The sequence below is a fragment of the Thauera sp. SDU_THAU2 genome, from assembly GCF_038260575.1.
Lineage (GTDB): Bacteria > Pseudomonadota > Gammaproteobacteria > Burkholderiales > Rhodocyclaceae > Thauera.
The window spans coordinates 517,466-573,021 of record NZ_JBBWUN010000003.1 but is presented as its reverse complement, the minus strand read 5'-3'; the positions used below and the strand labels follow the sequence as shown (position 1 = coordinate 573,021).

Genomic DNA, 55,556 nt, shown 5'->3' with positions numbered 1-55,556 from the left:
TCTTCTGAACATTGCGCTGGGCACAGTCGTGAGCCTGACGCTGGCCTTCGCCGCCCGCCGTTACCGGGAGCTGTACATCTGGGCGGGCGCGATGGCGATGTACGGCCTGGGCTATACGCTGCTGGGGCTGCGCGGCCAGATCAGCGACGCATTGTCGATCGTGGGCGGCAACACCGGTCTCGCGCTGACGATGGCCTTGCTGGGCGAGGGCATCTACCGTTTCCAGAAGCGCTCCGCGCCCCGCCTGCGGCTCTGGCTCCCGGTGGCGCTGACGGTCGCCTGCTTCGCCTGGTTCATCGACGACATGGAACAGCGCCTGATCCTCGGCGGCTCGCTCGTCGTCGTGCAGCTCGCGATCCTGCTGGTGCCGCTGCTGGAGCAGCGGCGGACGACGATCGGGCACGGGCAGTACGTGATCATGCTGGGTCTCGCTGCGGCGCTGGTCGGCATGTGCACGCGCATCGTCCATGTGCTGAACGGCCATGTGCCCGATAGCCTGTTCAGCCAGAGCCTGGCCTACAGCCTGGTCTTCTTCGGCTCCCTGCTGGCGATGCTGATGATCGCCGCGGGGGTGATCCTGATGGCGCAGGAGCGCACCCACGAGGAGCTGCTGACCAGCGAGCGGCAGTACCGCCGCCTGATCGAGTCGGCGCACGAAGGCATCTGCATTCTGAACGAAGGCCGCTGCAGCTTCGCCAATCAACGGCTGGCCGAACTGCTGGGCAATTCGGTCGAGGATCTGCTCGGCGTCGAGTTCATCGATCTCGTCTACCCGGACGACCGTCCGCTGGCGCTGGCCCGCTATGTCGCCCACCAGTACGCCTCCACGGACCGGGAGGCTTTCGACATCCGCCTCGTGACCGGCCATGCCGGCCCGCTCTGGTTCCGCGTCAGCGGCATGCCGATCCAGTGGCACGGCCGGCCCGCCACCCTCGCCTTTCTCAGCCAGATCCACAAGCGCAAGCTGATGGAAGAGCACGTCCGCCAACTGGCCTTCCACGACGAGCTGACCACCCTGCCCAACCGCCGCCTGCTACTCGAGCGCCTGCAGCAGGCCATCGCGCTGAACCGCGGCAGCGGCCAGCACGTCGGCCTGCTGTTCATCGATCTGGACAGGTTCAAGAGTCTCAACGACCAGCACGGGCACCATGCCGGCGACCAGTTGCTGACCGAAGTGGCCCGGCGCCTGCGCCTGCAGGTCCGCGACAGCGACACGGTGGCCCGCCTCGGCGGCGACGAGTTCGTCGTCCTGCTCCAGTCGCTGCACGCCGACCCCGGCCTTGCGCGGGCGCACGCCTGCGAGATCGGACGGAAGATCCTGCAGGCACTGAACACCCCTTACCGGCTCGTCGGCAACGCCGGCGACGGTCCGGACCTGATCCATCGCTGCTCGGGCAGCGTCGGCATCCACGTTTCGAACGATCCGGACGCATCCGTCGACGAACTGCTCGACCAGGCGGATACGGCGATGTATCTCGCCAAGCAGGCCGGGCGCGGACAGATCCGCTTTGCCGATCAGGGCGGCCCTTCGCCCGCCGGCCGGCAGGAAAACGCCGGCGAGATCAGTCCTGGATCGCCCTGACGACGTCGATCACGGTGCCGTCGCGGTATTCCACGAAGGCGACGACACGTCCGCGGGACGAGAGCTCGGCCGGCGGCTTCGTCGCCTGCCCGGCGGCGATGTCGCGCAGCGCCTCGACCGGCACCACCGGCAGGCCGGCGGCCCGCAGCCGCTGCGCGAGCTCGGTGCGCAGCGGATTCACCGCGACCCCTGCCTCGGTGACCAGCACATCGATCGTCTCGCCGGGCGTGGTGACCACGCCGACGCGATCCACCACCTTGGCGAAGCCGCCGGCATTGAGCTTGGTGGTGACGATCGCCAGCTTCGCCCCCGCGGCGGTGTCGGCATGGCCGCCCGAGCCGCCGAGGATCACGCCGTTGGTGCCGGTGGTGACATTCACGTTGAAATCCGTGTCGATCTCGGCCGCGCCCAGGATCACCACGTCGAGCTGGTCGACGACCGGGCCGCGGGTCGCCGGATTGGCATACAGCGAGGCCGACATCTCCATGTGGGCGGCGTTGCGGCGGAAGGAATCGACCGCGGCGAGATCGAAGCACTGCACGTCCAGCAGGGTCCGGAACAGGCCTTGTTCGAGCATCCCGACGAGGTAGGAGGTGATGCCGCCGGAGGCGAAGCTGCCGGCGATCCCGCGCGCGGCCATCAGCTCGCGCAGCGCGGCGGCGACGGCCAGCGAAATGCCGCCGGCACCGGTCTGGAACGACAGGCCGTCCTTCAGCAGCCCGGACGCCTCGATCACCTGCGCAGCGGTACGCGCGATCTCCAGCCCGATCGGGTCCGAGGTCGCCCGCGTGGTCCCGGAGACGATGCCGGCCGCGTCGCCGATGGAGTCGACCTCGACCACGTAGTCGACGAAGTCCTGGGTGATCTGGGCCGGGCTGGCGGGGTGGGGCACGAGGTGGTCGGTGACGGCGACCACATGCCGCGCATGCCTGACATCGACCAGCGCATAACCCAGCGTGCCGCAGGCCGAGCGTCCATCGGTGCCGTTGATGTTGCCGCAGCAGTCGGCCGTGGGCGCGGCGACGAAGGCGACGTCGATCGGCAGTTCTCCCGCCATGATCGCCCGCGCCCGCCCGCCGTGGGTCAGCATGCGCACCGGCTCGGCCAGTTCGCCGCGTGCGACGGCCTCGCCGACGGCGCCGGAAATGTAGGTCGCACTGATCCGGCCGACGACGCCCGAACGGATGTGTTCGACCAGCGGCGCATGTACCGGAAACAGCGAACTGGCCGCCACATGGATGTCGCGCAGCCCGCGCCGCGCGATCTCGGCAAGCACGAGGTTCAACAGGTGGTCGCCATTGCGCAGATGGTGGTGGAACGACACCGTGCCACCATCGGCCAGCCCGCAGGCATCCAGCGCGTCGCCGATCGACGCCAGCAGCTTCTGCTGCCCGGAGGCGCGGCCGGCCTTCCCGCCCACGCCGGCAAAAGGCGCGCGGCCGGGCAGTTGCGCGGGAATGTCCCGTCCGACGGCGTTGATCATGTTCGTCTCCTCATCCATTCGATCGGCCGGCGCATCGAGGCGCCGCAAGGGCGCATCGTATCGAAGGCGCCCGGAGAGGAGGTATCGTTGATTGATTAACCCGGCCTTCACGAAATCCGAAGGCCGGCCAGGGCCCCTCCCAGCCACAATGGAAAAAGCCTTGGCATGGAAGAAGCCCCGGTAGCGGCGGCGAGGCTCACGCTGCCGCCTTGCGGCGATGGCATGGATCAGGCGCTCATTCCGCGAGCTTGCGCATCTCGCAGATCAGGTCCGACTTGCCCTCGAAGCCGATTCCCGGCAGTTCCGGCAGCGTGACGTAGCCGTTCTCCACCCTCACGCCATCGGGGAATCCGCCGTAGGGCTGGAACAGGTCCGGGTAGGACTCGTTGCCGCCCAGGCCGAGGCCGGCCGCGACGTTGAGGGACATCTGATGGCCGCCGTGCGGAATGCAGCGGCTGGCGGACCAGCCATGCTGCTTCAGCATGTCCAGCGTGCGCAGATACTCGACCAGCCCGTAGCTCAAGGCGCAGTCGAACTGCAGCCAGTCGCGGTCGGGACGCATGCCGCCATAGCGGATGAGGTTGCGCGCATCCTGCATCGAGAACAGGTCTTCGCCAGTCGCCATCGGCTTGTCGTAGTAGTTCCTCAGCGCGGCCTGCAGCTCGAAGTCCAGCGGGTCACCCGGCTCCTCGTACCAGAACAGGTCGTATCGGGACAATGCCTTGGCGTACTGGATGGCGGTATCCAGATCGAAGCGGCCGTTGGCATCGACCGCGAGTTTCTGGCCATCCTGCAGCACGCTCAGAATCGAATCGATCCGGCGAAGGTCCTCATCCAGCGATGCACCGCCGATCTTCTTCTTGACCACGGTGTAGCCGCGATCGATGTAGCTGCGCATCTCGTCCTTCAGCTTGCCGTGATCCTGGCCGGGGTAGTAATAGCCGCCGGCCGCATACACGAAAATCCTGCGGTTCACCGTGCCGTCGCCATAGCGGTCGGCCAGCAACTGGAACAGCGGCTTGCCTTCGATCTTGGCCACCGCGTCCCAGATCGCCATGTCGATCGTGCCGATCGCAACCGAGCGCTCGCCGTGGCCGCCCGGCTTTTCATTGGTGAACATGCAGTTCCAGATCTTGTGCGGGTCCAGGTTGCTGCCGCTGGCATCGACCAGGCTTGCCGGATCGGCCTCCAGGATGCGAGGGATGAAACGCTCGCGCATCAGCGTGCCCTGGCCATAGCGGCCGTTGGAGTTGAAGCCATAGCCGATGACTGGCCTGCCATCGCGGATGACGTCGGTGACGACGGCGACGAGGCTGAGCGTCATCTTGCTGAAGTCGATATAGGCATTACGGATCGGGGAACTGATCGGTACGGTCTTCTCGCGAATTTCCACTATTCTCATGTGCGTCTCCTTGAAGTCCGGAGGCTGGCAGTTCAGCTTCCGTGGCACTAGAATAGTTTTAAGTTTCTTGATGTTGTTTCAGCCCAATCTAAGATCATTATTAAGATTTGATTAAAGCTGCAAGCTTCTCCGAACTCGAATTCTTCGTGCTCCTGAACAGGCTGGGCAGTCTGTCGGCCGCAGCGCGGGCACTCGACATCACACCGCCGGCGGCGACGATGCGCCTGGCGGCGATGGAGAAGCGCATCGGTGCCCGATTGCTGAATCGCAGCACGCGCAGGATCAGCCTGACGCCCGAGGGAGAGGTCTATCTCCAGCATGCGGTCCGCCTGATCGACGAACTGCGGGAACTGGACGAGATCGTCTCCGGCAACGGTGCCGCGCCGCGCGGGCTCCTGCGCGTCAACGCACCGCTGGGCTTCGGCCGCAGCGTCATCGCGCCGCTCGTCTCGATCTTCACGGCCCGCTATCCCGATGTCGAGGTGCAGCTGGAGGTCACCGATCGCCCCGTCGATCTGATCGACAAAGGTTTCGACCTGGCAGTCCGCTTTGGCGAACTGCCGGACAACAGGATCAACGCCCGCCGGATCATGTCGAACCGGCGCTTCATCTGCGCCTCGCCCGCCTACCTGGAAAGGCATGGCACACCGAAGAAGCTGGAAGACCTGACCCGGCACCGCTGCATCGTCCATCGGCAGAACAACGATGCATACGGCGTATGGCGCTTCCTGGTCGATGGGCGCACGGAAGCCGTCAAGGTCCGGGGGGTCCTGTCCAGCAACGACGGGGACATCGTCCAGGGCTGGGCGCTGGATGGCCGGGGCATCGTCATCCGCTCGGAATGGGACGTGACCAAGTACCTTGAAAGCGGCCGGCTGCGGCGCATTCTTCCCGAGTTCGCGCTGCCGAGTGCGGACCTGTACGCCTATTACCCGAGCAAGAAGAACCTGCCCGCCCGGGTCAGGACGTTCATCAGCTTCCTGGTCGAACAGCTTGCGAACGAACAGGCCTAGCCGGTTCGGGCCGACATCGGGCAGCGGCGCCCAGCAAATCCTGGCGGCAGCTCCCCGGAATGGACCTTCGAGTTGCGGAAGCAATGTGGTGAGCCGAATCGTTTACTAAGATGCAGGTGAGGTCCCCCGACACCTCGCCAAGGAGAACGACATGGAAGCCTCCAGAACATCCATCCGCCGGATTCTTTCCGCCACCCTGCTGGCCGCCTGCGTCAGCTACACCGTCCAGGCCGCCGAACCGGCGCAGGTGAGCGACGGCATGCTCACCGGCAGCAACGGCATGACGCTCTACACCTTCGACAGGGACGCCGAGGGCAGCGGCAAGAGCGCATGCAATGGCCCCTGCGCCACCAACTGGCCGCCGCTGCTGGTGATGGAGGGCGAAACGGCCGGAGCCGACTACAGCGTCGTGATGCGCGACGATGGCGGGAAGCAATGGGCCTACAAGGGCAAGCCGCTGTATTTCTGGAGCAAGGACCAGAAGCCGGGAGACAAGACGGGCGACGGCCTCAACGGCGTCTGGCGCGTCGCGCAACCCTGAAGCCCGGCCGTGCTGAAGCCCTGATCAGCGGCCACACCACCGCCGGCGCGAGGAGGTACCAGGCATGGGGCCGGGCGCCGCCCTGCGCCTGCCCCGGCCGGTACCCACACGGCGAAACGGCTTCTGCCGGCATCCTCAGGCCCGGGTGAACGCCGCCAGGCATTTCTGCAACTGCGCCTTGGGCACGCGCTGGATTCGCCGCAGCAGCTCGACCGATACCTGCGGCACCCGATGGCACAGGCGCAGTTCCTCTTCCAGCCGCAGCAGCAGGCTGGCCGCCATCTCGGCATCGGCCAGCGCGCGGTGGTAGCGGCCGGCGACCGGCAGCTTCGCATATTCGACCAGCGCACCGAGCTTGTGGCTGGGTGCCAGCGGCAGCAGGCGGCGGGACAGCAGCAACGAACAGACGAAGTCCTGCCGGCGCACGCGCCGGATGCGGGCGAGCTCAGCATCCCAGAACTTGGCGTCGAAGGCCGCGTTGTGGGCGACGACGGGCATGTCGCCGACGAAATCGGACACTTCCCGCATGACCTCTTCGGCCGGCGGCGCGTTGCGGACCATCGCATTGGAAATCCCGGTCAGCGCCTCGATGAAGGCCGGGATGCGCACGCCGGCGTTCATCAGGCTCTGGTATCGATCCACCACCCGGCCATCTTCCACGATCACCGCGGCGACCTCGGTCGCCCGGTCGCCCTGCGCGGGCGACAGCCCCGTGGTCTCGAAGTCGATCACCGCCACCACTTCCATGCTCGGTACACCTGCTGATTCGTCAGGGTCGGGACTGTAGCCGAGTCCGGCACATCGAGCCATGCCGATGGCGGCTTCATGGAGCCGGTTCGGCCCCTGTCCGGCTGGCGCTGACAGCCATCTGCCACCCCAACAGCAGGACTGCCATTTACGGCAGCCGAGACAGCGCCGCATTTCCCCTGCCGCCGCGGAAATACCCGGCGCAATGCCCTTTTCCGGCATTGGCACGAAGCGTGCTCAATCGAAGTCATTTTCCAATCCGAAAAATTCCGGCGGATCCGGCTCCACGAATCAATCTCTCCGATTCACCCGCTTCCACGATCCGGCACACATGGGCTGTGGTTCGGAAATCAGCGTTTTTCCCGAAGGCTGGAATGCAGTCACTCATCAGGAGATATCCAAAATGAAAACACTGGCAGTAAAGACCATGGCCCTGCTCATTGCGTCCGGCCTCGGCCTGGGCGCAGGCACGTCCTTCGCGGCCGAATCGCTGCAGGACGTGATGAAGCGCCGCAACCTGACCCAGCAGGATCTGCTCGCGGCGGCCAAGACCTATACGCCGAGCGGCGGGCGCGACGAATTCCTCGCCTTCAGCTCGGGCGGGCAATCCGGCCAGGTTCTCGTCTACGGCGTGCCTTCGATGCGCATCCTGAAATACATCGGCGTATTCACGCCGGAGCCCTGGCAAGGCTACGGCTACGACGAGGAATCCAAGGCGGTGCTGGCCCAGGGACGCATCGACGGCAAGGACATCACCTGGGGCGATACCCACCACCCCGCGATCTCCGAAACCAACGGCGAATACGACGGCCAGTTCCTTTTCATCAACGACAAATCGAACCCGCGTATTGCGGTTCTCGACCTGCGCGACTTCGAGACCAAGCAGATCGTCGTCAATCCGATCATGAAATCGGAGCATGGCGGCGCCTTCGTCACGCCGAACACCGAATACATCATCGAGGCCTCGCAATACGCCGCGCCGCTCGAGAACCAGAAATTCCATCCGCTCGAGCAATTCAACGAAAAATACCGCGGCGCCATCACCTATTGGAAATTCGATCGCGAGCACGGCAAGATCAAGCCCGAGGAATCATTCTCGCTCGAACTCCCGCCCTATTCGCAGGACCTTTCCGACGCGGGCAAACTGCTTTCCGACGGCTGGTCCTTCACCAACAGCTTCTGTACCGAACGCTACGTGGGCGGCATCGAGAAGGGGCGCCCGCCCTATGAGGCCGGCTGCTCGGCGAAAGACACCGACTACATGCACGTGATCAACTGGAAGCGTGCAGCCGAAATCGCCCGGGACGACGGCAAGATCCAGCTCATCAACGGCCATCGCGTGATCGGGATGGAAACGGCGATCGCGGAAGGCATCCTGTTCCTGATTCCCGAGCCGAAGAGTCCGCACGGCGTCGATGTGACGCCGAACGGCAAGTTCATCGTCGTCTCCGGCAAGCTCGACACCCACGTCTCGGTCTATTCCTTCGACAAGATCATGGATGCGATCAAGAGCGGACGCTTCGAATCCAAGGATCCGTACGGCATCCCGGTCATCGGCATGAAGGATGCGCTGCACACCCAGGTCCAGCTCGGCCTCGGGCCGCTGCACACCCAGTTCGATGCCAGGGAGTGCGTCGCCTACACCTCGCTCTATGTGGACTCGATGGTCGCGAAGTGGAACTTCTGCGAAGGCAAGCTGCTGGACAAGCTGGCCATCCACTACAACATCGGCCACCTGATGACGATGGAAGGCGACACCACCAAGCCGAAGGGCAAGTACCTGGTGGCGCTCAACAAGCTGTCGATCGACCGCTTCAACCCGGTGGGCCCGCTGCATCCGCAGAACCACCAGCTGATCGACATCAGCAACGACAAGATGCAGCTGCTGTACGACATGCCGCTGCCGCTCGGCGAGCCGCACTACGTCGTCGGCATCGAGGCCGGCAAGCTCAAGCCGGCGATCCGCTACAAGGTCGGCACCAACACCCGTACCGACTCGCAGCACGTGGGCAAGGTCCGCGCCGGCGAAGAGAAGGTCGTCCGCGAGGGCAACAAGGTCACGGTGTATGGCACGCTGATCCGCTCGCACATCACGCCCGAGACCATCGAGGTCGAAAAGGGCGACGAGGTCACGATCCATCTGACCAATCTCGAGCGCGCCCAGGACGAGACCCACGGCTTTACCGTCTCGACCTACAACGTGCATGCCTCGGTCGAGCCCGGCAAGACCGCTTCGGTGAAGTTCACCGCGGACAAGGAAGGCGTGTATCCGTACTACTGCACCGAGTTCTGCTCCGCGCTGCACCTCGAGATGCAGGGCTACCTGCTGGTGAAGCCGAAGGGCTGGAAGCCGGAGGAAGGCGCCCAGCTCGCCGCCGCCAACTACACCGAGACCGACTACAAGAACACCTTGAAGAAGGTCGCGGACACCCAGGCGGTCATCGACCAGGTCGTCGGCTACATCACCTCGGTCAACTACAAGGCCTATCCGGAAGTCGTCGCGCTGATGGAGGACGCCACCGACCAGCTCGGCAAGACCGAGGAAGCCCGGGCCAAGCACGAGGCCGCCGCGGCCAGGCAGGACTGGGAGCAGGCGAACCTGTGGGCCGAGCAGGTGTGGCAGTACCAGGTCAAGGCCGCCGACATCGGCCTGCGCGCCAAGACCTTCCTCGAGCAGAAGGGCGCCAAGTAGCACGCCTCCCTCGCAAGCTCCCCGGTCGGGGAGCCGGGCCGCCGGCCACGCCTCCCCGACCCTTCTTCTCTCCCAAGGATGACGGATCCATGAAGCTGATCGTTTCCCTGCTGCTGGCGGCCGCCGTGTCCGCCCCCGCTTTCGCCGCGCTCGACGGCGCCAAGCTCTACGCCGAAAAGACCTGCAACGCCTGTCACGGCGCCGACGCCAGGAAGCCGCTGCTGCCCACGTACCCGATGCTCGCCGGCCAGAACGCCGCCTATGCCGAGCAGCAGATGAAGGACATCAAGAGCGGCACCCGCGCCAACGGCCAGTCGGCGGCGATGAAGGGTGTGATGCACCTGGTGAATGACGAAGAGATCAAGGCCATCGCCGCCTGGCTGGAAAGCCTGAAATGAGCCAGCCATCCACCGCCCCCGGTGGCCACGCATGCGGCAACCATGGCCTCCCCGAACCCTCCGCACCGCACCGATAGAGGACCCGAACCATGAAGATCACTGTTCTGCTCACCGCCCTGCTCTCCGCCAGCCTCGCCTTCGCCGGCCCCCCGGCGCCGAAGGCGACCGGCATCGAGGGCGCAGGCTACGTCTGGAACGCCCAGGAAGGCGAGAAGATCGAGGCGCTGCAGCTCGAGGGCGACGTCACCCGCGGCGAAGAGGCTTATGAAGTCTGCGGCGCCTGTCACCTGCCGTCCGGCGCCGGACGGCCCGACGGCACCTTCCCGCAGCTCGCCGGCCAGCACACCACCGTGCTGATCAAGCAGATGGCCGACATCCGCGCCGGCCTGCGCGACAACCCGACCATGTATCCGTTCGCCGCGACCCTGATCGACCCGCAGGAGCTTGCCGACGTCTCCGCCTACATCGAGAGCCTGTGCATCCCGACCGACCACGGCAAGTACGAGGGCGCCGACGCCGCGATCCAGGTCGCCAAGGGCAAGGATCTGTACGAGAAGCAGTGCCGGGAATGCCACGGCGCCAACGGCGAGGGCGACAAGGCCAAGTTCTACCCGGTGATCGCCGGCCAGCACTACAAGTACCTGCTGCGCCAGATGACCGAGATCCGCGACGGCCACCGCCGCAACGCCAACCCCGACATGGTCAAGGTGATCAAGCCCTATACCGACGACCAGTTGGTGGCGATCTCGGCCTACCAGGCGAGCCTGAAGATGCCCGGCTCGATGTGCAGCGCACGGAAGTAGTCCCTTGGCCTGCCCTTTCGCACCGGGGCGCACGTGCCATGCACGCCCCGGTGCCGCCAACCCCTCGCGACCGGAGTTCGAAATGTCTGCAAGCCAAAAAGGAACGGCCTGATCGCCGGCCTCACGCTGGTGGCGCTGGTGGCGATGGTCGCCGCCTACTTCGCGCCCATCTGGTGGGTCTCGCTGACGGCCCCGAACTATCCTGAAGACGCCTTCCCGGACGGCATCCGCATCCACTTCCACTTCGACGGCGTCAAGAACGGCTGCTCCACGCCGCCCAAGACTTCGCGCCTCGCCGAAGAGACCATGGCCGAGGACATGGGCGAAGGCACCGGCCGCTACAACCCGATTCTGGCCGAGCAGACCACCTTGAGCGGCAAGGCGACCGCGCTCGACTGCGTTCACGAGATGAACACGATCAACCACTACGTCGGCATGTACCCGATCGCCACCGGCGGTCCGGTCGAGACCAAGCTGTCCAAGTTCTTCATCGCCTTCTTCGCCGTGATGCTGCTCAGCTTCGCCGTGCGCGACCGCAGGCTCCGCCTGGGCATCATGGGCGTGGGTTTCGGTGCACTGGCCGCCTGGATGCTGATCGACCAGTTCGCGATGGGCAGGCTCGCCGCCCACGTGCAGCACTACATGGACGAGTCCGCGACTTTCTTCAACGACCCCGAACGCATCGCCGCCTGGGGTGGGAACGTGGAGCTGATCTCGAAGATCGCGATCTTCGGCATGATCGCCGCCATGCTCGTGGTGATCCTCGGCGTGCTCAGATTCCGCTCCTTCGAGCTGCTGCTCGCGCTGGTCCCCGGCCTGCTGCCGCTCTTCTACCTGATCGAATATTCCGCCTGGCTGTGGTTCTTCGGCCACAACCTGCATCCGTGGGGCGCTTTCACGGTGAAGCCCTTCATGCCCACCGTGTTCGGCGAAGGCAAGGTGGCACAGTTTTCCACCTTCTCGTACCCGCACTGGGGCTACGGCTTGCTGATGCTGGTGTTCGTCTGCCTGATGCTCGCCATGCTCCTGCGCCGCAAACAATTGCGTGAAGAACAGGCCCTGGCCAGCGCCCGGCAAGGATGAAGCCCCGTGCGCGCCCTTCACCGCCTGACCGTACTGGCCGCAGCCGCGGTCCTGGCCCTGCCCGCGGCCCAGGCCCGGGCATCCGACGACGAAGACCCGGTCCGCGGCCCGGGCGCCGGCGCCGACTTCTCGACCGCGCCGCGCGTCGATGTCCATAAGCCGGCCGAACTGATCCCGCTCTACATGCGACACAAGCGCATCCACGGCCTGCAGCCTTTTCAGGAGCTAGTGGACAAGGCGCCCGCGGGCAGCGTGCTCCGGGTTCCGGCAGGGCACTACGCCGGCCCGGTGCAGCTCCGCAAGCGCCTGACGATCGAGGGCGAAGGCGAGGTCGTCATCGACGGCGGCGACAAGGGCACGGTGTTCGTGCTCGAAACCAACGAGGCCACGCTGCGCAATCTCACGATCACCGGCTCGGGCGACTCGCACGACGCCGACGACACCTGCCTGAACATCCGCGGCCACGGCAATCTGGTCGAGAAGCTGAACATCGCCGACTGCCTGTTCGGCATCGACCTCAAGCAGGCCGACCACAACGTCATCCGCGACAACAGGGTGCGCTCGAAGGACGCCGAACTCGGCGTGCGCGGCGACGGCATCCGCCTGTGGTACAGCCACGACAACCTGATCGAGAACAACCTCGTCACCGACACCCGCGACATGGTGGCCTGGTACTCGCACCGCAACATCTACCGCGGCAACGAAGGCCGGCGCAGCCGCTACTCGATCCATTTCATGTTCGCCAACCACAACGTCGTCGAAGGCAACCGCTTCCACGACAACGCGGTGGGCATCTACTTCATGTACATGGAAGGCGGCGTGGCGAGAAACAACATCATCTCGCACGCCACCGGCGCCACCGGCATGGGCCTCGGTTTCAAGGAGTCCTCGGACATCCTGATCGAGGACAACGAGATCGTCTATTGCGCCGTGGGCGTGGGCTCCGATCTGTCGCCCTTCCAGCCCGACACCACGATCCGCTTCGTCGGCAACCGCTTCGCCTTCAACGGCATCGCCATCCAGCTCACCAGCGAGCTGGGCGGCAACGAGATGCTCGGCAACAGCTTCGAAGGCAACCTCACCGACGTCTTCCAGGCCGGCCGGGGACGCGGCGAAGGCACGAAGAACAGGTGGCAAGGCAACTACTTCGACACCTATCAAGGCTTCGACCGCGACGGCGACGGCCGCGGCGACACCCCGCACGAGGAATACGCCTACGCCGACCGGATCTGGATGGAGATTCCGAACGCACGCTTCTTCAAGACATCGCCCGTCCTCGAGCTGCTCGACTTCCTCGAGCGCCTCGCCCCCTTCTCGGCCCCCGAGCTGCAGGCACGGGACGAGCAACCGCTCTACACGAGGCCCGCACGGCGCATCGGAGGAGACGCATCATGAGCGACGACACCAAGGCTCCGGCTGCCGCTGCCGCCAAGGGCGGCGCGCCGGTTTCGCGCGAGCGCAAGCGCCAGGGCCGGCGCAAGGCCCTGCGCACGATCCTGCTCACCGGCGGCGTGCTCGGCGCCGGCCTGTCCGGCTACCTGCCGCTGCTCCATGCCCGCAGCAAGCGCCTGCGCCCACCCGGCGCGCTCGACGAAAAGGAGTTCCTGCAGTCCTGCATCAAGTGCGGCCAGTGCGTGCAGGTGTGTCCGGTCAACGCGATCAGGCTCGCCGACCTGATCGACGGCTTCGGCGTCGGCACCCCCTATATCGATGCCCGCGAGCAGGCCTGCGACTTCTCCTGCGACGCGGTGCAATGCATCCTCGCCTGTCCGACCGGCTCGCTGACCTACCACAAGCCGGATTTCCTGCCGGTGCGCGAGGGCGCGGCGCTGCCGCAGAAGCCGACCCTGATCGCCAAGATGAACGACCCCGAGCCCACGCTCAACATGACCGAGCGCATGGGCGTGGCGCGCCTGGTCCGCCCGGATTCCTGTCTGGCGATGAAGGGCGAAGGTTTCAAGGGCCAGGCCCGCGGCCCCGGCTTCAAGGGCAGGATGCGCTACGCCGAGGTCGATCGCTGGAAGCCGATCGGAATCGCGGAGCATCCCTACGACCTTGCGCTGTGCGACCTGTGCATGCGCGAATGCCCGATCGCCGGTGCGATCTCGCTGGAGAAATTCACCGGCCCCGACGGCAGGACGCGCGCGCGCCCGATCGTGCACGAGAACTGTGTCGGCTGCGGCGTGTGCGAGATGATCTGCCCGACCGAGCCCGCCTCCATCACCATCGTTCCGCGTGAGGTGTGGACATCATGAGCAAGCTGCTGACCCGCCGCTACCTCGACCAAATCAAGGCGATGTTCGGCAAGGAACCCGAAAAGCCCAGGGAGATCTCGCCGGCGGCGCAAAGATCCACTTCTACAAGAAGAACAACCGCGACGAGATCGGCCAGCTCAAGCATCGCCGGGCACACGAAAAACCCAGCCACAAGTGGCGCAACCGGCGCTGGGCGGCGCTGATCTTCGCCAACCTGCTGTTCGTGCTCTCCTACCAGCTCGACATCCAGGTGCTCGAAGGCGCATTGACCGCGTCGCGCTTCGTCGGCTTCCACATGGCCGACCTCAATTCGGCGCTGCAGGTGATGCTCGCCCACAAGCACATCATCACCAACCTGCTGATCGGCACCGCCACGGTGCTGCTGCTGTGGGGGCTGCTCGGCGGCCGGACCTTCTGCTCCTGGGTCTGCCCCTATCACCTCGTGGCCGAGTGGGCGGAGAAGATCCACCTTTATCTGGCGAAGAAGAAGCTCGTCACCGACCAGCCGATCGATCGCCGCCTGCGCACGGTGTTCTGGATCGTGTTCGCGGCGCTCGCCGTCGTCACCGGCTACACCGTGTTCGAGGCCATCTCGCCCACCGGCATCCTGTCGCGTGCGCTGATCTACGGTGTCGGGCTGTCGCTGCTGTGGGTGCTGGCCCTGCTCGTGTTCGAAGTCTTCTTCTCGCGCCGTGCCTGGTGCCGCTACGCCTGCCCGATCGGACTCACCTACGGCGTCGTCGGCATCGTTTCGCCGGTCCGCATCGTATACAGCCTCGAGAACTGTTTCCACGAGGGCGACTGCCGCAAGGTCTGCCTGGTGCCCCACGTGCTCGACACCGTCATCAAGGGCCGCGCGGTCGAACCGGAAGTGCCGCTCGGCCCCGACTGCACCCGCTGCGGCCTGTGTGTGGACGCGTGTCCGACCGGTTCGCTGCGCTTCGACATCAAGGGTCTGTCCAGGCTGCTTTGAGCCAGGCCCCGACACATGACGGGAGACGACACATGATCCGACTGGAGAACGTCCGCAAGACCTTTCGCGGCACGCGGGTACTCGACGGCCTTTCGTTCGAGCTCGCCCTCGGCGAACGCATCGCGCTGATCGGCTCGAACGGCGCCGGCAAGACGACGCTGATCCGCTGCCTGCTCGGCGAGTATGTCCATGACGGCGAAGTCCGCATCGGCGGCGCCGACCCGCGGCGCGATCGTGCCGCGGTGCTCGCCGGCATCGGCTTCGTGCCGCAGCTGCCGCCGCCGCTGAGAATGCCGGCCGGCCAGTTGATCGACTTTGCCGCCGGCCTGTGCGGTAAGGCACCGGCGCGCATCGACGACATCGCGCGCCAACTGGGGCTCGACGTCGATGCCATCCGCTCGCGCCAGTTCGTCCGCCTGTCGGGCGGCATGAAACAGAAGCTGCTGATCGCGATCGCGCTCGGCCGCGACGCGAAACTGTTGATCATGGACGAACCGGCCGCCAACCTCGACCCCGAGGCGCGCAAGATCTTCTTCGACCTGCTCGCCGAACGTGCCCAGGCGGCGACGATGATCATCTCCAGCCATCGGCTCGACGAGGTTTCCGCGCTGGTGAACAGGGTGATCGAGATGGACACCGGGCGCATCGTGCTCGACGACAAGGTCGCCGAGCCCGGTGCCTTGTCCAGCCGGCTCGACTGCCGCATCAGGCTCAAGCATCCCGATCCCGCGATCGCCAAGGCCCTGGCAGGCTGGAAATTCGCCTTCGACGCCGGCGAGGCCGCCTGGAGCGGCGAGATCGCCGGTGCCGACCGCCTGCGCTTCCTCGGTGTCGTCTCCCGCTATACCGGGCTGGTCAGCAGCCTGGACATGACCGAAAGGACCCATTGACCATGTGCAACCCGCATCGACGTCGACTCATCGCGCGCCTGGCGACAGGCGGACTCCTGCTCACGCCGCTCGCCGCCGCGCTGTCGGGCTGCGGCACCGGCGACAAGTGGCCCGAGGGCATGCAAGCCATCGTCTGGGACCGCGACACCTGCTCGCGCTGCAACATGACGATCTCCGACCGCCGCTTCGCCGCGCAGCTGCGCGGCGGCCCCAAGAACATGGCGTTCAAGTTCGACGACATCGGCTGCCTGATCTTCTGGCTGGAGGAAAAGCGCGAGCAATTCCCCTGGATGGCGGATGAAGCCACCCGCATGTGGGTGGCCGACTTCGACAGCAGGAGCCGCGAGCAGATGATCTGGCACGACCCGCGCAAGGTGCGCTACGTCGCCCGCAGTTCGCCGATGGGCTACAACAGCGCCGCGATCGGGACGGCCGCCGAGGCCGAAAGCATGGGCTACGACGAGGTACGCAGGCAGATACTGGCAAGGGGAAGGTGAGGCTCATGAAACAGTTCTGGCTCACCGCCCGTCTGGACATCGTCGAGTCGCTCCGTGCGCGCTGGTTCCAGATCTACCTCGCTGGTGTTCGGCGGCATCGTCGCCCTGCTCTTCCTCTTCGGCCTCACCGAATCGCGCGTGCTCGGCTTCATCGGCCTGTCGCGCCTGCTCGTCACCTACATTCAACTGACGATGGCGATCCTGCCGATCTTCGTGCTGATCACCACCGTCCGCTCGGTCGCCGGCGACCGCGAGGCGGGCGTGTTCGAGTACCTGCTGTCGCTGCCGGTATCGCTGTGGGCCTGGTTCTGGGGCAAGTTCGCCGGCCGCTACATCGTGATCTTCCTGCCGGTGTTCGGTGCCATGCTGCTCGCCGTGGCCTGGGCCGCGGTACAGGACATCGAGGTGCCCTGGGACATGTTCGCCTACTACACGGCGCTGATCTCGGCCATGGCGCTGTGCTTCCTCGGCTTCGGCATGCTGATTTCCTCGATCGCGCGCAGCACCGACGTCGCCCAGGGTGCGGCCTTCCTGACATGGCTGGGCTTCCTGCTCTTCCTCGACCTGATCCTGCTCGGCGTGATGATCCAGGAACGCATCTCCCCGGAGCTCGCGGTCACGATCGCACTCGCCAACCCGCTGCAGGCCTTCCGCACCGCCGCGCTGTCGATGTTCGACCCGCAGTTGATCGTGCTCGGCCCTTCCGCCTACGTGATCCTCGACATCTTCGGCGCCGACGGCTACAAGCTGTTCGCGGTCGCCTACCCGGCCGCACTCGGGGTGGCGAGCGCCGCGCTCGGCTTCCTGATCTTCCGCCGCGGCGACCTGCCCTGATCTCACCCCATGAACGACGACGAATCCCTCCGTGCGCCCCTGCGCGATCCATTCAGGAACGCATTCACGCGCTATCTCGCGGCGACGCGGCCTGCCTTCCTGACCGTGACCTTCGCCGGCTCGCTGATCGGCCTGGGCACGGCAGCGGCCGACGGGCTCGCCATCGATTTCGCCAGGGCGCTGGTCACCCTGCTGTTCGCCCTCGTCGCCCATGCGGGCGCAAACGTCATCAACGATTATTTCGATGCGCTCAATGGCAGCGATGCCCTCAACACCGAGCTGCTCCACCCCTATACCGGCGGCAGCCGCTTCATCCAGAACGGCTACCTGAGCCTGGCCGAGATGCGCCGCTTCGGCTACCTGCTGCTGGCGGCGGTGGTTCCCGGCGGCCTGTGGCTGACGATCGGGTCGGGCCCCGGCCTGGTCGTGATCGGCCTGACGGGCCTGCTCGTGGCCTGGGCCTATTCCGCGCCCCCCTTCAAGCTGATGTCGCGCGGCATGGGCGAAGCCGCGATCACCGCGGGCTGGCTGCTGGTGGCGCTCGGCACCGACTACGTGCAGCGCGGCGAGCTGGCGGCGCTGCCGCTGGTGGCCGGGCTGCCGTTCGCCCTGCTGGTGGCGGCCATCCTGTACATCAACCAGTTTCCGGACCGCCGGGCGGACGAAGCGGCCGGCAAGCGCACCCTGGTCGTGCGCCTCGGGCCGCAGGCCGCCAGCCGCGGCTATGCAATGCTGGTTGCCCTCGCCTACCTGTGGCTGCTCGGCGCGCTGATCGCCGGTGCCTTGCCGGCCAGCGCCACCGTGGCCCTGCTGCCGGTCGTCCTGTCGGTCCGCGCCGCGCGCAGCCTGATGGCCGACGCCGGACATCCGTCCCGCCTGGTGCCGCCGATCCGCGACACCATCGCCGCGGCCAACCTGTCCGGCGTGCTGCTGGCTGCAGGCCTGGCGGTGTCGCGGCTGTTCGCATGAAGCATGCTCCACGCCGCCGGCCTGGCCCCGTGCTTCCGCGCGCCGTGCCCGCATGCGCTCAGCACTGCACTTTCCGTGGCGCCAGACCGAGGACGCTGCCGACTCCCTGCAGCAGGGTCTGGACCGCGGCGTCGAGATCGGCCCTGCGCACCACGCCCAGCTTGCTGCCGACCGGCGACCCGTCGCGGCCGATATACACCGTGAAAGGCAGTCCGGCCTTGTCGTTGCCCAGCGTCTTCATCAGCGCGATGCCGTCCCTGGCCGCAAGCACGACCGGATAGCTCATGTCATAGGCCCTGGCGAAATCGCGCACGCGCCCGGCATCGTCCTCCAGCGCCACGCCGATGACTTCGATGCCATCCGCGGCCTGTTCCCCTTGCAGCCGAACCAGTTCGGGGATCTCCTCGCGGCAGGGACCGCACCAGCGCGCCCAGAAGTTGACGACGAGCGGACGGCCGCGAAACTGCTCCATCGGTACCGCCCGTCCATCGACCCCCACCAGGGTGGACGCGAAGAAGGCCTTCGTCTCGATCCCCTCCGCAGCCTGGGCACAGGCGGTGAAGCCCAGGCACAGGACGGCGACAATTTTCTTCATCATGATCATGCTCCATCGAATCGATTGCGCGCTCGCTCAGCGCTCCCACGCACAGCCCTGCAGGGTGTCGCCCTCTTCCAGCACCAGCGTCGCCTGCCAGCCCGTCAGCGCGCTGCCGTCAGCGAGTCGACACAGGCCCTGTGCAAGATTCAGGCTCGCACCCGGCGCTGCGATGCGGTACCGCTCACCCTCGTGCTCGATCGCCCCATACTCGAACTGCAATACCGGCTTGCCGATACGCTCGACACGAAGCCTGCCGGCACCGGCAACGGCTTCCCAATCGGATTGCAACCCCACTGCACGCCAGCCAGCCTCATCGCCGATTTCGCTCAGGCAGCGGGCCGCCGTATGGACGAAGTTGATCCCCGAAACCTGCAATGATCCGCCCCGCTCGACGGCGAGCAGCTCGACGTACAGGCTGCGCCCCGGTGCCAGGCCGAACGCCTTCAGGGCGGCGAGCACTTTCCCGCCATCGGAGACGTCCTCCACGTTCAGGTAGCTGCGATGCCGGCAAGGCGCCAGAAAGCGGCGCCCTTCATGTTCGAGCATCAGGCCTCTGGCGATCTTCGCTTCCGCCGATGCCGGCGGCAGGTCCGCCGCGCCCTGCTGCGCCAATACGCGGAACGCTGCCAGCACGGCAAGGAGAAAAACCAGTCGGGAATGCTTCATGAGAAGACCTTTCTGCTGCGGCCATGTCGGCCTGGCTCCGGCCGGAAAGATTTCAGGCCGGCGGCTTGATGCCGCGGTGGATGCAGGCAATGCCGAAACTCAGATTGCGCCAGCCGACGGCGGCAAGCCCGGCAGCTTCCAGCATCGCGGCAAAGCCTTGCTGATCGGGGAAGTTCCGGATCGATTCGACCAGGTACCGGTAGGCCGCCGGATTTCCTGCCACCCAGGCGCCGAGACGCGGGATGACATGGAAGGAATACGGCTCGTAGAAAGGCCGGAGCCATTTCAGCGGACGGGAAAACTCCAGGCAGGCAAAGACGCCGCCCGGCTTGAGCACACGCACCGTTTCGGCCAGAGCGGCCTCCAGGCAGGTCGCGTTGCGCAATCCGAAGGCAACCGCGAGCCCGTCGGCCGAAGCGTCCGGCAGCGGCAGTTGCTCGGCTTCGCCGGCAAGCCAGCGGATCGGCATCGCCTCATGCTTCCTGCGTCCTTCATTCATCATCGGCATCGACGGATCGATCACCAGCACTTGCCGCCCCGCACCGCGCATCAGCAGGGCTGCCACATCGCCGGTGCCGCCCGCCAGATCCACGAACAGGCCACGCCCGGGCAGATCCGCCGCCAGGCGGCGCTTCCACAGGCGATGGATGCCGAAACTCATCAGGTCGTTCATCAGGTCGTAACGCGCCGCGACATCGTCGAACACCCGGCGAATCCTTTTCTTGCGCTCGTCCGCCGTCACCGGCTGCCGGCCGAAAGTCGAATCCATCGCCTTGCCGCTATCGCCATTCATCAACACATTCGAACCCTGTCCGAGGGAATCCGGTATTTCCAGCCTCCGCGGCATCGCAGGGCTGCCCAGCAGCCGAGCAGCAAATGCCGTGCCATTTTTCCTCGGGTGCCAGAAGAGGCGCCTGTCTCAAGCCGCGCAAGCCTTTCCAGCCTTATCGAGGGTCTCGGCCACCTTCCGGGTGGCTGCCATCGACCGCCATGGATGGCAGTCCATATGCGATGGCAGTCCATGACTCGAATGGAAAAGCGATGGAACGGCACCCCGGCAAAGGCGGCAGACAATTCCGGATTGATTCCGCGGGCCATTCTCCTCGGCTCGCATCCTGAATGCCGAATACCGGTCTCGCACCGCGGCAAATCGAAAAGCCTGCAATACGGCATGGAGCCCACTCGATGAATCAGGCGGAGCCTCTGTCCTTATGGCAGAATCGAACTCTCCGTTCCGTCATGGCGGCATCCCAATGAGCCCCGCGTCGCGCCCTCTGCCCGAATTGATTTCGTTCATGGAGACTTTGCTGGAACCGCATATCCTGTGCGGCCGGGATTACCGGATCATCGCCGCGAATGCGGCATATCGCCGCGCGTATCCCGACAGGCAGAGCGTGGTCGGACGAACCTGCTACGACGTATCCCACCATTACAGTGTTCCATGCGATCGCGCGGGAGAGTCCTGTCCGCTGGCAAAGAGCCTGCAGTCGGGGCAGCGCGAAAAGATGCTCCACCTGCACCACACGCCGCGCGGGGAAGAATACGTCACCATCGAACTTTCTCCGATCCGGGATGCGGAGGGCGAGATTGCCTGGTTCATCGAGAAGATGGAGCCGATGCAGGTCGCGCGGGGCGCGACGGGCCATCAGGGACTGATCGGGCGCGCACCGGCATTCCAGCGCATGCTCGAAATGGTGATGAGAGTGGCGCCGTCCGAGGCCAGCGTGCTGCTGCAGGGCGAGTCGGGTACCGGCAAGGAACTCGTCGCCAGTGCAGTACATGCGGCCAGCAGCCGGGCGGAGGCGCCTTTCGTCGTGGTGGATTGCTCCGGCCTGCCGGAAACCCTGTTCGAGAGCGAAGTCTTCGGCCACGAGCGCGGCGCCTTCACCGGCGCGGTCGCGCGCAAGCAGGGGCTGGTGGAGGCGGCCAGCGGCGGCACGCTGTTCCTCGATGAGATCGGCGACATTCCGCTGAGCATGCAGGTCAAGCTCTTGCGCCTGCTCGAAACCGGCACTTACCGCAGGGTCGGCTCGACGGAACTGCGCCATGCCGACGTGCGCCTCGTCTCGGCCACGCATCGTCCGCTGCGACAGATGATCCGCGACGGTGGCTTCCGCCAGGATCTGTACTTCCGCATCAATGCCTTTCCGATCGTCGTGCCGCCGCTGCGCGAGCGGCGCGAGGATCTGCCGCTGCTGGTGGCTTCGCTGCTCGAGCGGGTGGCGCCACACCGCCGGCTGAGCCTGTCGCCGGCGGCCTTGCGGGCCTTGTCCGCCTATCCCTTCCCCGGCAATGTGCGCGAACTGCGCAACGTGCTGGAACGTGCCAGCCTGATGTGCGACGGAGAACTGATCGACCTCGAACATCTTGCCGAAGAGGTCCGCAACCCGGGCGAACCGCCCGAAGCTGCGTACGCGCGCCAGGAAAGCGCGATGGAAACGGCAGCGGGGCTCGATCTCGGCGAAATCCAGCGCCAGGCGCTGATTCAGGCGGTACGCGGCCACCGTGGCAGCCGTCGGGATCTGGCACGCAAGCTGGGTTTGAGCGAGCGCACGCTTTATCGCCGGCTGCGAGCGCTCGGCCTGGACCACGCTGCAAACTGAGACCGGCCCCGTCGACCACCAGCGTCGACAACGCCGGCGGAACCCGGCTGCTCATGGCATGGGATCGCGGCCGGCGGAGTTCATCGCTCTCCGCGCGGCCATGTCGGTAATGAAGGCTTCCCGGCCGTGCCGCAGCACGGACGCGAAGCGCATCCTCAATTCGTCCAGCGTTGCGACCCGGCGCGCCTTGATCGGATGGGCGGGAAATACCAGGGTTTCTTCCGGCAGGACGAAAACACGCCGAATCAGGGTATCGAACAGCCTCCCCGGATCTGCCTCGCTGTCATGGGCGGCACAGCCGTCCAGATCGAAGACATCGCCGCAAAAGAGGCGGTCGCGCCAAAGGTAGCTCAGGCTGCCGGGCGTGCGTCCGGGCGTGCCGATCACACCGATCGTCTCTGTGCCGAACGAAAGCGTCGCCCCGTGCGCGACGCGGCGCAAGCGCGCCGCCGGCATGCCGGCCGTGTCGACCTCATCGCCCGAAAGCAGGCTGGCGCGGGTGCGGCCGCACAATTCTTCGCATGCATCGGCATCGGCCACATGGGCATGGGTGCGAAGGACGTGTTTCAGCTCGACGCCACGCTCTTCGGTCAGGGCGAGAATCAATTCGGTCTGCCCACGCGGCGGATCGATGACCACCGCAGCCCTGTCGATCAGGTCTGCCAGCAGATAGCCGATCAATCCCGTTTGCAGCCCCTCGATCGGCCTGAACTGCAGCGGATTAACCTTGGCATGCATCGAAACGGCCTCCCTGCTCCTGGTCCCGCAACGACGGTCCATGGCATCTGCCCGGCCTGGCGCAACTGCGGGATAGGCATGAACAGGCGGGTTCAAGCGCGCTTGCGGACGAAAACTTTCGGCGGCTTGACGATGCCCTGGATGTAGTCATGCACGGCCTGCAGGGGATTCTCCTCAGCGCTGCAGACGACCTCGATACCGCGTTGTGCCATGTGCGAGACGAAATCGTCCTGCGCGCTGCCGGTGATGATCGCCGTGACGCCATCGATCGGATGGCGACCGCCGTGAAAGGAATGGAAAGCCATTTCCTCGGGCAGATCCAGCGGCTCGATTTCCTGGGGGGCACAGGGGCAACGGATATCGTAGATCAGGAAACGGTGCGCCCTGCCTGCGTGCGCGGTGACGGTGCGCAGGTTCTGGCTGGTGATCGCAACTTTCATCGGGAAGACTCCTCGACCGAGCGCCCGTGCGCTCCTTTCATTCCTTGCCGGCCGGCTTGGCCATCGCGCCGATCATCCGAACTTGAAGAGGATGCCGAAACCACCCCGCGGGTAGTTCCAGTCGACATTGGCTTCGTCGCACACCAGCCGGCAGGTGCCGCATTCGAGGCAGCCATCGACGACGAGGTCGATGCCGCCGCCCTCGGCAGCGCGCCAGCAGCCGGCGGGGCAGCACACGGTACAGGACTTGGCGACGCACGCCGTGCAGACCGCGGCGTCACGGAGCTTGATGTGCGGCCTGCCGACATCGACGCGATAGCGATCCTGGAAGAGCTTTTCTTCCACGTTGACACTGGGCAGCAGGGGTTCGGCAAGCATGTTCATCGGAAGGCTCTCCAGAACTTGTAGGCATCGCCCAGCAGGCCGAGCAGGGAGCGCCTGCGCGCCAGTTCGCCGAGGATCTTCTTCTGCTTGTCGCGCTTGGGTGCGCCGTCGACCGTCAGGATTTCCCGCGCGGCATCACCGACGAAACGCGGATACAGGTCGAGGATGTGCGGGTTCTGGTGGAACAGCGCCGGCACGCCCTGGTACTTCTTCAGGTCGGCCATCACGAAACTTTCGTCCAGCCCCTGTCTGTATCCCGCCAGATTGGCGGCGCTGAACGGCTTGCCGGCCTGGCGCAGCGCGATCAGCGTCTCCGCGGCGATGCGCCCCGAGGTCATCGCCAGGTTCGAGCCTTCGCGATGCACTGCATTGACGAAGCCGGCCGAGTCGCCGACCACCAGCCAGCCTTCGCCGTAAAGCTGCGGCAAGGCGTGGTAACCGCCTTCGGGGATCAGATGGGCGGAGTACTCCTTCATCTCGGCGCCGTCGATCAGGGGCTGTACGGCAGCGTGGCGCTTCAGCCCTTCCAGCAACTGGTAAGGCGTGAGCTGCTGCCGCTTCATGTCGCCCAGCATGCAGCCGATGCCGATCGCGATCGAATCCTTGTTGGTGTAGAGGAAGCCGGTGCCGACCATGCCGTGGGTGACGTTGCCGGCGATCTCGATGACCACGCCCTGGGTGCCGCTGATGTTGAAGCGTGCTTCCAGGATTTCCTTTGGCAGGAACAGCACCTCCTTCACCACCAGCGCCATGTCCTCTGCCTCGATCGCGGGGCGCAGGCCGGCACGCTCGCCGAGCAGCGCGTTGGCGCCATCGGCGAGGATCACGCAGTCGGCCAGGATGTCGCCCTGGGCGCGCTCGGTGCGCACGCCGATGACTTTGCCGGCGTCGTCCTTGAGCAGGCCGGTCACCGTGGTCTCGCAGATCACCAGCGCACCGGCACGCTTGACCTGCTCGGAGAACCAGCGGTCGAAGCGTGCGCGGATGATGGTGTAGCGGTTGTACGGCTGCTGCGAGAAGCGCGCGTCGCGGTGGCTGACGCCGGTACAGGTCTGGTTCTCGTCGAGCAGCCACATCCGCTGTTCGGTGACATGCCGTTCGAGCGGCGCCGAGTCGCGAAAGTCGGGAATGATCTTCTCCAGCGCATCGGCGTAGAGAATCGCGCCCTGGACGTTCTTGGTCCCCGGCGATTCGCCGCGTTCGAGCTGGAGCACGGACAGTCCCCCGCGCGCGAGGGTGTAGGCCGCGGCATTGCCGGCCGGGCCGGCGCCGACGACGATGACGTCGAATTTCTCCATCACACCGTCTCCTCCGCCGCCTGCGCCCGCCGCGCCCGCGCCTCGGCCAGGCGCCGGGCGAAGGCGCGTTCGAGTGCGGGCAGCAATTCGGCGGCGCTGCCGATCAGGGCGTAGTTGGCGAAATCGAAGATCGGCGCCCGCGGATCGGGATTGATCCCGGCGATGACGTCCGCACCCTCCATGCCGACCCGGTGCTGCACCGCGCCGGAGATGCCGGCGGCGATGTAGAGCTTGGGCCGCACGGTCTTGCCCGACTGGCCCACCTGGCGTTCGACGTCGGCCCAGCCGGCATGCACCGCCGGGCGGGAAGCGCCCACCTCGGCGCCGATGGTGCTCGCCAGGCGGGTCACGAGGGCGAAGTTCTCCGGCTTGGCCAGGCCCCGGCCGCCGGCGACGATGAAATCGGCGAACGGCAACTGCGGCTTGTCGGCGCGGGCGTCCGGGATGAAATCCAGCACCTTGGTGACGACCGCGGACTCGTCCAGCTTCAGGCCGTGCTCGACGACGCGCGGCAGGCGGCCCGGCTGGCGCGCAGGCATCGCCATCACCCGCGGCCTGACCGTGGCCATCTGCGGCCGCGTCGCCAGGTTGACGATGGTGCACATCAGGCTGCCGCCGAAAGTCGGGCGGCTCGACAGCAGCGAACGGTCGCTGGGGTCGATGTCCAGCCCGGTACAGTCCGCGGTCAGGCCGGTCAGCAGCGTGGTCGCGACCGAACCGGCCAGATCGCGCCCCTGCGTGGTGGCGCCGAGCAGCAGGATTTCCGGCTGGTAAGTGTCGACCAGTTCGGTCAGCCCCGTGGTGTAGGGCTGGTTGCGGTAATCCTCGAGCACCGGATGCCGGGCCAGGTAGCATAGCTCGGCGCCGTGGGCACCGGCTTCCTCGGCCAGCTTCCTCACCGCCTCGCCCATGCCGCCCAGCAGCACGCCGGCCAGCTCCACGCCCAGCTTGTCGGCCAGTTCGCGCCCCTTGCCGAGCAGTTCCCAGGACACCGGGTGCACGTGTCCGTGCTCGTGCTCGATGAAGACCCACACGCCCTTGTAGGACTTGAAGCGTTCGGGCAGGACGCGCTTGGGTTTCTTGATCGGCTTGGCGGCGGTGTCGAGTGAGTCGCTCATGGCTTCACTCCTGCTGGCCGAGCAGTTCCAGATGTTCGAGCATGGCGTCCTCGAGATGCGGATGATCGGCGAACAGCTTGTCGACGAAGGCTTCGGCGATCGCATCCAGGGTGTCGCCGTCGATGCGCAGCGCCTTGACCGCCTTGGGCCTGGGACCGAAGACCTGGGCGACCACCGTGGGCGAGCCCTTCAGCCCGACCTGGGCAAGCTCCACGCCGATGCTGTCGCGGTTCCAGCGCTGCACTTCCTGGCGCGCCGCCCTGAACATGCCGGGCATGTCGGCGAAGCGGAGTTCGTTGCTGCCCTCCAGCATGGTCACCACCGCGGGCAGCGCCGACTTCAGCACCTGCACACCGCCTTCGGCCCTGCGGTCGACGACGATGTGCCGCGCCGCCGGCTCCAGCTCGCGGATCTTCGACACGTAGGTCAGCAACTGCCAGCCGAGCCGGATCGCAATGCCGGGACCGACCTGGGCGGTGTCGCCGTCGATGGTCTGCTTGCCGGTGAAGATCAGATCGACCGGCGTCCGCGCATCCAGCGTTTTCAGCGCAGCCGCCAGCACATAGGAGGTGGCAAGGGTGTCGGCACCGGAGAACACCTTGTCGGTGATCAGGATGGCCTCATCCGCACCGAGGGAAAGGCACTTCCTCAGCGCCTCCTCGGCCTGGGCCGGCCCCATCGTCAGCACGGTGATCCGGGCACCGGTACGATCCTTGATCCGCAGCGCCTCCTCGAGCGCGAACAGGTCGTAGGGATTGACGATGGTCGGCACGCCTTGCCGCATGATCGTGTTCGTGACCGGATGCACGCGAATCTGCGCGCTGTCCGGAACCTGTTTTATGCAGACGGCGATGTGCATGGCATTCAGTCCCGTTTGCAAGGATTCGACGGCAGACTCATCGCCCCGGCCCTCATCACGCAGAATCACCGCTGCCGTCGTCACCGATCCGGACCACGGCTTCCGACAGCCACTGGTAAGGCGGCACTTCGAGATTGGTCGGCGCCGGCTGGCTGAGGTAGACACGCCCGGCCAGATCGAAGATCGAGCCATGGCAAGGGCACAGAAAGCCGCCCGGCCAGTCCTCCCGCATCCCTTGCGCAGTGCCCGGCGCAAACTTCTCCGACGGCGAGCAGCCGAGGTGCGTGCAGATGCCGATCACGACGAGAAATTCGGGATTGATCGAACGATGACGATTGGCGGCGTACTCGGGCTGCTGTTTTTCCGCCGAGGCAGGATCGACAAGGCGCTGCTCATGGCCTTCCAGCGCGGCCAGCATCTCCGGCGTGCGGCGCAGAATCCACACCGGCTTGCCCCGCCACTCCACGGTCATCATTTCACCCGCCGCCAGCTTGCCGACGTCGGCTTCGACCGGCGCCCCGGCCGCCTGGGCGCGGCTCGACGGCGTCAGGCTGGCAACGAAAGGAACCGCAGTCGCAGCCGCCGCAACAGCCCCTGCACCCGCAGTGGCAGCCAGCAGCTTGCGGCGGTCTTCGAGATATTCGGACATCGACTGCTCTCCCGGCAACGAAACAAAAAAGAAGCAAGACCGGGAAACACGCGATCCAATCCAGCAAACTCTGCCGGGGGGTGGGCCGAAGAGGGAACGGCTCAGGCAGGAATTTGGCCGGCGGCCTTGCTTCGATCATTCCATTGCAATCCGCGTGCCACGGACGAGAAGGCGCGAAACGGGCGGGAAACAGGGGATATTGCCAACAGGGCTGCGCTTAGCGCCTGCCATTTACTGCCAATGCTGCCAGCCGAACTGACAGCTATGCCATGGGCAACTGCCGTACGACACGCACCCTGGCCTCTTCCAACGGTTTCGTCTTTTTCAACGCCCGATGAAATTCAACCAGGTACTGACATCGGCCGAGAGGGAGGCGATCACACACAGCATGCGCGTAGGAAAAACACGCACACATCGCCTCAAAATTCAGTCGATCCGTCCGACCGCGATCATCTTGTCGGGCCTCGCGTTGGGACTCGCGAAACTCGGGCACAGCCCGAAATCTGATAGCCTATGCAGAAATCTGCACTGAAGAGGTCGCCATGCGCACCACACTCGACATCGACGACAACCTGCTCAAGCAGGCCAAGCAACTGGCGGCACGCGAACACACCAGTCTCACCCGCCTGATAGAGGAAGGCCTGGCTGCCCGCCTGCGCGCTGCAGCCAAACCGGGGAACAGCGGGAAGCACATCCACCTGCCCGTGTTTGCTGGTCAAGGCGGCTTGCAATCCGCCATCCAGGACGCCCGCAGTCACCAGGCCATTCTGGATGCCATCGACGACCTGGATGACCCGCAGTGACGCCCGACGTCAATATCCTGGTTGCCGCCTCACGGCAGGACCACCCCCATCATGCGCCAGCGCTCACCTGGCTGGAGCAGGCCATTGCCGACAGCGAAACGAATACATCGCTGGCCGTCCTGCCCATGGTTGCATCAGGCTTCCTGCGGCTGGTCACTCACCCCCGGGTATTCGTTCAGCCCACGCCGCTGCCGAATGCCCAAGCCTTCCTCGCCGCCCTCCTCGGTGCCCCCGGTGTCAGCATGTTGCCACTGAGGAATGAATGGCCATATTTCATCGCCTTGTGCGCTCAGCACAAGCTGACCGGCAACGCCATCCCGGACGCCTGGATCGCTGCCGCCGCGCACTACCATCACCTGCGCCTGGTGACCTTCGACAAAGGCTTTCGCAAGCTTCTCAAGCCAAGCATGGTCACCGTGCTCAAGGGCTGATAATCGTCCGCCGAGGACATCACCGACACCGTCTGGATCAGTCGAGCCCACGGTGAATGGCGACTGCGCCACCAAGCTAGCGTTCCAGCAGATTGCACAAGCCGCCTTGCGCCGTCCCCACATGGTCATGCTCGATGCTCGATGGCCATTCCAAATGAAAAACGCCCAAGTGAGTCGATCACTTGGGCGTTTTCTTAGATATTTCTGGTCGGGGAAAGAGGATTCGAACCTCCGGCCCCTGCGTCCCGAACGCAGTGCTCTACCAGGCTGAGCTATTCCCCGACACTTGTTTGCTGCCTTGCGAAGCCCACCAATATATCAGTGATTTCGCTCAACTGCAAAGTGGGACAATTGTAGCAGCGCGTCCTTGAAAATGGAAGGGGGCAGCACCGAAATCGCGTCGATCGCCAGCCGGACTTCGGCTTCGGCGTAGCCGCGGGTTTCTTCCAGCGCACCGGTGGTCTTGATCGCTGCCAGCACGGCGGCGAAATCGTCACGGCCGCCGTTCTCGATGGCGCCACGCACCAGCGCGGCCTGTTCGGGCGTGCCGTGACTCATGACATGGATCAGCGGCAGCGTGGGCTTGCCTTCGGCCAGGTCGTCGCCGAGGTGCTTGCCGGTATCGGCTTCGTCCGCGGAATAGTCGAGCACGTCGTCGATGAGCTGGAAAGCGGTGCCGAGGTGCATGCCGAATGCGGCGAGGCGCTGCTCGGTATCCTCGTCCGCGCCGCCGACGATGCCGCCCAGGCGGGAGGCGGCTTCGAACAGCTTGGCGGTCTTGTAGCGAATCACACGCAGATAATCCTCGATGAGGACATCCGCGTTATGACAGTTCAGCAACTGGAGGACTTCGCCTTCGGCGATGATGTTGGTGGCGTCGGCCAGCACACGCATCACGTGCATGTTGTCCACCCCGACCATCATCTGGAAGGCGCGGGTGTAGAGGAAATCGCCCACCAGCACCGAGGCCGCGTTGCCGAACATGGCGTTGGCGGTCTTGTTGCCGCGGCGCAGGTCGGATTCGTCGACGACGTCGTCGTGCAGCAGCGTCGCGGTATGGATGAACTCCACGACCGCAGCCAGTTCGTGGTGGTGCGTTCCCCGGTAGCCCATCGCCCCGGCGGTGAACAACACCAGCGCGGGACGCAGGCGCTTGCCGCCGCTATGGATGATGTATTCCGCAACCTGGCGGATCAGGACCACGTCTGAATGGAGACGGCTGCGGATGGCCGCATCCACCGCCTGCATGTCGGCGGCGATCGGCGCAAAAAGCTGCTTGACGGACAAGGCGGACACGCTGGCGGAAAAAGCCTGGATGGTAGGCGCCCGCGTCGACTCGCGTCAAGCCGCGCGGGCGACCTGCTGCCGGCGCCGTGCTAGTGGCTGGCCAAGGCGCGCGCCACGGCGTTGTCCAGCGCTTCCTTGGCGGCCTTGCTGTCGGCCCACACGCCGGCAAGCTCCTCGTCGAGGATGCGGCGCACGCGCTCGCGCTCGACCACCGGCTGGGCGCCGGATTCGGCCGTGGCCGGCTTGTTGGTGAGCTGCTCGACGGCCACGCGCACATTGTCGAGGTCGTCGCCCAGCAGTTCGCTGGTCGATGCCAGCAGGCCGGCGCGGTTCAGCGGCAGGTAGCCGGTCTCGCGCTGCCAGGCGACCTGGTTCTGCGGCTCCAGCCAGAACGCGATGAAACGCGCGACCGCCTTGTATTCGGCCGGTTTCTTGCCCGCGGAGGCCCACAGCGCAGGACCGTCGGCAATGGTGTTCTGCGGCGCGCCGGGGAAATCGTCGTAATACGGCAGGCGCGACACCGCGACATCGACCTTGCCCTGGCGGCGGAAATCGGCCCAGCTCGACGACGACGCTGCGATCACCGCGCAATCGCCGCTCGCGAAGCGCTGCTCGGCTTCGCTGTTCTGCTCGAAGACATGCAGATAGCGCGCCCGCGACCAGCTCGCCATCATCGCCACGTGCTTGACCTGGAACATGCCGTTGAAGGACGGCGCCATCGTCAGCGCCTTGCCTTTGCCCTGGGCCTTGGCGACGGGCTGGTTGTGCCAGGCACTCAGGTTCTCGACCATCACGCGGCCCGGCTCGGCCACGGTGTAGGGGCAGGCATGGCCGGTATCGGCCAGGCGGCCGAGCGTTTCCTGCAGTTCGAACCAGGTCGCCACCGAAGGCGCTTCCGCGTTCACCCCCGCCTTGCGCAAGGCCTCGCGGTTGAGGAACAGCACCGGGGTCGACAAGCCGACCGGCAGCGCAAGCAACTGGCCCTTGGCATTGACCGGAGTGCGCGTCATCATCGCGGGCGGACGCAGCGTCTGCAGGGGCACTCCGGCGTCCTTCATCAGCGCGTGCAGCGCCTTGTAGCGCGGCTTGCCGGAGACGAAGGCTTCTTCGTCCTCGCCTTCGAGGATCAGCATGTGCGGCGCTGCACTGCGCCAGTCCGCATCGGACAGCACCACCCTGGCGTTCTTTTCCTGTGCGTTGAAGCGCTCGACCAGCTCCTGCAGCGCCACCGCCTTGCTTTCGGGCAGCCGATGGAAGAGCTGGATCTGCAGGCCGGCATCCGCTTGCGCCGCAGGCATGGCAACACCGGACAGAAGGGCGGCAAAGGCAATGACTGTCGTCTTGAAACGTTTGGTATTCATGGACCTGGCGCAAAAGGAAAACGGCGGGAAAAGAAGGGTGGCAAAAACCGGTCAACCGAAGAATTATAGAGCGCTCCTCGATGTTGTTGACGCAACATCGCACGCCTTCGCGCCAGGCCTTCAAGATATGGCGGACGATGCCGTTAAACCCTGCCATAGCCCGTGCCCATTCCGACCAGCCATGCACCGACACGCCCTGCCTTCCGCACCTGCGAAACGCACATTCGCGAGACTCCTGCTCGCCGCCTCGCTGACGATGACCGCCGGCTGCGACGTCCTCGGCGAGTTGCTGGAAATTCCCAACCCAGCACGCGAACAGGCAGCGAAGGACGCGGAGGGACGTGCGGTCGGCAGCGCCTGCCGCCATGCCGGGCGCTCGCTCGAAGACTGCTACGCGCTCAACCCATCGTCCGAGAAGGCAGCGGTATTCACCGGCTGGCGGGACATGAACGATTACATGATGGAGCACAAGCTCGACACCGTTCCATCGAGGCTGGTGCCGGGTGCCCAGCAGCAGGCCACGCCCGGCACGGCCGCCTCCCCGGACGACGCCGCGGCACCCGCACAGTAGCGGCGCCACTGCCCCTGGCGGGCTGCAGGGCTTATCATCCGCACTTTCCCCGCATCTGCTCCCATTTCGCGATGGGAGCACCCTCTTCATCGATGACCCAACACACACCCGCCGCCGGTCTGCCCTGTTCCGGCCTGATCGGCTATTGCCGCGCCGGCTTCGAGAAGGAACTGGCCGGCGAGATCGACGACCTGGCCGCCGAAGCCGGCCTGATCGGCTTCGTCCGAGCCCAGCCCGATACCGGCTACGTCGTCTTCGAGACTTTCGAACCCGTCCCGCTCGGCAGCCTCGGCACCGCCACCGACTGGCGGCGGCCCTGCTTCGCCCGCCAGTTGCTGCCGTATTTCGCCCGCGTCGAGGACCTGCCCGAGCGCGACCGCGCCACGCCGATCGTCGACGCGGTCAAGGCCTCCGGCCAGCGATTCTGCGGCGTGGTGCTGGAGACGCCGGACACCGACGAGGCCAAGCAGCGTTCGGGCTTCTGCAAGCGCTTCACCGAACCGCTGACCAGGGCACTGGAAAAAGCCGGCTGCCTGCGCAGCAGCCGCACCGGCCTGCCGGTGCTGCACGTGCTGTTCACCGACGCCACCACCGCCTGGCTGGCAGCCGGCCTGGACGGCCAGTGCGCGCCGTGGACCATGGGCATTCCGCGGCTGCGGATGCCCTCCAACGCCCCCAGCCGCTCGACCATGAAGCTGGCCGAAGCCTTCATGACGCTGCTGGAAGAAGGCGAGCGGGAAAACATCCTGCGCGCCGGACAGCGCGCGGTCGATCTGGGCGCCGCGCCCGGCGGCTGGACCTGGCAGCTCGTCCATCGCGGCCTGCGGGTGACCGCGATCGACAACGGCCCGTTGCGCGACAGCGTGATGGCGACCGAGATGGTCGAGCACCTGAAGGCCGACGGCTTCACCTGGCGGCCGCAGCGATCGGTCGACTGGATGGTGTGCGACATGGTCGAGCAGCCTTCGCGCATCGCCTCGCTGATGGCCGAATGGATCGCCACCGGCAAATGCCGCTACACGATCTTCAACCTCAAGCTGCCGATGAAGCGCCGGCTCGAAGCCGTCGAGCAATGCCGCGAACTGATCCGCAAGCGGCTCAACAGCGTCGGCCCCTTCGACCTGCGCATCAAGCATCTGTACCACGACCGCGAGGAAGTCACCGCCTTCCTCACGCTGAAGCGCTGAAGCCGGCCCGACCGGGCCAGGCCGAGGACGGCCCGGCCTGGCCGCAAGCGAAGCCCCTGTCCCGTAACGATTTTCCGTGCGGTGTATAATCCGGGGTTTCGCAATCAGGCGGTCGGCTGCCGGCCGCATTCAACGCAAAGGCGCCCATGAGTTTCGCCGATCTCGGCCTCATTCCCGAACTGCTCAAAGCCGTCACCGACGCCGGCTATTCCGAACCCACGCCGATCCAGCGCCAGGCCATCCCGATCGTCATCGCCGGCCACGACGTGATGGGCGGCGCCCAGACCGGCACCGGCAAGACGGCCGGCTTCACGCTGCCGCTGCTGCAGCGCATCGCCCGCCACGCCAACACCAGCACCTCGCCCGCCCGCCACCAGACGCGCGCGCTGATCCTGGCGCCGACGCGCGAGCTGGCGATGCAGGTGTACGAATCGGTCAAGACCTACAGCAAGTACCTGCCGCTGCGCTCGGTATGCGTGTATGGCGGCGTGGACATCCGCGCGCAGCAGATGGAACTGCGCCGCGGCATCGAAGTGGTCATCGCCACCCCGGGCCGCCTGCTCGACCACGTCGAGCAGAAATCGATCAACCTGTCCCAGGTCGAAGTGCTGGTACTGGACGAAGCCGACCGCATGCTCGACATGGGCTTCATCCCCGACATCAAGCGCATCCTCGCGCTGCTGCCGGCCAACCGCCAGAGCCTGCTGTTCTCCGCCACCTTCTCGGACGAGATCAAGAAGCTGGCGGACCAGATGCTGAAGAACCCGCAGTTGATCGAGGTCGCACGCCGCAACATGGTGTCGGAGACGATCACGCACGTGGTGCATCCGGTCTCGTCGGGCATGAAGCGCAACCTGCTCGCCCACCTGCTGCGCCACCAGCCGGACACCCAGGCGCTGGTCTTCGTCGACACCAAGCTCGTCTGCGGCAGGCTGGCCCACTTCCTGGAGCGCAGCGGCATCTCGGCCGACGCCATCCACGGCGACAAGAGCCAGCAGCAGCGCACCGAGACGCTGGAGGCGTTCAAGAGCGGCAAGCTGCGCGTGCTCGTCGCCACCGACGTCGCCGCGCGCGGCATCGACATCGACGAACTGCCCTACGTCATCAACTTCGAACTGCCGCACACCGCCGAAGACTACGTGCACCGCATCGGCCGCACCGGCCGCGCCGGCCACAAGGGCAACGCGGTGTCGCTGGTCAGCACCGAAGAAAAGCACTGGCTGGCCGAGATCCAGAAGCTGATCAAGCTCGAGATTCCGCAGGAGATCGTGCCCGGTTTCGATCCCGAGCCCGAGTTCTTCGAAGCCGGCAGCCGGTCGCGCGGCCGCCGTGCCGCAGCCGCCACCGATGGCCCGCGGCCGCCGCGCCAGAGCGGATCGCGCCAGCCGGGGACGCACCAGCCCACCGTGCCGGCGGCACGGACCGGCCCCCGGTCGCGTTCGACGGTCGCCGCGGACGGCTTCGATTTCAGCAAGCCTTACCAGCCCGCAGCCTCGTCGTCCGCCTCCGAGCGTCCGGCTGCCGATGCCCGTCCCGACACCCTGCGCCGGCCCCAGCGGCCGATCGCGGTTCTGCTGGGCGGGCTGGGGCGAAAATAGCCGCGACTCGGGCGTCTATTTCCGGCTCGGCGATGACGGAGGTTCAAGTATTCTGACGGCGATGCCGTAGATCACTACACCACCCACCGCAGGCCTTGTTCCTCGTGAATCTTCCCGGACGCCCATCGTCACCGCAGCACGAACCTTTTGTTGCCGACCTCTCGGAAGGCGCCGAAACGGGCGTCTACCTGGCCCTGCTCGAACTGATCGACGAAGGGCTGCTGATCATCGGCGACGAGTTGATCCTCGACGCCAACACGGCGGCCTGCAAGTTGCTGGAGCGCGACTACCGGCAAATCGCGGGTCAGCCGCTTGCCACCTTGTTCCCGGACGAGGAGCGTTTTCTCGAAGCACGCGGCCGGCTCCTGATCCAGGGAGAACGACGCAGCCAGGTCGGCTTCGCCCTGCCGGACGGACGCACGCGCGAACTCAAGGTGCTTTGCGCGCCCCGGCTGCGCCCCGGCGTCCATGCGCTGGTGCTCAGTTCCAGCGGTTCCCGCACCCGTGCGTCGTCCCGTACTTCCGCGCGCACGACGGTGGAGCCGGCAGCTCATTTCGCCGCCCATCTCGATCCTGGACATCGGGTCCTGAGCCGCCCGGGCAGCCTGTTCGAAGCCGCCATCTGGCCCGACGCCAGCGCCAGCAGCTTCGAACCCCGGCTGTGGCAGGCGCTCGACCAGGACGAATTCTCGCTGAACTTCCAGCCGCTGATCGACACCCGGAGCAAGCGCCTGTGCGCCGGTGAAGCGCTGCTGCGCTGGCAGCATCCGACACTCGGCCAGTTGCCGTTCGGACGCTTCCGGAATGCGATCCACGACCCGCAGCTGATCGCCCGCCTCGGCGACTGGGTGCTCAATTCAGCCTGCCGCAGCGCCCGCACCTGGCAAGCCGGTGACGGCCAGGTGCCCAGGCTGACAGTCAATGTCGCCACCGAGCAGTTGCTGCATGGCGACTTCGCCGAATGCGTGCGGCTGGTGCTGGAGGACAACGACCTGCCGCCGGAGCGCCTGGAGCTCGATCTCGACGAGAACGTGCTCGAAAGCGAAAGCCCGGGCCTGCTGGCCACCTTGAAAGCGCTGTCGGCAATGGGCATCCGCCTTGCCATCGACGATTTCGGCCGTGGCCTGTCGTCGATTCCGCGGCTGCGCCGCTATCCGCTGAACGCCATCAAGCTGACGCCCGGACTCGTCCAGGGCGTGGGCCACAGCGAGGACAACGAGGCCGTCGTCGAAGCCATCGTCAGCCTTGCAGACACGCTCGGACTCGAAGTGCTTGCCCGTGGCGTGGAAACTGCCGCCCAGCGCGATTTCCTCAGCGCCCTGGCCTGTCACCTGCAGCAAGGCCCCCTGTTCGGCCAGCCGATGACGGCACACGCGTTTTCGCGCTTCCTGGCCTGAGCTCCCGCACATCGCCCGATGCCGCTCGTCGAAGGCCGCGCGTCTTCAGTAGTCGAGCAGCGTCCGGCAGTCTTCCTCGCGACCGGTCATGGCGCTGAAACGGTTCAGCCGCTCGCGCACGAAATCGTCGGGGATGCGCGCATTGGCGCAGAACTCCCGCAACTGCATCGCATAAGCCAGGTTCTGCATGTCCTCGACCGTCTTTGCCACGGCGGGAAAGCGGTAGCCGTCGGTCTTGCGCCATTCGGGCACTTCCGGCTTCGCCGCGGCCGCAGGCTCCGGCATGCCGCCCGTGGTCGCCGGCTGCTGTGCGGCGGCCGGCAGCAGGACGGAGAACAGGCTCAGGAAAAGCAATGCACGCATGAAGGACATCGGGCCGTAAGCAGGAAGGATTCTCCTGCTTACGGCCCGATGAGGCCAGGCTTTAGCCCCGGCCGGCGAACGCCGGCCGGAAACCGCCCGGATCAGGACTCCAGCGCCTTGACGTGGGTGATGACCTGGGCGATCGCTTCCTGCGCGCTGCCGTACAGCATGCGGCAGTTGTCCTTGTAGAACAGCGCGTTCTCGATGCCCGAGTAGCCTGCACCCTTGCCGCGCTTGACGACAATGACGTTCTGCGCCATGTCGACGTTCAGGATCGGCATGCCGTAGATCGGGCTGGTCTTGTCGGTGCGGGCGACCGGGTTGACCACGTCGTTGGCACCGATCACCAGCGCCACGTCGATCTGCGGGAAGTCGGCGTTGATCTCTTCGAGGTCGAAGATCTTGTCGTAGGGCACACCGGCTTCAGCCAGCAGCACGTTCATGTGGCCGGGCATGCGGCCCGCGACCGGGTGGATCGCGAACACGACCTCGACGCCGCCCTCTTCGAGCAGTTGCGCCATTTCCCACACCTTGTGCTGCGCACCGGCCACCGCCATGCCGTAGCCCGGCACGATGGCGACCTTGCTGGCGTAGCGCATCACCGAGGCGGCATCGAGCGCGGAGAACTCCTTCATCGTGCCTTCGATCACTTCACCTTCACCACCGGCGGCGGCACCGCTGATCGGGGTGAAGATAACGTTGGTGATCGGACGGTTCATCGCCTTCGCCATCAGTTGCGTCAGCAGCGTGCCCGAGGCACCGACGACGATACCGGCGACGATCAGCGCCGGGTTGCCCAGCACATAGCCTTCGAAGCCCACGGCCAGGCCGGTGAAGGCATTCAGCAGCGAGATCACCACCGGCATGTCGGCACCGCCGATCGGGCTGGTCAGGATCGCGCCCAGCGCCAGCGCCAGCACGAAGAACAGCACGATCAGGGTCGAGGACGGCACATCGGAGACGATGATCGCCAGCCCCAGCACCGCGGTCAGCACGGCCAGGCCGATGTTGACCAGGTTCTGGTTGGGCAGCCGGAAGGCGTTCTTCATGATGCCCTGCAGCTTGGCGTAGGCGATGCACGAACCGGAGAAGGCCACCGAGCCGATCAGCGCGCCGAGCACGGCCAGCGTCGCCACCACCGGATCGGTGATCTCGCCGCGGGCGAACTCCAGCGCCGCGATCGCCGCCGCCGCGCCGCCGCCCATGCCGTTGTAGATGGCGACCATCTGCGGCATGTCGGTCATCTTGACCGTCTTGCCGCTCCACCATGCCACGGCGCCGCCGGACACGATGGCGAGCACCATCAGGCCGACGTTGTGCAGATCGGGCGTGAAGAAGGTGACGACGGTGGCCGCGACCATCGCGTAGCCTGCCCACACGATGCCCTTGCGGGCCGTCACCGGCGAGCTCATCGCCTTCAGGCCGAGGATGAACACCACGGCAACGATGAAATAGGACGCCTGAATGAACCAGTTCGCCATTTATGCGCCTCCTTCCTTCTTGTTGCCACCCTTGAACATCGCCAGCATGCGCTCGGTGACGACGTAGCCGCCGGCCGCGTTGGCGGCGCCGAGGAACACGGCGATGAAGCCGATCACCAGTTGCACCGGGTCTTCCGGGTCGGCGTGGCCGAGCACGACCATCGCGCCGACCAGCACGACGCCGTGCACGAAGTTGGAGCCCGACATCAGCGGCGTATGCAGGATCACCGGCACGCGCGAGATCACCTCGTACCCGGTGAATGCGGCCAGCATGAAAATGTACAGTGCTGCGTATCCTTCCATCGTGGTTCTCCTTACAGACCCAGGACCTGCTTCACCCCGGCGTGGCGCACTTCGCCCGCATGGGTCAGGCAGGTGCCGGCCACCACCTCGTCTTCCCAGTCCAGCGTCAGCGCGCCGTCCTTGATGAAGGGCGAAATGAAGTTGAACAGGTTCTTGGCGTACATCTCCGAGGCATGCACCGGCATGCGGCTGGGGATGTTGACCGGGCCGATGACGAGCACGTCGCCGACCCAGGTCTTCTCGCCCGCCACCGTGCCTTCGACGTTGCCGCCGGTCTCGGCCGCCATGTCCACGACCACCGCGCCCGACTTCATCCGCGCAACCATGTCGGCGGTGATGATGCGCGGCGCCTTCTTGCCGGGCACCGCGGCGGTGGTGATCAGCGCATCGCACTGGGCAACGGCCTTGGCCAGGCGTTCGGCCTGCTTGGCCTTTTCCTCGTCGGTCAGCTCGCGGGCATAGCCGCCCGCGCCCGCCGCGGACACGCCGGTGTCGACGAACTTGGCGCCGAGCGACTCGATCTGCTCGCGCGTCTCGGGACGCACGTCATAGGCCTCGACCATGGCGCCGATACGGCGCGCGGTGGCGATGGCCTGCAGGCCGGCAACGCCCGCACCGATCACCAGCACCTTGGCCGGACGGATCGTGCCGGCGGCATAGGTCATCATCGGGAAGAACTTGGGGCTGTGGTCGGCGGCGATCAGCGCACATTCGTAGCCGGCCACCGCGCCCTGCGAGGACAGCACGTCCATGCTCTGGGCACGCGAGATGCGCGGCAGCAGTTCCAGGGCGAATGCGGTGATCTGCTTCTCCTGAAGCTGGCGCACGCGCTCGGCACTGGACCACGGCTGCAGCAGGCCCAGCAGCACGCTGCCCGGCTTGATCGCCGCGATCGTCTCTTCGCTCGGCGGCTGAACGCAGAACACCACGTCGGCCTGGCCGCAGACTTCGGCCGCGGTGTCGGCGAAGCTCACGTCGGCGAAGACTTCATCGGGGAAGTGCGCAGGCACCCCCGCCCCTTTCTGCAACACCACCTGGGCACCCTGGCTCAGGTATCTCTTGACCACGTCCGGCACGACAGACAAGCGTCGTTCGCCCGCAGCGGTCTCCGCTAGCACTCCGATCGTCAGAGGCATAGGCCGATCCTCCCTGTTGTTTGACCACGTTGCACGTTCCGCCGGCCTCACCCGTCGTTATCCTTGTCCTGCAACCTTTCGTTGCAACACCGGCGAACCCCGGACATTAGACGGATTTGCTGCACCACAGCAACAAGGGTGAACCCGAAGTCGGCGGGAAATGCCGTGCGGGACCCGCCCGCATGCATTCACCGTGGAGCGTCTGCGGCAGGCGGAACGAGTTTGACGATGATAAGGGAGATGTTGTCGCCTGCGCCGCCGGCACGCTCCCGCGCCAGCTGGATCAGGCGTTCGGCAGCGATCCGGGGCGGATGCGCCTGGATGGTCGAAGCCAGTTCGAAATCGGTGAAATAGGTCCACAGCCCATCCGAGCACAGCAGGAAGCTGTCTCCGGCATCGGGCGACGCCGCCACGCCGTATTCGATATGCGGCTCGCGCTCGCTGCCCAGGCAGGACAACAGCACGTTGCGTTGCGGATGCTTGAGCGCCCCCACCTCGTCGAGCCGCCCCTTGCGCATCAGCTCGGCAACCAGCGAATGGTCGCGGCTGCGCGCCGCCGTGTCGGTGCCGCGGAACCAGTAGAGCCTCGAATCGCCGCAATGCGCCCAATAGGCCTTGCCTTGCTGCAGCAGAAACGCGACGGCAGTGCTGTGCGGATCCTTTTCGCTGGTGAAGCGGGTGAGCTTGATGACGGTATGCGCTTCGTTGATCACGCTCGCCAGCAGGTCCCGCGGCGTCTCGTGCAGCGGCGCGTAGGTTTCGAGGTTCTGCCGGGCGCGCATGATCACCTGTTCGGCGGCCACCGCGCCCCCGCTGTGCCCGCCCATGCCGTCGGCCAGTACCGCCATCATGATGCCCGGCCGCTTCGGATGCGCGAAAAGGCCGACGCGGTCCTGCTGTTCCAGGCGGTCGCCGATATGCATGGCGACACAGGTTTCGGCGGAGAAGGGCATTGCGGGCATGCTTGCTGAAGAGGCGCCGATCATAGCAACGGCTTATCGCCGCCGCGCGGCACTTCTACCGGAAACGGCCATCGCCGGCGCATGCCGCGTGACAAAGATCACGCCCTCACCTACATCACTGATCGATATTGACTTTTCCCGCCCGGAAAGCTAGAGTGCGCGATTCTTTGCAAACCCATCAACTGGAGCAGCACCATGTACGCGGTGATAAAAACCGGTGGCAAGCAGTATCGCGTTGCCGCTGGCGAAAAGATCAAGGTAGAACAGATACCGGCCGACGTGGGTTCCGAAATCACCCTCGACCAGGTTTTCATGGTCGGTGAAGGCGAGTCCGTGAAGATCGGCACGCCGGTGGTGACCGGGGCTTCCGTCAAGGCGACCGTGGTTTCGCACGGCCGTCACGACAAGATCAAGATTTTCAAGATGCGCCGTCGCAAGCACTACCAGAAGCATCAGGGGCATCGTCAGAACTACACCGAGCTTCGCATCGAAGCGATCTCGGCCTAAGGCGCAGGAGGTAATCCGACATGGCACACAAAAAAGCTGGCGGCAGTTCGCGTAACGGTCGCGACTCGGAATCGAAACGCCTCGGCGTGAAGCGCTACGGTGGCCAGTTCGTGCTCGCCGGCAACATCATCGTTCGCCAGCGCGGCACCGAATACCACCCGGGCGACAACGTCGGCATCGGCAAGGACCACACCCTGTTCGCACTGAAGAACGGCACCGTCCAGTTCGCGGTCAAGGGTCCGTCCAGGCGCCGCACCGTGATCATCGTGCCCGAAGCGGCCTGATCGACGGCAGTACGCGCTTTGCAGCATCGAAGCCCTATCCTTGCGGTAGGGCTTTTTCATTTTTGGATCAAGGTTGATCAGGCATGAAGTTTTTTGACGAAGCCCGCATCGAAGTCTTCGCCGGCGACGGCGGCAACGGCGCCGCCACCTTCCGCCGCGAGAAGTTCATTCCCAAGGGCGGCCCCAGCGGCGGCGACGGCGGGCGCGGCGGCAGCGTCTTTGCGGTGGCCGACCGCAACCTCAACACCCTGATCGACTATCGCTACACCCGCAGCTTCCGCGCCCAGCGCGGCGAGAACGGCGGCAGCCGCGACTGCTACGGCAAGGGCGGCGACGACATCACGCTGCGCTTCCCGGTCGGCACCGTGATCCGCAACCTCGAAACCGAGGAATTGATCGCCGACCTCGACGAAGACGGCAAGAAAGTGCTGATCGCCCGCGGCGGCCGCGGCGGCCTGGGCAACATCCACTTCAAGTCCAGCGTCAACCGGGCGCCGCGCAAGAAGACCATGGGCCAGGAAGGCGAGCGCTTCAGCCTGCACCTCGAGCTCAAGGTGCTGGCCGACGTCGGCCTGCTCGGCATGCCCAATGCCGGCAAATCCACCTTCATCCGCAGCGTGTCTGCGGCCAAGCCCAAGGTGGCCGACTACCCGTTCACGACGCTGGCGCCCAACCTGGGCGTGGTGCGCACCGCCGAGAACCGCAGCTTCGTCATCGCCGACATTCCCGGCCTGATCGAAGGCGCGGCCGAGGGCGCCGGCCTGGGCCACCAGTTCCTGCGCCACCTGCAGCGCACCCATGTACTGCTGCACCTCGTCGACCTCGCGCCCTTCGACCCCGAAGCCGATCCCGTCGCCGATGCCAAGGCCATCGTCGAAGAGCTGCGCAAATACGACGACGAGTTGTATACCAAGCCGCGCTGGCTGGTGCTGAACAAGCTCGACCTGATTCCGGAGGAAGAACGCGCCGAGCGCATCGCTGCCTTCCTCGAGGCCTACGGCCCGGCCGAACGCCATTTTGAGATCTCGGCGCTCAAGAGCGAAGGCACGCAGGCGCTGATCTTCGCGCTGCAGGATTTCCTCGACGCCGAACGCGCCCGCATCGAAGCCGAACGCGCCGAACGCCAGGCTGCCGAAGCCGAGCGCCTGGCCGCGCTCGACGCCCAGCGCGCCGCAGCCGATGCGGCCTATGCCGCCGACAGCCTGGATGATGACGACGAAGGCACCGAAGACGACCCCGTCGACGGCGCTGCGCGCTGACCGCCTTCCAGCCGCCTCATCATCCTGCCGATCTTTCCCGCTGACCCTTTTTCCCTCCGCCGCGACACCATGAGAACCAAGATCCGCAACGCCCGCCGCCTGGTGGTGAAGGTCGGCAGTGCCCTCGTCACCAACAACGGTGCCGGCCTCGACAAGACCGCGCTCGACGACTGGGCGCGGCAGATCGCCGCGTTGCGCGCCCAGGGGCGCGAAGTCGTGCTCGTGTCCTCCGGCTCCATCGCTGCCGGCATCCAGCGGCTGGGCTGGGGCAGGCGGCCGCACGAAATGAACAAGCTCCAGGCCGCCGCCGCCGTCGGCCAGATGGGGCTGGTCGAAGCCTACGAGGAAGCCTTCTCCCGCCACGGCCTGCAGACGGCGCAGATCCTGCTGACGCACGAAGACCTCGCCGACCGCACCCGCTATCTCAATGCCCGCAGCACGCTGACCACGCTGCTCGAACTCGGCGTCGTGCCGATCATCAACGAGAACGACACCGTCGTCACCGACGAAATCAAGTTCGGCGACAACGACACCCTCGGCGCCCTGGTCGCCAACCTGATCGAAGCCGACGCGCTGATCATCCTGACCGACCAGCAAGGCCTGTACACCGCCGACCCGCGCCGCGACCCCGGCGCCACGCTGATCTCGGAAGGGCGTGCCGAGGACCGCCAGTACGAAGCCATGGCCGGCGGCGCCGGCAGCGGCATCAGCAAGGGCGGCATGATCACCAAGATCCGCGCCGCCCAGCGCGCCGCCCGCAGCGGCGCCCACACCTGCATCGCCAGCGGACGCGAGCACGACCCGCTGCTGCGCCTGGGCGCGGGCGAAGCCGTCGGCACCCTGCTCTATGCCAGCAGCACCCCGCTGCAGGCCCGCAAGCAATGGCTGGCCGACCACCTGCAGCTGGCCGGCGACCTGATCATCGACGACGGCGCCGTCGCCGCACTGCGGAGCGGCCGCAGCCTGCTACCGGTGGGCGTCATCGAAGTACACGGCGATTTCGTCCGTGGCGCCGCCGTGGCCTGCCGCAGCGCCGCCGGCGAGGAGATCGCACGCGGCCTGGTGAACTACAGCGCCGCCGAATGTCGCAGGATCGCCCGCAAACCGAGCACCGAAATCGAGAAGCTGCTGGGCTACGTCGACGAACCCGAGCTGATCCACCGGGACAACATGGTCGGTCGCTGAACACGCCTCGCGCAGCTCATCGAGCCAGCCGAACCTGCCCGGCCCGCTTTCGTACGGGATATCCTCCCTGAATAGCGCCCCGTCGGCTAATATTCCCTTTGGCTCGGGGAGCACATCGGCATTCCCTGGCCGGATATCGCGCAAACGCTCCGGCGTGCGCGAGGACAAGCGCCAGCGAGAGGGCAATGCAGAGGACGTCGACCAACTTCGAAACCCAGGTTTCGAGCCCTGGAACCACGCAACACCATCGCCAGCCGGACGGAGCGATCAATGCCCCCGACGGCGCCCGCACCCAACTGCGGCAGGTCCAGACGCTACCGGCCCTGCTCGACGCACGGGCGCAATCGAACCCGTCCGCCATCGGATACGTCCATCGCACCGGCGGCACGACCACGGCATTCACCTGGACAGACATCCAGGCAAGAGTGCGGGCCCTGCAGAACGGCTTTCGGCATCTGGGCATCGGGCGAGGCGACCGCGTCGCCGTCATGCTGCCGACCACCCCGGAGTGGGAGCTCGTCCATCTGGCGATACTGGGACTCGGTGCGGCCATCGTCGGACTCGACGCTCACGACACCTCACACAACCTCGGACATATCCTGACGATCGCCCGGCCCCGTATCGTCATCACCGCCGATTCGGCCCAGCTCGACAGGCTCGACGCGCTCTACACGGGCTTCGACATACGGATCATCGCAGCACCGGATGCCCCCCCGGGCACACATGCGCTCGGCCCACTCTACGCATCGCCTCCCTCGTCGGCGCCCGTCCCCCCGCTGCCGACGGATGTCGCAACCGTCATCTTCACCTCGGGCAGCACCGGCGAACCCAAGGGCATCGCCTACACCCATGCCCAGATCCTGCTGGCCTGCCGCGCCACCTGTGACTGCTTCCCCTCGATAGGCGTCGGCGATCGCATGGTCTGCTGGCTCCCGCCATCGAGCATGTTCCAGCGCGTTCTCAACCTGTGCGCCATCCTGTTCGGCGCCGAGACGCATTTCGTCGAGCGACCCGAGCAGATCGTGCAACGGCTGCCGGAAATACAGCCCAGCCTCTTCGTGGCGGTGCCGAGGTTCTTCGAGAAACTCCATGCCGGCATGCTCGACCGCATCGACACCCAGCCCGCTCCCGTCCGGCTGGGTCTGCGCGCCGCCTGGGCCATCGAAGAGCGGATCACCAAGGCTCGCAGTCTCGGCACCGGAGCACCGCTGCACCTCCGCCTGCTCCATCCGTTCGCCAAGCGGGCCCTGAGCCCCTTGAGACGCGTGATGGGCAGCAAGCTGCGCTTTCTGGTCAGCGGCTCGGCTCCCCTCCCCGTCTGGCTGATCGAACGCTTCGGCGCACTTGGCTGGCCGATTCTCGAAGCCTACGGCGTCAGCGAAAACATCGTCCCCATCGCCTTCAACACGCTCGAAGCCTCACGAGCCGGCAGCGTCGGTCGCCCCCACCCCCAGAACGAGGTGCGCATCGCCGAAGACGGCGAACTGCTCGTGCGCGGCCCCGGTGTCTGCAGCCGCTACGAACCCTGCACGCAGGCAGTGTCGCTCAATATGAGCAATGACGGCTTCTTCCATACCGGAGACTATGCCCGCCTGGACGAAGACGGCTACCTCTGGCTGCTCGGCCGGAAAAGCGAAATCTTCAAGACATCGACCGGACGCCGCGTCACGCCTCACCCGATCGAGGCCGAGATCAAGCGCCTGGAGTACGTGGAGCATGCCGTCGTCACCGGCGAAGGCCACCCCTTCCCTGTCGTCATCGTCACCCTCATGCAGGGAAAGACCAGCAGCACCGAAACAGCGTCCGCGCCTTCCCCGGAGCAGATCGCCGGCGATGTCCGGACCATCTGCACATCGCTTCCCAGCCACCAGCGTCCGGCCGCCGTCATCATCACATCGACACCGTTCAGCATCGAGAACGGCGAACTCACCGCAAACCTGAAGCTGCGCCGCAAGGTCGTGGCGCAGCACTTCGCCGAAAGCATCGCAGAGGCCTACCGCCGCATCGAAGCCATCCCGGACCACGGCCCCAATTCAGCCCCCATCGTCATCATCGCGCCATGAGCACCTATCTTCTCACCGGCGCGTCGGGCGCCGTCGGCAGCGCCATCGTGCCCATGCTGCTGCAGAACCGGGACACCCGCATCCGCGTGCTGCTGCGCGCCGAGTCGGATGAGCATCTCGCCCAGCGACTCGAGGCGCTCCACGACTTCTGGCAACTCCCGCCCGGCGACGAAACTCGCCGGCGCGTGGAAGCATTGCGTGGCGATGCCACGCAAGCCCAGCTCGGCCTGGACGCCGCCGCCTACGCCCGCCTGGGCGACGACACCACGCACCTCATCCATTCGGCCGCCAGCGTCAGAATGAACGACCCGCTGGACCATGCCCGACGCTCGGCAGTCGGCTCCGCCGAAGTCATGCTCGAGCTCGCGCGCACCCTGGCCAGGCGGAACACCCTGCAGAAGATGGAGTTCGTCAGCACGGTCGGCATCGCCGGCAAACGAGCGGGCATCCTGCCCGAAACCTGGATCGACGAAGCCCGTGCCTTCCACAACACCTACGAACAATCCAAGGCCGAAGCCGAAACCCTGGTCCGCGCAGCCATCGAGAAAGAGGGGCTGCCGATCACGGTCCATCGGCCCAGCATGGTGATCGGCGACTCACGCGACGGCCGCATCATCCATTTCCAGATCTTCTACTACATCTGCGAAATCCTGTCGGGACGCAAGACATCCGGCCTGCTGCCGGATTTCGGCGACGCAAGGCTCGACATCATTCCGGTCGACCACGTCGCGGCAGCCATCGTGGCATCGAGCCACGGGCAGTCGCCCCGGGGACACATCCTGAACCTGTGTTCAGGCCCCGAACGCTCCCCGCGCATTGCAGGCCTGGCCGTGCTCGTGCGCCAGATCCTGCAGGAGCACGGCCAGGAAATCCCCCGCGGCAGAAGCATTCCGCGGGCATGGTTTGCCGCCCTGCCGCGCCTGCTGCGCCCGTTTCTCCCTGCACCGCAAAAGCGGCTGCTGGCGACCTTTCCGATGTACATGGACTATCTTTCGGACCATCAGGCATTCGGCAACGACGTCTATATGGGCTGGCTCAAGACACGCAAGCTACCCCTGCCAGAAAGAGCGGATCAGCACGCCCGGCGCGCACTCGACTACTACCTGGGCAGGATTGCAGCATCCAGGCACCGCAAGCAGTAGGAGCGTCACGGCGCCTCTTTCCGGCACGCCAGACGGGCATCGACGACGATCGCGGCAAGCAGCCGGCGACAACGAGGCCCACGCGCCGAGTCCCGGAAGCGCCGGCGCAACAAACCGGCCGAGACGCCATCGCTTTCGAGCATATCCAGCACCGGGTGATTTTGCGTACCATGCGTGCGTTCCCATCATCACCTCCATTGCCATGAGCCTGCCCGTCGATGTCGCCTCGGTCACCCACAGCGTCCAGTTGGCGGTGGCGCCGGTGTTCTTTCTGACGGCGGTGGCCGGCATGATCGGAGCCGTGGCCGGGCGGCTGGCCCGCATCATCGACCGGGCCCGCGTACTGGACGAGCGTGTGCGAACCAGCGCCGATCAGGAGCTCATCAAGCGTTTGCTGATGGAACTCACGATCCTGCGCAAGCGGGGACGCATCGCGAACTTCTCCATCGGCTGCCTAGCTCTGTGCGGGTTTTGCATCGGCATCACCATCGTGTCCCTGTTCCTTGGGCAGGCGTGGGAAACACAGTGGCCACTGGTGGCAATGGCGTGTTTCCTGGTGGGCGTGCTGTCCTTCCTGGTGGCGCTCGGCTGCTTCATGTGGGAGACGGTGCTGGCTACCCACCTGCTGAATTTCAAGGTGCTGGAGATGCAGCGCGATCTCCTGCGCTGATACTGAAACCCGACGCGGATTGCGTGCGCACTCATCGGAACGGCATGTCATCAATCCAGGGTGTCGGTCTTTTTTACACACCCTGTTTCGCCCTAAGCGCAAAAATTTATATCCACATGATTATATTGAATTTTTATCGAATGGCACGCTTCTAGCTTAAAGCCTGACGTGCGCAACCCGTCCAGCCATTTGCGCTTAATCCTTGATTTGGAGCCCAACCATGAAATTCCAAACTCTCCTGAAGAGCGGCCTCGCAGCCACCGCCCTGACCCTGAGCGTCAGCGCCCACGCTTTGGTTATTGATAGCTTCACCACTAACCAAGCCGCCGTGGTAGACACTACCGCAGATGGCACGGGGCTCTGGAGCACCATTGCAGCAGCGGAAGCGCTCGGTGGCTACCGCTCCATCTATGTTAATAACATTACAGACAACAACGCACTCAGCGATCCTCTTGTCGGCGTCACAAATAACGGGTTTATTTTTGACACCCCATCGGACGTCAACGCAGAAGCACGTATCCGCTGGGATGGAGCGAGTTCGGTGACCGACACCCTCACGCCCAGCATGGGGCTTGGGGATCTCAATCTGGCAAGTATGGGTTCCGGTTTTCAGCTGAACGTTACCTTCGCCGATCTTGACTTCCCCTTCAGCCTTGAAGTTTATTCGAGCGAAGGTGAAAAATCGGTCTTCAACGCTGTTTCTGCAGGTACGGGATCGTACTTCATTCCATTCGCTCTGTTTGTCGGCACTGCTGATTTTTCGAGGGTAAACGCGCTGCAGGCAATTATTAACACTGGTGGCGCAATTTCTGCCGTAGATTTGCGGATTACTAATGCTTCCGTTCCTGTTCCTGAGCCTGCCTCGCTCGCTCTGCTCGGTCTCGGCCTGCTCGGTCTGGGTGCCATGCGTCGCAAGCAAGCCAAGTAATCTAGTAGCCCGGGGGCAAAACCTCGGGTTGCATCCAAAAAGCCTCCAGTCATGGAGGCTTTTTCATTCAAGAAATACAAACAGAAGCACAGCCTGTACCCATATGGCAATCTAAACCATCAACTCCGCCAATTCCTTGCGGATCGATCTCGACATCGGTATGTCGGACTCTCCGACCCGGCAGAAAAACACTCCCTTATCACCGAGCATTCGCTCGACCTGTGCGCCCACTCCGCGCATCGCCGCATTGACATACTCGTCGGCCGAAATCGGCCGTTCAGCCTGTGCATACCAACCAAAAATCAGCGGTGTCATCTGCGGCTGGAGATGCAAGCCTTGGGCCGCTGCCGTCAGCCATACTCGCTGCATCGCCCGCCCCGCATCCACGAACTCGGGCAAATTTGCCGGAAAAACGTCTCGCTCGACAAGCACGTGCGCGGCGCAGGCCCAGGCCGGCAAAAAATCGAGCGTCACTCGCGGCGCAACCGTGCCGAAGGCGTAGCGGTTCAGCGCATCGACACGCGCCCAGCTTTTCATCGCCCACTGCATTAAACGGGCGGTGAGCGGATCGACACCGACTGCTCGTTCGGGAATTCGATCCTTGCTGAAAGTGGCACCCCACTCGATGATCTCCCGGTGCACTTCGAAGGCTTCGGGACATGTCAGGCGGACGCGAGCACTCGTCCACAACAGGCGCGCCACCTTCAGCCGTTCTTCGGTAGGTTCGATGAGTCTTACCGAATAACCTTCCCCAGGAGCAAGACGCAAGGCCTGCACGGCAGATGGCGTCAGTGGCGTACGTCGCATCATCCTGCGTTGCACCGTACGTGTGGTGATGAAGGGATGTAACGGGTCGACCGCGACATCGGCTTCAGGCACCAGTTTTACGTCATAGATCGGAGCATGTTCGGGCGTTTCCGGCCTCCAGTTCCATTCAGTACGCAAACCGAATCGGGTCGCGGCAATCCTCAGGGTTTCGAGCAAGGCGCCATGCGCCATCTGGCTCGCCCGTCCGTCCATGTCGTAGAGGCACCAGTCCCGGGTATCATGACCGTACCGCAACATGGTCATCAGCGAGTATTTCGAATTTCCAGGGCTGAGTGTTGTCGCCACTGGGCGCCCAGCGCGCGAGATTCAGAATTTCCAATAGTGTTTCGCGACTGCTCACTTCATGCTCCCGTGGATTTCATTCGGCTCAACTGCCAACGTGCGATCATGAGCCCGAGCCGCTGCAGGGGATTACGATTGCCGCCAGGCCGCCACGTACGTACGAACCGGTTACGATAGGCATCGAACTGATATCCGCGCGGTGCGGCAATCACATCCCCCCGCCCCAGCAGGATCTTGACTGCCTCCGTTGCCGCAACACCCGCACACAGTTGGCACGCCATGATGGTAGAGGGCCCACGACGCTCGGTCAGGTTCACCCGGGATGGATCCGCCAGATAGCTTCGCTGCAGCATGGCAGGCGACAAACCGAGCAGGAAGCGAATAGCCATCTCCTCTTCGTCGCATCCTTCCAGGCAGAAATACTCCTCGAACGACATCTGCCCCGGCAGAAACACCAGCACAGCAGTCCCCATCCCCAGGGGAGCAGCAGTCACGGCGGGAATCCCCAGGCGATGGCAGGCTGCAAAGGTCGAGCGGCGGGCTGTGAACGAGAAGAAATCCAGACCATCGACGTAGAGATCGACTCCCGACAGAAAATCATCGAGGTTGTCGTCCGACACCCCTTGCGGAAACATTCTGATTTCCGTCATTGGATTGATCTCAGCCGCCATCCTCGCCAGCACCTCTGCCTTGGGCTGCCCCAGCGACCCCACTACGGCACCGGCCTGTCGATTGAAATTGACTATGTCAAAATCATCGAAATCGGAAATATTGAAACGCCCGATGCCCAGACGTGCCAGAGTGAGCAGATGAACGCCACCAACCCCTCCCATACCGGCGATGGCGATGCGCTTGCCACGCAAGGCAGCCTGCTCTTCAGACGTCACCCAGCCGATGTTTCGCGAAAACGCGGCTGTGTAGTCGAAGTCCTCTTTCACCCCTTTCCCCTTCAGTTTCTGCTGGCATGGCCGCTATCATAGAGAGAGAACCCTGATACGCGAACCCCTAATGAGCTTCCGCGGCATGAGCCACACCCTGACCCTTTCCGCACGGAACCTGCTTCGGCAGCGGCGGCGCGCCTTGCTGGCCCTGACCATCGTAGCGGGGGAGTCGTGGCGTTTCTGCTCGCCAGCGGCTTCATCAACTGGATTTTCCAGGACATGCGGGAGGCGACGATCCACTCTCAGCTAGGGCATGTCCAGGTAACCCGGCCAGGGTACTTACGCGAAGGGCTGGGAGATCCATACCAATACCTGCTGCCAGCCGATACGTCACCAGTCACCAGCATCATCGGGCAGCAAGCTCGCACCGTGACACCGCGATTGGCCTTCAGCGGCCTGCTCAGCAAGGACGAAGCCACCGTCTCATTCGTCGGTGAGGGCATCTCGCCAGAGCAGGAACAGCCCATCGCACGGGCAATCACCATCGTTGCCGGCAAGGATCTGACAGAAAGTCCGCCCGATTCCGTATTGCTGGGCGAAGGCCTGGCAGCCAACCTCGATGCCTCTCCGGGAGATCGTGTCGTCCTGCTGGCCACCACGGCCAGTGGCGGCATCAATGCAGTCGAACTCACCGTCGCGGGACTCTTCGCCACCATCACCAAGGCCTACGACGATACCGTGCTGCGAGCACCGATCGATGTTACGCGCAAGCTGATGCGCGTCGAAGGAGCGACGAGCTGGGTCGTGCTGCTGAATGAGACAAGCGACACCGACAAGGCTGTGGCCGCGTTGCGTGCCCAGTTGCCTCCCTCGGGCTTCGAGGTCATCCCCTGGACCGATCTGGCCGACTTCTACAACAAGACTGTCGAGCTGTTTTCACGCCAGGTCGGCGTCGTGCAATTGCTGATCGCGTTGATCGTCATCCTCAGCATCTCGAATACCTTGTCGATGACCGTCGTCGAACGTACGGGAGAAATCGGTACATCAATGGCGCTGGGCGTACGCCGGCACGAAATCCTCAAGCTCTTCGTCACCGAAGGCATCCTGCTCGGCATCATCAGCGGGGTGATCGGCGTAATGCTGGGTTACCTGCTGGCACAAGTGATATCGACAATCGGCATCCCCATGCCCCCGCCTCCTGGCATGGCGCGAGGTTACACGGGAGAAATCTCGATCTCAGCTGCCCTGGCTTTCGAAGCCTTCATGCTCGCCTTCTTCACGACCTTGCTCGCCAGCCTGTTTCCAGCCTGGAAGGCATCGCGCATGAACATCGTCGACGCGCTGCGCCACCAGCGGTAAAAGCCATGCTCTTCAAACTCGCCTTCCGCAACGTGTTTCGCCAGAAAATCCGCACGGCCATGACGCTCGTGGCGATCATCTTCGGCGTTTCCAGCCTGATTCTCAGCGGCGGCTTCGTGCAGGACATCTTCGTCCAGCTGGGCGAAGCCATCATCCACTCACAGACCGGACACATCCAGGTTTTTCGTCAGGATTTCATCGAGAAAGGCAGCCGCCAGCCCGACCGCTTCATCATCGACGACCCGAATGCGGTCACCCGCGGCATTCTCCAGCAGGAGGGCGTGACCGATGTGACCGCGCGGCTGAATTTCTCGGGCTTGCTGAACAACGGCAAGCGGGATCTGGCCATCATCGGCGAAGGCGTCGAGCCGGACAAGGAAGCGCAGCTGGGTACCTATGTAAACATCACCGCAGGGCGCCAACTGACGGACGCCGACCATACCGGCATCGTCGTCGGTCAGGGCGTCGCTCACTCGCTCAGTCTGAAACCGGGCGACTTCGTGACGCTGATCATGAACACCGCAGACGGTGCCCTGAACACGTTCGACTTCGAGATCATCGGCGTTTTCCAGAGCTTTTCGAAGGATTTCGACGCGCGTGCCGTCCGTATTCCACTCGATGCGGCACGTGAGCTGATCGGCACAGCGGGTGCGAACCTTCTGGTGGTCTCGCTGGAACGAACACAGGACACCGACGCCGTCCAGGCTCGGATCGACGGGGCGCTCCCTCCGGGCACCGATTCCCGCAATTGGCACCAACTGTCCGACTTCTACGACAAGACGCTGCAGCTCTATGACCGGCAGTTCGGCGTGCTCAAGCTGATCATTCTGATCATGGTCCTGCTGTCCGTCGCCAACACCGTTAACATGAGCGCCTTCGAGCGCCTGGGCGAGTTCGGCACCCTGCAGGCTCTGGGCAATACCCGGCGCCAGGTCTTCCGCCTGATTCTGGTGGAAAACCTCGTGCTGGGGCTGATCGGTGCGCTACTCGGCGCGGCCATCGGCATGGCGCTGGCCCTGCTGATCTCGGCAATCGGAATTCCGATGCCGCCCCCACCGAACGCCAATCTGGGTTATACCGCTTTCATCCGAATCGACGCGACCACCGTCGCCGTGTCCTGCCTGATCGGCCTGGGTGCGACCGTGCTTGCATCGGTGTTCCCGGCAATCCGCATATCCGCCACTCCCGTCGTGGATGCATTGCGACAAGGCAACTGACTACCTGGGAGCCACACTACATGTCCATTCTCGATCGAATCAATCTCGGCTACGGCTTCCGAAAATATTTCCGCATCGATGCTGCTCACGATGAAGCGCTTCGCGACCAGGTTTATCGCATCCGCCATGAAGTCTATTGCGAGGAGCTCCAGTTCGAACCTGAACGCCCCGACCGGCGGGAGATCGACGCCTACGATGCCCACAGCCTCCATTGCCTGCTGCGCGGCGTCGACGAACCGCACACACTGGTCGGCTGCACACGGCTCGTTCTGGTCAATCCGGATGAACCCGATGCGCCGCTGCCCTTCGAGCGCACCTGTGCCGCAACGCTCGATCGCAGCATCATCGATCCTGCAAAAATGCCGAGAGGCCGCATCGCAGAAGTCTCACGGCTTGCCGTATGCGCACGATATCGCCGCCGGAAAGGCGAAGCCAGGAAGCCCGCCGACATCCAGGACGAGGATTTCGGCAGCAAGGGCCAGCCCCGCTTTCCCTATATCCCGGTGGGTTTGTACATGGGCGCCATCTCACTGGCCATTCGTCACGACATCGATACCCTGTTTGTACTGACCGAGCCTCGCCTGGCCAGCCACTTTGCCCGTCTCGGCGTCGATATCAGACAGATCGGCGGCCCCATCGAACATCGCGGCACACGCGTTCCTTCAGTCATGGACGTGCAGAGCATCGTCCGCAACATGCGCATGATCATGCGTCCGCTATGGCGCACGATCGACGAGGGAATCGCGCTCAGCCTCGAACAGCGCTGAAAGCAGACGGCCCCCTGGGCGGCCCCGTACATTCCACGGGACCGCCCAGGGGGCCGTCCAGACTGCTGACAGGCCCCGGTTGCCCGGCTCCTGTCAGCTTCCATGCCGGAGGCGCAACAGCGTCAGCCCTTCAAGGCTTCCTTGATCTGCTCCAGCGTGCTCGGATCATCGATCGTCGTCAGGTCGCCCGCATCGCGGCCTTCGGCCAGCGCCTGAATCGAGCGGCGCAGCATCTTGCCCGAACGCGTCTTGGGCAGCCCGCCGATGAAGTGGACACGGGCCGGACGCGCAATGGCGCCCAGGCTTTCGTCGACCTTCTTCATCACGGCCTTCTCCAGCGCGGCACGCTTTTCGGGCGTATCGACGTCGGCGGCATTCTTCACCACCGCGAAGGCCATCGGCATCTGGCCCTTGACCTCGTCCGCCACCCCGACCACGGCAACTTCGGCGATCGCCGGATGCGCTTGCACGGCTTCCTCGATCTCGCGGGTGCCAAGACGGTGGCCGGCGACGTTGATGACGTCGTCCATGCGGCCGAGGATGGTGTGATAGCCGTTCTCGTCCTTGATGCCCCAGTCGGACGAGGAATACACCACCGGGTCGGCAAAAGTGCTGAAGTAGGTCGACACGAAGCGGTCGTCCTGGCCCCACACGGTGGACAGGCAGCCCGGCGGCAGCGGCGGCATGATGCCGACGATGCCCTTCTCGTTGGCACCGCATTCGGTGCCATCCTCACGGAAGATGCGCAGATCGTAGCCATACACCGGGAAGGCGGGCGAGCCGAGCTTGATCGGGCTTTGCTCGACACCACGGCAGATCGCCAGCATCGGCCAGCCAGTCTCGGTCTGCCAGTAGTTGTCGATGACCGGAATGCCCAGCTCTTCCATGATCCACTGGTGCGAAGTTTCGTCCAGTGGCTCGCCGGCCAGGAACAGGTGCTTCAGCGAGGACAGGTCGTATTTCTTGAGGAAAGCCGGATCCTGCTTCTTCAGCACGCGCACCGCGGTCGGCGCGGAGAACATCACGCTGACCTTGTACTTCTCGACGATCTGCCACCAGATGCCGGCATCCGGACGCAGCGGCGTGCCTTCGTACATGATCGTGGCCATGCCGGCGATCAGCGGGCCGTAGACGATGTAGCTATGGCCGACCACCCAGCCGATGTCGGAGGTCGAGAACATGGTCTCGCCGGCCTCACCGGTGAAGATGTGCTGCATCGACGCCGCCAGCGCCACCGTGTAGCCGCCGGTGTCGCGCTGCACGCCCTTCGGCTTGCCGGTGGTGCCGGAGGTATAGAGGATGTAGCTCGGCTCGGACGACTCCACCCATTCGACCGGCACGGTGTCGTCCATGTGCTTGGCGCGCAGTTCGGCGTAATCGACGTCGCGGCCTTCGACACGCGGGAAGCCCTTGTCCAGGCCACGATCGACGATCAGCACCTTGGCCGGCGGGAACTCGGCCAGCTTGCAAGCCTCGTCGACCAGATGCTTGTAAGGCACCGGCTTGCCGTTGCGCATGCCGGCATCCGAACTGACCATCAGCACCGGCTTGGCATCGTCGATGCGGGTGGCGAGCGAACCGGCGGCGAAACCGCCGAACACCACCGAATGGATGGCACCGATGCGCACGCAAGCCAGCATGGCGAACGCGGCTTCGGCGATCATCGGCATGTAGATCAGCACGCGGTCGCCGCGCTTGACGCCGAGTTCCTTGTAGATGGCCGCCATGCGCTCGACTTCGCGCTGCAGCTCGGCAAAGGTGTAGACCTTTTCCTCGTTGGTCTCGGTCG

The 55,556-nt window shown here is 65.1% G+C and carries 57 protein-coding genes and 1 tRNA gene (2 of these 58 running past the window's edge); 33 read left to right on the top strand and 25 right to left on the bottom strand.

The window, feature by feature from the left end; all coding sequences use genetic code 11:
- Positions 1-1,582, top strand: the 3' portion of a protein-coding gene (locus AAFL97_RS03775; protein WP_341643775.1) for a diguanylate cyclase domain-containing protein. 20 nt of this gene lie to the left of the window's left edge; only the last 1,582 of its 1,602 coding nucleotides appear in the window; its start codon lies beyond the left edge, outside the window; the stop codon is at positions 1,580-1,582.
- Here the strand turns inward: AAFL97_RS03775 and citF are convergent.
- Together citF and AAFL97_RS03765 are read right to left on the bottom strand one after the other, a co-directional pair.
- Positions 1,563-3,065, bottom strand: a complete 1,503-nt coding sequence (gene citF, locus AAFL97_RS03770) for a citrate lyase subunit alpha (RefSeq protein ID WP_341643774.1) — start codon at positions 3,063-3,065, stop codon at positions 1,563-1,565. The two genes, AAFL97_RS03775 and citF, sit on opposite strands and share 20 nt — an antisense overlap.
- Before the next feature lie 235 nt (positions 3,066-3,300).
- Positions 3,301-4,467 (bottom strand): mandelate racemase/muconate lactonizing enzyme family protein, encoded by a 1,167-nt coding sequence (locus AAFL97_RS03765; protein WP_341643773.1) that lies wholly within the window; start codon positions 4,465-4,467, stop codon positions 3,301-3,303.
- A gap of 107 nt (positions 4,468-4,574) precedes the next feature.
- Between AAFL97_RS03765 and AAFL97_RS03760 the strand changes: the two genes are divergently transcribed.
- Together AAFL97_RS03760 and AAFL97_RS03755 are read left to right on the top strand one after the other, a co-directional pair.
- Positions 4,575-5,480 (top strand): LysR family transcriptional regulator, encoded by a 906-nt coding sequence (locus tag AAFL97_RS03760; RefSeq protein ID WP_341643772.1) that lies wholly within the window; start codon positions 4,575-4,577, stop codon positions 5,478-5,480.
- Between the two features lie 151 nt (positions 5,481-5,631).
- Positions 5,632-6,021 (top strand): COG4315 family predicted lipoprotein, encoded by a 390-nt coding sequence (locus tag AAFL97_RS03755; RefSeq protein WP_341643771.1) that lies wholly within the window; start codon positions 5,632-5,634, stop codon positions 6,019-6,021.
- Between the two features lie 135 nt (positions 6,022-6,156).
- On the opposite strand, the gene AAFL97_RS03750 is transcribed toward AAFL97_RS03755, so the two are convergent.
- On the bottom strand, positions 6,157-6,768 hold the full coding sequence (locus AAFL97_RS03750; RefSeq protein ID WP_341643770.1) for a 3'-5' exonuclease: 612 nt from the start codon (positions 6,766-6,768) through the stop codon (positions 6,157-6,159).
- Positions 6,769-7,171: 403 nt separating this feature from the next.
- On the opposite strand from AAFL97_RS03750, the gene nosZ reads away from it, so the two are divergent.
- The 11 genes from nosZ (at position 7,172) to AAFL97_RS03695 (ending at position 18,162) form a co-directional block, all read left to right on the top strand.
- Positions 7,172-9,460, top strand: a complete 2,289-nt coding sequence (gene nosZ, locus AAFL97_RS03745; protein ID WP_341643769.1) for a Sec-dependent nitrous-oxide reductase — start codon at positions 7,172-7,174, stop codon at positions 9,458-9,460.
- A gap of 89 nt (positions 9,461-9,549) precedes the next feature.
- Entirely contained in the window at positions 9,550-9,858 is a 309-nt protein-coding gene (locus tag AAFL97_RS03740; protein WP_263462255.1) for a c-type cytochrome, read from the top strand.
- 89 nt (positions 9,859-9,947) lie between these two features.
- Complete coding sequence (locus AAFL97_RS03735; RefSeq protein ID WP_341643768.1) at positions 9,948-10,661, top strand: c-type cytochrome; 714 nt, start codon at positions 9,948-9,950, stop codon at positions 10,659-10,661.
- Positions 10,662-10,805: 144 nt separating this feature from the next.
- Complete coding sequence (locus tag AAFL97_RS03730; RefSeq protein ID WP_341643767.1) at positions 10,806-11,744, top strand: hypothetical protein; 939 nt, start codon at positions 10,806-10,808, stop codon at positions 11,742-11,744.
- A gap of 6 nt (positions 11,745-11,750) precedes the next feature.
- Positions 11,751-13,139 carry a nitrous oxide reductase family maturation protein NosD gene (nosD, locus tag AAFL97_RS03725; protein ID WP_341643766.1) on the top strand — a complete coding sequence of 463 codons (1,389 nt, stop codon included), beginning with the start codon at positions 11,751-11,753 and terminating at the stop codon, positions 13,137-13,139.
- On the top strand, positions 13,136-13,999 hold the full coding sequence (locus AAFL97_RS03720) for a 4Fe-4S dicluster domain-containing protein (RefSeq protein ID WP_341643765.1): 864 nt from the start codon (positions 13,136-13,138) through the stop codon (positions 13,997-13,999). The genes nosD and AAFL97_RS03720 overlap by 4 nt, the downstream gene beginning before the upstream one ends.
- A complete protein-coding gene (locus AAFL97_RS03715; protein WP_341643764.1) occupies positions 13,980-14,972 on the top strand; it encodes a NapH/MauN family ferredoxin-type protein in 993 nt (330 codons plus the stop codon). The genes AAFL97_RS03720 and AAFL97_RS03715 overlap by 20 nt, the downstream gene beginning before the upstream one ends.
- A 32-nt stretch (positions 14,973-15,004) precedes the next feature.
- Positions 15,005-15,862 (top strand): ABC transporter ATP-binding protein, encoded by an 858-nt coding sequence (locus tag AAFL97_RS03710; RefSeq protein WP_341643763.1) that lies wholly within the window; start codon positions 15,005-15,007, stop codon positions 15,860-15,862.
- Between the two features lie 2 nt (positions 15,863-15,864).
- The gene (locus tag AAFL97_RS03705; protein ID WP_341643762.1) at positions 15,865-16,359 is read left to right on the top strand and encodes a hypothetical protein; all 495 of its coding nucleotides are present in this window, start codon (positions 15,865-15,867) and stop codon (positions 16,357-16,359) included.
- A gap of 54 nt (positions 16,360-16,413) precedes the next feature.
- The gene (locus AAFL97_RS03700) at positions 16,414-17,193 is read left to right on the top strand and encodes an ABC transporter permease (RefSeq protein WP_341643761.1); all 780 of its coding nucleotides are present in this window, start codon (positions 16,414-16,416) and stop codon (positions 17,191-17,193) included.
- 9 nt (positions 17,194-17,202) lie between these two features.
- On the top strand, positions 17,203-18,162 hold the full coding sequence (locus tag AAFL97_RS03695) for a prenyltransferase (RefSeq protein WP_341643760.1): 960 nt from the start codon (positions 17,203-17,205) through the stop codon (positions 18,160-18,162).
- Between the two features lie 58 nt (positions 18,163-18,220).
- On the opposite strand, the gene AAFL97_RS03690 is transcribed toward AAFL97_RS03695, so the two are convergent.
- Genes AAFL97_RS03690 through AAFL97_RS03680 form a run of 3 tightly spaced genes read right to left on the bottom strand, consistent with a single transcriptional unit; the run spans position 18,221 to position 20,099 of the window.
- Positions 18,221-18,760, bottom strand: a complete 540-nt coding sequence (locus AAFL97_RS03690) for a TlpA family protein disulfide reductase (RefSeq protein WP_341643759.1) — start codon at positions 18,758-18,760, stop codon at positions 18,221-18,223.
- A 33-nt stretch (positions 18,761-18,793) separates the two neighbouring features.
- A complete protein-coding gene (locus AAFL97_RS03685) occupies positions 18,794-19,426 on the bottom strand; it encodes a hypothetical protein (protein WP_341643758.1) in 633 nt (210 codons plus the stop codon).
- A 52-nt stretch (positions 19,427-19,478) separates the two neighbouring features.
- The gene (locus AAFL97_RS03680) at positions 19,479-20,099 is read right to left on the bottom strand and encodes a ubiquinone/menaquinone biosynthesis methyltransferase (RefSeq protein ID WP_341647088.1); all 621 of its coding nucleotides are present in this window, start codon (positions 20,097-20,099) and stop codon (positions 19,479-19,481) included.
- A 580-nt stretch (positions 20,100-20,679) separates the two neighbouring features.
- Between AAFL97_RS03680 and AAFL97_RS03675 the strand changes: the two genes are divergently transcribed.
- Positions 20,680-22,029 (top strand): sigma-54 interaction domain-containing protein, encoded by a 1,350-nt coding sequence (locus AAFL97_RS03675; protein WP_341643757.1) that lies wholly within the window; start codon positions 20,680-20,682, stop codon positions 22,027-22,029.
- Between the two features lie 51 nt (positions 22,030-22,080).
- On the opposite strand, the gene AAFL97_RS03670 is transcribed toward AAFL97_RS03675, so the two are convergent.
- From AAFL97_RS03670 to petA, 7 genes are all read right to left on the bottom strand, one after another.
- Positions 22,081-22,767 carry an MBL fold metallo-hydrolase gene (locus tag AAFL97_RS03670; protein ID WP_341643756.1) on the bottom strand — a complete coding sequence of 229 codons (687 nt, stop codon included), beginning with the start codon at positions 22,765-22,767 and terminating at the stop codon, positions 22,081-22,083.
- Positions 22,768-22,859: 92 nt separating this feature from the next.
- A complete protein-coding gene (locus AAFL97_RS03665) occupies positions 22,860-23,207 on the bottom strand; it encodes a NifB/NifX family molybdenum-iron cluster-binding protein (RefSeq protein WP_341643755.1) in 348 nt (115 codons plus the stop codon).
- A 72-nt stretch (positions 23,208-23,279) separates the two neighbouring features.
- Positions 23,280-23,591, bottom strand: coding sequence for a ferredoxin family protein (locus AAFL97_RS03660; RefSeq protein ID WP_341643754.1), 312 nt, complete (start codon positions 23,589-23,591; stop codon positions 23,280-23,282).
- Positions 23,588-24,889 carry an FAD-dependent oxidoreductase gene (locus tag AAFL97_RS03655; RefSeq protein ID WP_341643753.1) on the bottom strand — a complete coding sequence of 434 codons (1,302 nt, stop codon included), beginning with the start codon at positions 24,887-24,889 and terminating at the stop codon, positions 23,588-23,590. Before AAFL97_RS03655 ends, AAFL97_RS03660 begins: the two co-directional genes overlap by 4 nt.
- Positions 24,889-26,007 carry an electron transfer flavoprotein subunit alpha/FixB family protein gene (locus tag AAFL97_RS03650; RefSeq protein WP_341643752.1) on the bottom strand — a complete coding sequence of 373 codons (1,119 nt, stop codon included), beginning with the start codon at positions 26,005-26,007 and terminating at the stop codon, positions 24,889-24,891. Before AAFL97_RS03650 ends, AAFL97_RS03655 begins: the two co-directional genes overlap by 1 nt.
- Positions 26,008-26,011: 4 nt before the next feature.
- On the bottom strand, positions 26,012-26,815 hold the full coding sequence (locus AAFL97_RS03645; RefSeq protein ID WP_341643751.1) for an electron transfer flavoprotein subunit beta/FixA family protein: 804 nt from the start codon (positions 26,813-26,815) through the stop codon (positions 26,012-26,014).
- Between the two features lie 106 nt (positions 26,816-26,921).
- Positions 26,922-27,515 (bottom strand): ubiquinol-cytochrome c reductase iron-sulfur subunit, encoded by a 594-nt coding sequence (gene petA, locus AAFL97_RS03640; RefSeq protein ID WP_263462276.1) that lies wholly within the window; start codon positions 27,513-27,515, stop codon positions 26,922-26,924.
- A 542-nt stretch (positions 27,516-28,057) separates the two neighbouring features.
- Between petA and AAFL97_RS03635 the strand changes: the two genes are divergently transcribed.
- Together AAFL97_RS03635 and AAFL97_RS03630 are read left to right on the top strand one after the other, a co-directional pair.
- Positions 28,058-28,318, top strand: coding sequence for a DUF6364 family protein (locus AAFL97_RS03635; protein WP_341643750.1), 261 nt, complete (start codon positions 28,058-28,060; stop codon positions 28,316-28,318).
- A complete protein-coding gene (locus tag AAFL97_RS03630; protein WP_341643749.1) occupies positions 28,315-28,749 on the top strand; it encodes a TA system VapC family ribonuclease toxin in 435 nt (144 codons plus the stop codon). The genes AAFL97_RS03635 and AAFL97_RS03630 overlap by 4 nt, the downstream gene beginning before the upstream one ends.
- A gap of 205 nt (positions 28,750-28,954) precedes the next feature.
- Here AAFL97_RS03630 and AAFL97_RS03625 read toward each other — a convergent pair.
- From AAFL97_RS03625 to AAFL97_RS03615, 3 genes are all read right to left on the bottom strand, one after another.
- Positions 28,955-29,031 (bottom strand) — tRNA-Pro (locus AAFL97_RS03625).
- A 36-nt stretch (positions 29,032-29,067) separates the two neighbouring features.
- On the bottom strand, positions 29,068-30,036 hold the full coding sequence (ispB, locus tag AAFL97_RS03620; RefSeq protein WP_341647087.1) for an octaprenyl diphosphate synthase: 969 nt from the start codon (positions 30,034-30,036) through the stop codon (positions 29,068-29,070).
- Between the two features lie 89 nt (positions 30,037-30,125).
- Positions 30,126-31,397, bottom strand: coding sequence for an extracellular solute-binding protein (locus AAFL97_RS03615; RefSeq protein ID WP_341643748.1), 1,272 nt, complete (start codon positions 31,395-31,397; stop codon positions 30,126-30,128).
- Here AAFL97_RS03615 and AAFL97_RS24535 point away from each other — a divergent pair.
- The 4 genes from AAFL97_RS24535 (at position 31,366) to AAFL97_RS03595 (ending at position 36,150) form a co-directional block, all read left to right on the top strand.
- Positions 31,366-31,968 carry a hypothetical protein gene (locus tag AAFL97_RS24535; protein ID WP_445954466.1) on the top strand — a complete coding sequence of 201 codons (603 nt, stop codon included), beginning with the start codon at positions 31,366-31,368 and terminating at the stop codon, positions 31,966-31,968. The two genes, AAFL97_RS03615 and AAFL97_RS24535, sit on opposite strands and share 32 nt — an antisense overlap.
- Positions 31,969-32,060: 92 nt before the next feature.
- On the top strand, positions 32,061-33,155 hold the full coding sequence (gene rlmM / locus AAFL97_RS03605; protein WP_341643747.1) for a 23S rRNA (cytidine(2498)-2'-O)-methyltransferase RlmM: 1,095 nt from the start codon (positions 32,061-32,063) through the stop codon (positions 33,153-33,155).
- 146 nt (positions 33,156-33,301) lie between these two features.
- A complete protein-coding gene (locus AAFL97_RS03600; protein WP_341643746.1) occupies positions 33,302-34,753 on the top strand; it encodes a DEAD/DEAH box helicase in 1,452 nt (483 codons plus the stop codon).
- 104 nt (positions 34,754-34,857) lie between these two features.
- On the top strand, positions 34,858-36,150 hold the full coding sequence (locus tag AAFL97_RS03595; protein WP_341643745.1) for an EAL domain-containing protein: 1,293 nt from the start codon (positions 34,858-34,860) through the stop codon (positions 36,148-36,150).
- 45 nt (positions 36,151-36,195) lie between these two features.
- Here the strand turns inward: AAFL97_RS03595 and AAFL97_RS03590 are convergent, their stop codons facing one another.
- From AAFL97_RS03590 to AAFL97_RS03570, 5 genes are all read right to left on the bottom strand, one after another.
- Complete coding sequence (locus AAFL97_RS03590) at positions 36,196-36,513, bottom strand: hypothetical protein (RefSeq protein ID WP_445954465.1); 318 nt, start codon at positions 36,511-36,513, stop codon at positions 36,196-36,198.
- A gap of 101 nt (positions 36,514-36,614) precedes the next feature.
- The gene (locus AAFL97_RS03585) at positions 36,615-37,994 is read right to left on the bottom strand and encodes an NAD(P)(+) transhydrogenase (Re/Si-specific) subunit beta (protein ID WP_341643743.1); all 1,380 of its coding nucleotides are present in this window, start codon (positions 37,992-37,994) and stop codon (positions 36,615-36,617) included.
- Positions 37,995-38,297: an NAD(P) transhydrogenase subunit alpha gene (locus AAFL97_RS03580; RefSeq protein ID WP_263462228.1), complete on the bottom strand. Its 303-nt coding sequence runs from the start codon at positions 38,295-38,297 to the stop codon at positions 37,995-37,997.
- A gap of 11 nt (positions 38,298-38,308) precedes the next feature.
- Complete coding sequence (locus tag AAFL97_RS03575) at positions 38,309-39,433, bottom strand: NAD(P) transhydrogenase subunit alpha (RefSeq protein WP_263462227.1); 1,125 nt, start codon at positions 39,431-39,433, stop codon at positions 38,309-38,311.
- 188 nt (positions 39,434-39,621) lie between these two features.
- The gene (locus tag AAFL97_RS03570; protein WP_341643742.1) at positions 39,622-40,386 is read right to left on the bottom strand and encodes a PP2C family protein-serine/threonine phosphatase; all 765 of its coding nucleotides are present in this window, start codon (positions 40,384-40,386) and stop codon (positions 39,622-39,624) included.
- Between the two features lie 7 nt (positions 40,387-40,393).
- Between AAFL97_RS03570 and AAFL97_RS03565 the strand changes: the two genes are divergently transcribed.
- From AAFL97_RS03565 to AAFL97_RS03525, 9 genes are all read left to right on the top strand, one after another.
- Positions 40,394-40,549, top strand: coding sequence for a hypothetical protein (locus AAFL97_RS03565; RefSeq protein WP_341643741.1), 156 nt, complete (start codon positions 40,394-40,396; stop codon positions 40,547-40,549).
- A 41-nt stretch (positions 40,550-40,590) separates the two neighbouring features.
- Complete coding sequence (gene rplU, locus AAFL97_RS03560; RefSeq protein ID WP_075148154.1) at positions 40,591-40,902, top strand: 50S ribosomal protein L21; 312 nt, start codon at positions 40,591-40,593, stop codon at positions 40,900-40,902.
- A 20-nt stretch (positions 40,903-40,922) separates the two neighbouring features.
- Complete coding sequence (gene rpmA, locus AAFL97_RS03555) at positions 40,923-41,186, top strand: 50S ribosomal protein L27 (RefSeq protein ID WP_263462225.1); 264 nt, start codon at positions 40,923-40,925, stop codon at positions 41,184-41,186.
- 83 nt (positions 41,187-41,269) lie between these two features.
- Positions 41,270-42,445, top strand: coding sequence for an Obg family GTPase CgtA (cgtA, locus tag AAFL97_RS03550; protein WP_341643740.1), 1,176 nt, complete (start codon positions 41,270-41,272; stop codon positions 42,443-42,445).
- Between the two features lie 69 nt (positions 42,446-42,514).
- Positions 42,515-43,630: a glutamate 5-kinase gene (gene proB, locus AAFL97_RS03545; RefSeq protein WP_341643739.1), complete on the top strand. Its 1,116-nt coding sequence runs from the start codon at positions 42,515-42,517 to the stop codon at positions 43,628-43,630.
- Positions 43,631-43,728: 98 nt separating this feature from the next.
- Positions 43,729-45,693, top strand: coding sequence for an AMP-dependent synthetase/ligase (locus AAFL97_RS03540; RefSeq protein WP_341643738.1), 1,965 nt, complete (start codon positions 43,729-43,731; stop codon positions 45,691-45,693).
- On the top strand, positions 45,690-46,835 hold the full coding sequence (locus AAFL97_RS03535) for an SDR family oxidoreductase (RefSeq protein ID WP_341643737.1): 1,146 nt from the start codon (positions 45,690-45,692) through the stop codon (positions 46,833-46,835). Before AAFL97_RS03540 ends, AAFL97_RS03535 begins: the two co-directional genes overlap by 4 nt.
- A gap of 202 nt (positions 46,836-47,037) precedes the next feature.
- Positions 47,038-47,505 carry a DUF2721 domain-containing protein gene (locus tag AAFL97_RS03530; protein WP_341643736.1) on the top strand — a complete coding sequence of 156 codons (468 nt, stop codon included), beginning with the start codon at positions 47,038-47,040 and terminating at the stop codon, positions 47,503-47,505.
- A 220-nt stretch (positions 47,506-47,725) separates the two neighbouring features.
- On the top strand, positions 47,726-48,433 hold the full coding sequence (locus AAFL97_RS03525) for a PEP-CTERM sorting domain-containing protein (RefSeq protein WP_341643735.1): 708 nt from the start codon (positions 47,726-47,728) through the stop codon (positions 48,431-48,433).
- A 111-nt stretch (positions 48,434-48,544) separates the two neighbouring features.
- On the opposite strand, the gene AAFL97_RS03520 is transcribed toward AAFL97_RS03525, so the two are convergent.
- Genes AAFL97_RS03520 through AAFL97_RS03510 form a run of 3 tightly spaced genes read right to left on the bottom strand, consistent with a single transcriptional unit; the run spans position 48,545 to position 50,481 of the window.
- Positions 48,545-49,504: a molybdopterin biosynthesis protein MoeY gene (locus AAFL97_RS03520; RefSeq protein ID WP_341643734.1), complete on the bottom strand. Its 960-nt coding sequence runs from the start codon at positions 49,502-49,504 to the stop codon at positions 48,545-48,547.
- On the bottom strand, positions 49,479-49,601 hold the full coding sequence (locus tag AAFL97_RS03515) for a nitroreductase family protein (RefSeq protein ID WP_341643733.1): 123 nt from the start codon (positions 49,599-49,601) through the stop codon (positions 49,479-49,481). The genes AAFL97_RS03520 and AAFL97_RS03515 overlap by 26 nt, the downstream gene beginning before the upstream one ends.
- 1 nt (position 49,602) lies before the next feature.
- A complete protein-coding gene (locus tag AAFL97_RS03510; RefSeq protein ID WP_341643732.1) occupies positions 49,603-50,481 on the bottom strand; it encodes a ThiF family adenylyltransferase in 879 nt (292 codons plus the stop codon).
- A 174-nt stretch (positions 50,482-50,655) separates the two neighbouring features.
- Here AAFL97_RS03510 and AAFL97_RS03505 point away from each other — a divergent pair, with 174 nt between their 5' ends.
- From AAFL97_RS03505 to AAFL97_RS03495, 3 genes are read left to right on the top strand one after another with little or no spacing between them, the layout of a single operon-like run.
- Positions 50,656-51,783 (top strand): ABC transporter permease, encoded by a 1,128-nt coding sequence (locus AAFL97_RS03505; RefSeq protein ID WP_341643731.1) that lies wholly within the window; start codon positions 50,656-50,658, stop codon positions 51,781-51,783.
- Between the two features lie 5 nt (positions 51,784-51,788).
- Positions 51,789-53,000, top strand: coding sequence for an ABC transporter permease (locus AAFL97_RS03500; protein WP_341643730.1), 1,212 nt, complete (start codon positions 51,789-51,791; stop codon positions 52,998-53,000).
- A 20-nt stretch (positions 53,001-53,020) separates the two neighbouring features.
- Entirely contained in the window at positions 53,021-53,767 is a 747-nt protein-coding gene (locus AAFL97_RS03495; protein WP_341643729.1) for a PEP-CTERM/exosortase system-associated acyltransferase, read from the top strand.
- Between the two features lie 122 nt (positions 53,768-53,889).
- Here the strand turns inward: AAFL97_RS03495 and AAFL97_RS03490 are convergent, their stop codons facing one another.
- Positions 53,890-55,556: the 3' portion of a propionate--CoA ligase gene (locus AAFL97_RS03490; RefSeq protein WP_341643728.1), read on the bottom strand. The gene runs 226 nt beyond the window's last position; the window shows 1,667 of its 1,893 coding nt (coding positions 227-1,893); the start codon falls outside the window, past its right edge — the gene reads right to left on this strand; it ends in the stop codon at positions 53,890-53,892.

Excerpts from the sequence above, each read along its gene's own strand:
- AAFL97_RS03655 (WP_341643753.1), bottom strand. The coding sequence starts at position 24,889 with ATGGAGAAATTCGACGTCATCGTCGTCGGCGCCGGCCCGGCCGGCAAT.
- AAFL97_RS24535 (WP_445954466.1), top strand. The coding sequence starts at position 31,366 with ATGACTGTCGTCTTGAAACGTTTGGTATTCATGGACCTGGCGCAAAAG.
- AAFL97_RS03675 (WP_341643757.1), top strand. The coding sequence starts at position 20,680 with ATGAGCCCCGCGTCGCGCCCTCTGCCCGAATTGATTTCGTTCATGGAG.
- AAFL97_RS03590 (WP_445954465.1), bottom strand. The coding sequence starts at position 36,513 with ATGCGTGCATTGCTTTTCCTGAGCCTGTTCTCCGTCCTGCTGCCGGCC.
- citF (WP_341643774.1), bottom strand. The coding sequence starts at position 3,065 with ATGATCAACGCCGTCGGACGGGACATTCCCGCGCAACTGCCCGGCCGC.
- AAFL97_RS03740 (WP_263462255.1), top strand. The coding sequence starts at position 9,550 with ATGAAGCTGATCGTTTCCCTGCTGCTGGCGGCCGCCGTGTCCGCCCCC.
- AAFL97_RS03665 (WP_341643755.1), bottom strand. The coding sequence starts at position 23,207 with ATGAAAGTTGCGATCACCAGCCAGAACCTGCGCACCGTCACCGCGCAC.
- proB (WP_341643739.1), top strand. The coding sequence starts at position 42,515 with ATGAGAACCAAGATCCGCAACGCCCGCCGCCTGGTGGTGAAGGTCGGC.
- AAFL97_RS03695 (WP_341643760.1), top strand. The coding sequence starts at position 17,203 with ATGAACGACGACGAATCCCTCCGTGCGCCCCTGCGCGATCCATTCAGG.
- AAFL97_RS03735 (WP_341643768.1), top strand. The coding sequence starts at position 9,948 with ATGAAGATCACTGTTCTGCTCACCGCCCTGCTCTCCGCCAGCCTCGCC.
- AAFL97_RS03495 (WP_341643729.1), top strand. The coding sequence starts at position 53,021 with ATGTCCATTCTCGATCGAATCAATCTCGGCTACGGCTTCCGAAAATAT.
- AAFL97_RS03650 (WP_341643752.1), bottom strand. The coding sequence starts at position 26,007 with ATGAGCGACTCACTCGACACCGCCGCCAAGCCGATCAAGAAACCCAAG.
- AAFL97_RS03530 (WP_341643736.1), top strand. The coding sequence starts at position 47,038 with ATGAGCCTGCCCGTCGATGTCGCCTCGGTCACCCACAGCGTCCAGTTG.
- AAFL97_RS03635 (WP_341643750.1), top strand. The coding sequence starts at position 28,058 with ATGCGCACCACACTCGACATCGACGACAACCTGCTCAAGCAGGCCAAG.
- rpmA (WP_263462225.1), top strand. The coding sequence starts at position 40,923 with ATGGCACACAAAAAAGCTGGCGGCAGTTCGCGTAACGGTCGCGACTCG.
- AAFL97_RS03600 (WP_341643746.1), top strand. The coding sequence starts at position 33,302 with ATGAGTTTCGCCGATCTCGGCCTCATTCCCGAACTGCTCAAAGCCGTC.
- AAFL97_RS03570 (WP_341643742.1), bottom strand. The coding sequence starts at position 40,386 with ATGCCCTTCTCCGCCGAAACCTGTGTCGCCATGCATATCGGCGACCGC.
- AAFL97_RS03565 (WP_341643741.1), top strand. The coding sequence starts at position 40,394 with ATGCTTGCTGAAGAGGCGCCGATCATAGCAACGGCTTATCGCCGCCGC.
- AAFL97_RS03670 (WP_341643756.1), bottom strand. The coding sequence starts at position 22,767 with ATGCATGCCAAGGTTAATCCGCTGCAGTTCAGGCCGATCGAGGGGCTG.
- AAFL97_RS03680 (WP_341647088.1), bottom strand. The coding sequence starts at position 20,099 with ATGAACGACCTGATGAGTTTCGGCATCCATCGCCTGTGGAAGCGCCGC.
- AAFL97_RS03720 (WP_341643765.1), top strand. The coding sequence starts at position 13,136 with ATGAGCGACGACACCAAGGCTCCGGCTGCCGCTGCCGCCAAGGGCGGC.
- AAFL97_RS03525 (WP_341643735.1), top strand. The coding sequence starts at position 47,726 with ATGAAATTCCAAACTCTCCTGAAGAGCGGCCTCGCAGCCACCGCCCTG.
- AAFL97_RS03580 (WP_263462228.1), bottom strand. The coding sequence starts at position 38,297 with ATGGAAGGATACGCAGCACTGTACATTTTCATGCTGGCCGCATTCACC.
- AAFL97_RS03710 (WP_341643763.1), top strand. The coding sequence starts at position 15,005 with ATGATCCGACTGGAGAACGTCCGCAAGACCTTTCGCGGCACGCGGGTA.
- AAFL97_RS03685 (WP_341643758.1), bottom strand. The coding sequence starts at position 19,426 with ATGAAGCATTCCCGACTGGTTTTTCTCCTTGCCGTGCTGGCAGCGTTC.
- AAFL97_RS03615 (WP_341643748.1), bottom strand. The coding sequence starts at position 31,397 with ATGAATACCAAACGTTTCAAGACGACAGTCATTGCCTTTGCCGCCCTT.
- AAFL97_RS03755 (WP_341643771.1), top strand. The coding sequence starts at position 5,632 with ATGGAAGCCTCCAGAACATCCATCCGCCGGATTCTTTCCGCCACCCTG.
- AAFL97_RS03585 (WP_341643743.1), bottom strand. The coding sequence starts at position 37,994 with ATGGCGAACTGGTTCATTCAGGCGTCCTATTTCATCGTTGCCGTGGTG.
- nosZ (WP_341643769.1), top strand. The coding sequence starts at position 7,172 with ATGAAAACACTGGCAGTAAAGACCATGGCCCTGCTCATTGCGTCCGGC.
- AAFL97_RS03660 (WP_341643754.1), bottom strand. The coding sequence starts at position 23,591 with ATGAACATGCTTGCCGAACCCCTGCTGCCCAGTGTCAACGTGGAAGAA.
- AAFL97_RS03500 (WP_341643730.1), top strand. The coding sequence starts at position 51,789 with ATGCTCTTCAAACTCGCCTTCCGCAACGTGTTTCGCCAGAAAATCCGC.
- cgtA (WP_341643740.1), top strand. The coding sequence starts at position 41,270 with ATGAAGTTTTTTGACGAAGCCCGCATCGAAGTCTTCGCCGGCGACGGC.
- rplU (WP_075148154.1), top strand. The coding sequence starts at position 40,591 with ATGTACGCGGTGATAAAAACCGGTGGCAAGCAGTATCGCGTTGCCGCT.
- AAFL97_RS03765 (WP_341643773.1), bottom strand. The coding sequence starts at position 4,467 with ATGAGAATAGTGGAAATTCGCGAGAAGACCGTACCGATCAGTTCCCCG.
- rlmM (WP_341643747.1), top strand. The coding sequence starts at position 32,061 with ATGACCCAACACACACCCGCCGCCGGTCTGCCCTGTTCCGGCCTGATC.
- petA (WP_263462276.1), bottom strand. The coding sequence starts at position 27,515 with ATGTCCGAATATCTCGAAGACCGCCGCAAGCTGCTGGCTGCCACTGCG.
- AAFL97_RS03750 (WP_341643770.1), bottom strand. The coding sequence starts at position 6,768 with ATGGAAGTGGTGGCGGTGATCGACTTCGAGACCACGGGGCTGTCGCCC.
- AAFL97_RS03730 (WP_341643767.1), top strand. The coding sequence starts at position 10,806 with ATGGTCGCCGCCTACTTCGCGCCCATCTGGTGGGTCTCGCTGACGGCC.
- AAFL97_RS03705 (WP_341643762.1), top strand. The coding sequence starts at position 15,865 with ATGTGCAACCCGCATCGACGTCGACTCATCGCGCGCCTGGCGACAGGC.
- AAFL97_RS03690 (WP_341643759.1), bottom strand. The coding sequence starts at position 18,760 with ATGATGAAGAAAATTGTCGCCGTCCTGTGCCTGGGCTTCACCGCCTGT.
- AAFL97_RS03535 (WP_341643737.1), top strand. The coding sequence starts at position 45,690 with ATGAGCACCTATCTTCTCACCGGCGCGTCGGGCGCCGTCGGCAGCGCC.
- AAFL97_RS03575 (WP_263462227.1), bottom strand. The coding sequence starts at position 39,433 with ATGCCTCTGACGATCGGAGTGCTAGCGGAGACCGCTGCGGGCGAACGA.
- AAFL97_RS03520 (WP_341643734.1), bottom strand. The coding sequence starts at position 49,504 with ATGACCATGTTGCGGTACGGTCATGATACCCGGGACTGGTGCCTCTAC.